At 58.2% G+C, this 49,690-nt stretch carries 51 protein-coding genes and 2 tRNA genes (1 of these 53 running past the window's edge); 21 read left to right on the top strand and 32 right to left on the bottom strand.

The window, feature by feature from the left end:
- The 15 genes from G5182_RS09490 to ruvA form a co-directional block, all read right to left on the bottom strand.
- Nucleotides 1-72, bottom strand: a tRNA-Val gene (locus tag G5182_RS09490).
- A gap of 31 nt (nt 73-103) precedes the next feature.
- Nucleotides 104-179 (bottom strand) — tRNA-Lys (locus tag G5182_RS09485).
- Between the two features lie 174 nt (nt 180-353).
- The gene (ybgF, locus tag G5182_RS09480) at nt 354-1,154 is read right to left on the bottom strand and encodes a tol-pal system protein YbgF (protein WP_167571264.1); all 801 of its coding nucleotides are present in this window, start codon (nt 1,152-1,154) and stop codon (nt 354-356) included.
- Between the two features lie 158 nt (nt 1,155-1,312).
- Nucleotides 1,313-1,837 (bottom strand): peptidoglycan-associated lipoprotein Pal, encoded by a 525-nt coding sequence (gene pal, locus G5182_RS09475; RefSeq protein ID WP_005304908.1) that lies wholly within the window; start codon nt 1,835-1,837, stop codon nt 1,313-1,315.
- Nucleotides 1,838-1,886: 49 nt separating this feature from the next.
- Nucleotides 1,887-3,212: a Tol-Pal system beta propeller repeat protein TolB gene (gene tolB, locus G5182_RS09470; protein WP_005335728.1), complete on the bottom strand. Its 1,326-nt coding sequence runs from the start codon at nt 3,210-3,212 to the stop codon at nt 1,887-1,889.
- Between the two features lie 95 nt (nt 3,213-3,307).
- Nucleotides 3,308-4,438: a cell envelope integrity protein TolA gene (gene tolA, locus G5182_RS09465; protein ID WP_216979490.1), complete on the bottom strand. Its 1,131-nt coding sequence runs from the start codon at nt 4,436-4,438 to the stop codon at nt 3,308-3,310.
- 5 nt (nt 4,439-4,443) lie between these two features.
- Nucleotides 4,444-4,890, bottom strand: a complete 447-nt coding sequence (tolR, locus tag G5182_RS09460) for a protein TolR (RefSeq protein ID WP_005335733.1) — start codon at nt 4,888-4,890, stop codon at nt 4,444-4,446.
- Nucleotides 4,890-5,567 (bottom strand): protein TolQ, encoded by a 678-nt coding sequence (tolQ, locus tag G5182_RS09455; RefSeq protein ID WP_216954450.1) that lies wholly within the window; start codon nt 5,565-5,567, stop codon nt 4,890-4,892. The genes tolR and tolQ overlap by 1 nt, the downstream gene beginning before the upstream one ends.
- Nucleotide 5,568: 1 nt before the next feature.
- The gene (gene ybgC, locus G5182_RS09450; protein ID WP_005343212.1) at nt 5,569-5,976 is read right to left on the bottom strand and encodes a tol-pal system-associated acyl-CoA thioesterase; all 408 of its coding nucleotides are present in this window, start codon (nt 5,974-5,976) and stop codon (nt 5,569-5,571) included.
- A 105-nt stretch (nt 5,977-6,081) separates the two neighbouring features.
- Nucleotides 6,082-6,393 carry a cyd operon YbgE family protein gene (locus G5182_RS09445; RefSeq protein ID WP_041202810.1) on the bottom strand — a complete coding sequence of 104 codons (312 nt, stop codon included), beginning with the start codon at nt 6,391-6,393 and terminating at the stop codon, nt 6,082-6,084.
- On the bottom strand, nt 6,380-6,496 hold the full coding sequence (gene cydX / locus G5182_RS09440; RefSeq protein ID WP_005304933.1) for a cytochrome bd-I oxidase subunit CydX: 117 nt from the start codon (nt 6,494-6,496) through the stop codon (nt 6,380-6,382). Before cydX ends, G5182_RS09445 begins: the two co-directional genes overlap by 14 nt.
- Nucleotides 6,497-6,510: 14 nt before the next feature.
- Nucleotides 6,511-7,647 (bottom strand): cytochrome d ubiquinol oxidase subunit II, encoded by a 1,137-nt coding sequence (gene cydB, locus G5182_RS09435; protein WP_005335741.1) that lies wholly within the window; start codon nt 7,645-7,647, stop codon nt 6,511-6,513.
- 11 nt (nt 7,648-7,658) lie between these two features.
- Nucleotides 7,659-9,215 carry a cytochrome ubiquinol oxidase subunit I gene (locus G5182_RS09430; RefSeq protein WP_227341407.1) on the bottom strand — a complete coding sequence of 519 codons (1,557 nt, stop codon included), beginning with the start codon at nt 9,213-9,215 and terminating at the stop codon, nt 7,659-7,661.
- Between the two features lie 934 nt (nt 9,216-10,149).
- Nucleotides 10,150-11,160, bottom strand: a complete 1,011-nt coding sequence (gene ruvB / locus G5182_RS09425) for a Holliday junction branch migration DNA helicase RuvB (RefSeq protein ID WP_005335744.1) — start codon at nt 11,158-11,160, stop codon at nt 10,150-10,152.
- Between the two features lie 8 nt (nt 11,161-11,168).
- A complete protein-coding gene (gene ruvA / locus G5182_RS09420) occupies nt 11,169-11,783 on the bottom strand; it encodes a Holliday junction branch migration protein RuvA (RefSeq protein ID WP_227341408.1) in 615 nt (204 codons plus the stop codon).
- Between the two features lie 261 nt (nt 11,784-12,044).
- On the opposite strand from ruvA, the gene G5182_RS09415 reads away from it, so the two are divergent.
- The gene (locus G5182_RS09415; protein ID WP_227341409.1) at nt 12,045-14,054 is read left to right on the top strand and encodes a methyl-accepting chemotaxis protein; all 2,010 of its coding nucleotides are present in this window, start codon (nt 12,045-12,047) and stop codon (nt 14,052-14,054) included.
- Between the two features lie 81 nt (nt 14,055-14,135).
- Here G5182_RS09415 and lysE read toward each other — a convergent pair whose 3' ends face one another.
- Entirely contained in the window at nt 14,136-14,747 is a 612-nt protein-coding gene (gene lysE, locus G5182_RS09410) for an L-lysine exporter (RefSeq protein ID WP_227341410.1), read from the bottom strand.
- A 194-nt stretch (nt 14,748-14,941) separates the two neighbouring features.
- Nucleotides 14,942-15,724 (bottom strand): LuxR family transcriptional regulator, encoded by a 783-nt coding sequence (locus G5182_RS09405; RefSeq protein WP_216952064.1) that lies wholly within the window; start codon nt 15,722-15,724, stop codon nt 14,942-14,944.
- Nucleotides 15,725-15,786: 62 nt separating this feature from the next.
- On the opposite strand from G5182_RS09405, the gene G5182_RS09400 reads away from it, so the two are divergent.
- The 6 genes from G5182_RS09400 (at nt 15,787) to G5182_RS09375 (ending at nt 23,297) form a co-directional block, all read left to right on the top strand.
- Nucleotides 15,787-16,437: an acyl-homoserine-lactone synthase gene (locus tag G5182_RS09400; protein WP_216979493.1), complete on the top strand. Its 651-nt coding sequence runs from the start codon at nt 15,787-15,789 to the stop codon at nt 16,435-16,437.
- 199 nt (nt 16,438-16,636) lie between these two features.
- Nucleotides 16,637-17,536, top strand: coding sequence for a LysR family transcriptional regulator ArgP (locus tag G5182_RS09395; protein WP_216979494.1), 900 nt, complete (start codon nt 16,637-16,639; stop codon nt 17,534-17,536).
- A gap of 86 nt (nt 17,537-17,622) precedes the next feature.
- On the top strand, nt 17,623-19,638 hold the full coding sequence (locus G5182_RS09390) for an exoribonuclease II (protein ID WP_216952067.1): 2,016 nt from the start codon (nt 17,623-17,625) through the stop codon (nt 19,636-19,638).
- Between the two features lie 253 nt (nt 19,639-19,891).
- Entirely contained in the window at nt 19,892-21,532 is a 1,641-nt protein-coding gene (locus G5182_RS09385; protein ID WP_227341411.1) for a GGDEF domain-containing protein, read from the top strand.
- A gap of 4 nt (nt 21,533-21,536) precedes the next feature.
- Nucleotides 21,537-22,640, top strand: coding sequence for an EAL and HDOD domain-containing protein (locus tag G5182_RS09380; protein ID WP_216952069.1), 1,104 nt, complete (start codon nt 21,537-21,539; stop codon nt 22,638-22,640).
- Nucleotides 22,641-22,706: 66 nt separating this feature from the next.
- Complete coding sequence (locus G5182_RS09375; RefSeq protein WP_201998107.1) at nt 22,707-23,297, top strand: HAD family hydrolase; 591 nt, start codon at nt 22,707-22,709, stop codon at nt 23,295-23,297.
- 132 nt (nt 23,298-23,429) lie between these two features.
- On the opposite strand, the gene hfq is transcribed toward G5182_RS09375, so the two are convergent.
- Complete coding sequence (gene hfq, locus G5182_RS09370; RefSeq protein ID WP_005335772.1) at nt 23,430-23,789, bottom strand: RNA chaperone Hfq; 360 nt, start codon at nt 23,787-23,789, stop codon at nt 23,430-23,432.
- Between the two features lie 176 nt (nt 23,790-23,965).
- On the opposite strand from hfq, the gene G5182_RS09365 reads away from it, so the two are divergent.
- Genes G5182_RS09365 through G5182_RS09355 form a run of 3 tightly spaced genes read left to right on the top strand, consistent with a single transcriptional unit; the run spans nt 23,966 to nt 27,442 of the window.
- Nucleotides 23,966-25,237 carry a paraquat-inducible protein A gene (locus G5182_RS09365; RefSeq protein WP_227343104.1) on the top strand — a complete coding sequence of 424 codons (1,272 nt, stop codon included), beginning with the start codon at nt 23,966-23,968 and terminating at the stop codon, nt 25,235-25,237.
- Complete coding sequence (gene pqiB, locus G5182_RS09360; protein ID WP_005335774.1) at nt 25,230-26,879, top strand: intermembrane transport protein PqiB; 1,650 nt, start codon at nt 25,230-25,232, stop codon at nt 26,877-26,879. The genes G5182_RS09365 and pqiB overlap by 8 nt, the downstream gene beginning before the upstream one ends.
- Nucleotides 26,876-27,442, top strand: coding sequence for a PqiC family protein (locus G5182_RS09355; RefSeq protein ID WP_158112728.1), 567 nt, complete (start codon nt 26,876-26,878; stop codon nt 27,440-27,442). Before pqiB ends, G5182_RS09355 begins: the two co-directional genes overlap by 4 nt.
- 81 nt (nt 27,443-27,523) lie before the next feature.
- Here G5182_RS09355 and rlmD read toward each other — a convergent pair whose 3' ends face one another.
- The gene (rlmD, locus tag G5182_RS09350; RefSeq protein WP_021231744.1) at nt 27,524-28,876 is read right to left on the bottom strand and encodes a 23S rRNA (uracil(1939)-C(5))-methyltransferase RlmD; all 1,353 of its coding nucleotides are present in this window, start codon (nt 28,874-28,876) and stop codon (nt 27,524-27,526) included.
- 274 nt (nt 28,877-29,150) lie between these two features.
- Here rlmD and G5182_RS09345 point away from each other — a divergent pair, with 274 nt between their 5' ends.
- A complete protein-coding gene (locus G5182_RS09345) occupies nt 29,151-30,875 on the top strand; it encodes a proline--tRNA ligase (protein WP_216960816.1) in 1,725 nt (574 codons plus the stop codon).
- Nucleotides 30,876-30,967: 92 nt separating this feature from the next.
- On the opposite strand, the gene G5182_RS09340 is transcribed toward G5182_RS09345, so the two are convergent.
- The 3 genes from G5182_RS09340 to G5182_RS09330 all read right to left on the bottom strand — a co-directional run bounded on the left by G5182_RS09340 (nt 30,968) and on the right by G5182_RS09330 (nt 32,857).
- Nucleotides 30,968-31,648: an SDR family oxidoreductase gene (locus G5182_RS09340; RefSeq protein WP_216960813.1), complete on the bottom strand. Its 681-nt coding sequence runs from the start codon at nt 31,646-31,648 to the stop codon at nt 30,968-30,970.
- Nucleotides 31,649-31,679: 31 nt separating this feature from the next.
- Complete coding sequence (locus G5182_RS09335; RefSeq protein ID WP_005354809.1) at nt 31,680-32,312, bottom strand: TIGR04219 family outer membrane beta-barrel protein; 633 nt, start codon at nt 32,310-32,312, stop codon at nt 31,680-31,682.
- A 95-nt stretch (nt 32,313-32,407) separates the two neighbouring features.
- Entirely contained in the window at nt 32,408-32,857 is a 450-nt protein-coding gene (locus tag G5182_RS09330; RefSeq protein WP_005335782.1) for a copper chaperone PCu(A)C, read from the bottom strand.
- A 90-nt stretch (nt 32,858-32,947) separates the two neighbouring features.
- On the opposite strand from G5182_RS09330, the gene G5182_RS09325 reads away from it, so the two are divergent.
- Nucleotides 32,948-33,697 carry an enoyl-CoA hydratase-related protein gene (locus G5182_RS09325; protein WP_227341412.1) on the top strand — a complete coding sequence of 250 codons (750 nt, stop codon included), beginning with the start codon at nt 32,948-32,950 and terminating at the stop codon, nt 33,695-33,697.
- Nucleotides 33,698-33,715: 18 nt separating this feature from the next.
- Here G5182_RS09325 and G5182_RS09320 read toward each other — a convergent pair whose 3' ends face one another.
- Entirely contained in the window at nt 33,716-34,144 is a 429-nt protein-coding gene (locus G5182_RS09320; RefSeq protein WP_157161484.1) for a DUF2753 family protein, read from the bottom strand.
- A 284-nt stretch (nt 34,145-34,428) separates the two neighbouring features.
- On the opposite strand from G5182_RS09320, the gene G5182_RS09315 reads away from it, so the two are divergent.
- Complete coding sequence (locus G5182_RS09315) at nt 34,429-35,088, top strand: CatB-related O-acetyltransferase (RefSeq protein ID WP_227341413.1); 660 nt, start codon at nt 34,429-34,431, stop codon at nt 35,086-35,088.
- Nucleotides 35,089-35,182: 94 nt separating this feature from the next.
- On the opposite strand, the gene G5182_RS09310 is transcribed toward G5182_RS09315, so the two are convergent.
- A complete protein-coding gene (locus tag G5182_RS09310; protein WP_227341414.1) occupies nt 35,183-35,890 on the bottom strand; it encodes a ParB-like protein in 708 nt (235 codons plus the stop codon).
- 184 nt (nt 35,891-36,074) lie between these two features.
- Between G5182_RS09310 and G5182_RS09305 the strand changes: the two genes are divergently transcribed.
- Together G5182_RS09305 and G5182_RS09300 are read left to right on the top strand one after the other, a co-directional pair.
- A complete protein-coding gene (locus tag G5182_RS09305) occupies nt 36,075-37,679 on the top strand; it encodes a peptide ABC transporter substrate-binding protein (protein ID WP_227341415.1) in 1,605 nt (534 codons plus the stop codon).
- 118 nt (nt 37,680-37,797) lie between these two features.
- The gene (locus G5182_RS09300) at nt 37,798-38,112 is read left to right on the top strand and encodes a hypothetical protein (RefSeq protein ID WP_227341416.1); all 315 of its coding nucleotides are present in this window, start codon (nt 37,798-37,800) and stop codon (nt 38,110-38,112) included.
- 69 nt (nt 38,113-38,181) lie between these two features.
- Here G5182_RS09300 and dusA read toward each other — a convergent pair whose 3' ends face one another.
- Nucleotides 38,182-39,168 carry a tRNA dihydrouridine(20/20a) synthase DusA gene (gene dusA, locus G5182_RS09295; RefSeq protein ID WP_227341417.1) on the bottom strand — a complete coding sequence of 329 codons (987 nt, stop codon included), beginning with the start codon at nt 39,166-39,168 and terminating at the stop codon, nt 38,182-38,184.
- Nucleotides 39,169-39,305: 137 nt separating this feature from the next.
- On the opposite strand from dusA, the gene zur reads away from it, so the two are divergent.
- The 3 genes from zur to G5182_RS09280 are packed head-to-tail and all read left to right on the top strand — an operon-like array spanning nt 39,306 to nt 40,450.
- Nucleotides 39,306-39,764: a zinc uptake transcriptional repressor Zur gene (gene zur / locus G5182_RS09290; protein WP_160882369.1), complete on the top strand. Its 459-nt coding sequence runs from the start codon at nt 39,306-39,308 to the stop codon at nt 39,762-39,764.
- Nucleotides 39,754-40,215, top strand: coding sequence for a chemotaxis protein CheX (locus G5182_RS09285; RefSeq protein WP_227341418.1), 462 nt, complete (start codon nt 39,754-39,756; stop codon nt 40,213-40,215). Before zur ends, G5182_RS09285 begins: the two co-directional genes overlap by 11 nt.
- 4 nt (nt 40,216-40,219) lie before the next feature.
- Nucleotides 40,220-40,450 (top strand): hypothetical protein, encoded by a 231-nt coding sequence (locus G5182_RS09280; RefSeq protein ID WP_160882368.1) that lies wholly within the window; start codon nt 40,220-40,222, stop codon nt 40,448-40,450.
- A 73-nt stretch (nt 40,451-40,523) separates the two neighbouring features.
- Here G5182_RS09280 and brnQ (G5182_RS09275) read toward each other — a convergent pair whose 3' ends face one another.
- The 3 genes from brnQ (G5182_RS09275) to G5182_RS09265 form a co-directional block, all read right to left on the bottom strand.
- A complete protein-coding gene (brnQ, locus tag G5182_RS09275) occupies nt 40,524-41,801 on the bottom strand; it encodes a branched-chain amino acid transport system II carrier protein (protein ID WP_235699320.1) in 1,278 nt (425 codons plus the stop codon).
- Between the two features lie 429 nt (nt 41,802-42,230).
- On the bottom strand, nt 42,231-43,535 hold the full coding sequence (gene brnQ, locus G5182_RS09270; RefSeq protein WP_041236099.1) for a branched-chain amino acid transport system II carrier protein: 1,305 nt from the start codon (nt 43,533-43,535) through the stop codon (nt 42,231-42,233).
- 191 nt (nt 43,536-43,726) lie between these two features.
- Nucleotides 43,727-44,437, bottom strand: coding sequence for a tRNA1(Val) (adenine(37)-N6)-methyltransferase (locus tag G5182_RS09265; RefSeq protein ID WP_421254346.1), 711 nt, complete (start codon nt 44,435-44,437; stop codon nt 43,727-43,729).
- Between the two features lie 119 nt (nt 44,438-44,556).
- Here G5182_RS09265 and srmB point away from each other — a divergent pair, with 119 nt between their 5' ends.
- Nucleotides 44,557-45,783, top strand: a complete 1,227-nt coding sequence (gene srmB, locus G5182_RS09260; protein ID WP_227341420.1) for an ATP-dependent RNA helicase SrmB — start codon at nt 44,557-44,559, stop codon at nt 45,781-45,783.
- A gap of 72 nt (nt 45,784-45,855) precedes the next feature.
- Here srmB and G5182_RS09255 read toward each other — a convergent pair whose 3' ends face one another.
- The 4 genes from G5182_RS09255 to G5182_RS09240 form a co-directional block, all read right to left on the bottom strand.
- Nucleotides 45,856-46,311 carry a GNAT family N-acetyltransferase gene (locus tag G5182_RS09255; RefSeq protein ID WP_227341421.1) on the bottom strand — a complete coding sequence of 152 codons (456 nt, stop codon included), beginning with the start codon at nt 46,309-46,311 and terminating at the stop codon, nt 45,856-45,858.
- 56 nt (nt 46,312-46,367) lie between these two features.
- Nucleotides 46,368-46,940 carry a Crp/Fnr family transcriptional regulator gene (locus tag G5182_RS09250; RefSeq protein WP_227341422.1) on the bottom strand — a complete coding sequence of 191 codons (573 nt, stop codon included), beginning with the start codon at nt 46,938-46,940 and terminating at the stop codon, nt 46,368-46,370.
- A 2-nt stretch (nt 46,941-46,942) separates the two neighbouring features.
- Nucleotides 46,943-47,692, bottom strand: a complete 750-nt coding sequence (rlmB, locus tag G5182_RS09245; RefSeq protein ID WP_199427756.1) for a 23S rRNA (guanosine(2251)-2'-O)-methyltransferase RlmB — start codon at nt 47,690-47,692, stop codon at nt 46,943-46,945.
- Between the two features lie 588 nt (nt 47,693-48,280).
- Entirely contained in the window at nt 48,281-48,412 is a 132-nt protein-coding gene (locus G5182_RS09240; protein ID WP_227341423.1) for a phage integrase N-terminal SAM-like domain-containing protein, read from the bottom strand.
- Nucleotides 48,413-48,614: 202 nt separating this feature from the next.
- On the opposite strand from G5182_RS09240, the gene G5182_RS09235 reads away from it, so the two are divergent.
- Both G5182_RS09235 and G5182_RS09230 read left to right on the top strand, forming a co-directional pair.
- Complete coding sequence (locus G5182_RS09235; RefSeq protein ID WP_227341424.1) at nt 48,615-49,508, top strand: hypothetical protein; 894 nt, start codon at nt 48,615-48,617, stop codon at nt 49,506-49,508.
- A gap of 39 nt (nt 49,509-49,547) precedes the next feature.
- A protein-coding gene (locus G5182_RS09230) for an alkaline phosphatase D family protein (RefSeq protein ID WP_227341425.1) crosses the window boundary here: on the top strand, nt 49,548-49,690 show its 5' end (the start). 1,285 nt of this gene lie beyond the right edge of the window; only the first 143 of its 1,428 coding nucleotides appear in the window; its start codon is at nt 49,548-49,550; its stop codon lies off the right edge, out of view.

Genomic DNA, 49,690 nt, shown 5'->3' with positions numbered 1-49,690 from the left:
GGTCGTTACTGGGATCGAACCAGTGACCCCCTCCTTGTAAGGGAGGTGCTCTCCCAGCTGAGCTAAACGACCTGGGAATTCTGTCTCCACCGAGTGGAGAAAATGGTGGGTCGTGCTGGATTCGAACCAGCGACCAATTGATTAAAAGTCAACTGCTCTACCGACTGAGCTAACGACCCTCACCACGACCAGTTCCGACTGCATTACTGCTTCGGCTCTGACGGCGGCCTATATTACGGATTTAAATTTCCGGTGCAACAGAAAATTCGTAATTTAAATCCGTTTGCTCACTGTGCGTACAAATGCAGGCTGTTTTTACAGTAGCGTTACGAAAACAGTGACATACAGCAATGTTACAGCTTGCTCAGACTCTGTTTGGCCAACTGGGCCGGCGAGGTGTTGGGATAGCCCTTGATCACCTGCTCATAGAAGGATTTGGCTTCCGCCTTCTTGCCATCCAGCTGCGCCAGCATACCCAGCTTCAGCAGCGCATCGGCTCGCTTGGGGGATTTGCTGTATTTGTTGGCCACGGTCGAGAACTGGGCCGATGCACCGGCTCTGTCACCCTTGTTGAACAGCAACTGGCCGAGCCAGTAGTGTGCATTGGGAACATAGCCCGAATTGGGGTACTGCTTGATGAAGCCCTGGAAAGCCGGAATGGCTTTGTCGTAGTTCTTCTCTTTGAGCACCATGTTGACCGCTGCGTCGTAGGCCTGATTCTCATCCTGATTGGTTGAGTAATTGGCGGCAGCAGCCGGTGTGGCAGCAGCAGGGGCCGGGGCGGCTGGAGCAGCCTGCTGGCTGCTGGCAACCTTGTCGAGCTCCTGATAGAGCTGACGCTGGCGCTCTTGCGACTGTTCCATCTGGTAGGTCTGCTGCTCCAGCTGACCACGCAGCTCGGAAACCTCCCCTTGCAGGGAGTCGACCTGTTGCTGCAATTCAGCTTGCAGTCGCAGACGGGCATTGAGGGTGCGCTCCAGCAGGGCAACCCGATCTTCCAGGCTACCGGTGGGCACGATGGCGCCGTTGTTGCCACTAAGGACAACGCCACCACCCGAGTCACCGCCCAGATCGCTGACAGGAGCCGCAGCTTGCGCATTCAGAGCAACCATTACGGCCAGCGCAACGACAGCTTGCTTGTACACAGATTTCATTCGGATCAAACCTTAGCGTTTAGTACAGATAAAACGGCCAGCGCCATCGTCGCTCGCATATGCAGATTTCATTCGGATCAAACCTTGGCGTTTAGTGCAAATAAAACGGCCATCGAAATGGCCGCTTGCATATAAACGAACTTCGTTCGGTTTAAACCTTAGTAAACCAGAACCGCGCGGCGGTTTTTGGCAAAGGCATCCTCGGTGTGGGACATGTCCAGCGGCTTCTCTTCGCCATAGCTGACGATGGAGAGCTGCTCGGCCTGCACACCCAGGGTTTGCAGATACTTGGCAACAGCCTTGGCACGACGCTCGCCCAGGGCGATGTTGTACTCGGGAGTACCGCGCTCGTCGGCGTGACCTTCGATCAGGACTTTAACGCTCGGGCGCTCGCGCAGGTAGCTGGCGTGGGCATCCAGCAGATCAGCGTACTGACCCTGGATATCGTAACCGTCGAACGGGAAGTAGATCACGTTGTCACGTTGCAGTGCTTCGAACTTCTGACGCATCTGCTCTTCCGGGGACAACATGCCGTTGGCGCCGCCGGTTTGTACACCGCCCATGCCGTCGGTCATACCTGATTCGGCGCCAGCGGCGTCGGAATCAGAAGAAGAACTACAAGCGGCCAGGGTGAACAGTGGCAGTGCGATGGCCAAACCCTTGAGCAGTTTATTGAGTTGCATGCTATTTCCTTAAACCTTTATAACAAAACAAAAAACAATTGGATTTTTATCAATTCAAGAAGGGCGACCAAGCTGGTGCACGAATTTCACCGCTACTGGTCGGAAGCACAGCCTTGAAGCGACCATCAGTCGACACCAACGCGAGACTCTTACGACCCTGATAGATGGTGGCATAAATGATCATGCTGCCATTGGGAGCCACACTTGGCGACTCATCCAGAGCACTCTGGGTAAGGACCAACAGGGCATTGTTTTCCATGTCCTGACGGGCAATACGATACTGTCCCTGAACACGGGTCACCATCACCATGATTTTGCCATCAGGAGTGATGGATGCACCCTGGTTGGATTCACCTTCCCAAGTCATCCGGCGAGTCATACCAGTCGCCAAATTTACGCTATAAATCTGGGGTTTGCCACCACGTTCAGAGGTGAACAACAAATTTTGCCCATCCGGCATCCAGGAGGGTTCGGTGTCGATCACACGGCTGGTTGTGACGCGGGTCAGCTGCTTGCTAGCGACATCAACCACATAGAGGTTCGGTGAACCATCTTTGGAGAGAACGATAGCCAGACGACGACCATCCGGAGACCACTCCGGCGCCCCGTTAATACCGCGGAAACTGGTGATCAGGCTGCGCTGCTGGGTGTAGATATCCTGCACGTAGATTTCGGACTTCTGGTTCTCGAAGCTCACGTAAGCCAGCTTGCTGCCATCCGGCGACCAGGCCGGAGACATCAACGGTTCGCGGGAGCGCAGCAGGGTCTTCTCGTTGTAACCGTCGTAGTCAGAAATGCGCAGCTGGTACGGGAACTGGGTACCCTGCTGTACGGAGACGTAAGCCAGACGGGTCAGGAAGGCACCGCGCTCGCCAGTCAAACGCTCATAGACGATGTCGGAGATACGGTGGGCAAACTGGCGCATCTGGGCACCCGGGATGGTCGCCATACGGCTATCCAGAATGTAACCGTTGCTCTCGCCACCTTGTGCCTTGGCCAGCTGACCCTTCAGCACATCGACCAGCTCGAAGTTCACCTTGTAGGTGCCGTCACCGACTGCCGAAATGGAACCCACCACCACGGCTTCAACCCCTTGGGAGGCCCAGGGAGCGAAGTTGATCTCGCTGCTGCTGCTCGGGGTCTGCGGCATCTGGCCACGGGCCAGCGGCTTGAATTTGCCGCTGCGCATCAGGTCGTTGGAGACCACTTCCGCGATGTCCTGCGGCAACTGCCCGTTGCCTTCCCACTTGAAGGGGGCGACAGCGATGGGGCGTGCGCTATCAATACCGCCGGTGATGACGATGTCCAGGGCCGCCTGGGCACTCTGGCCCAGCAACAAACAGCCAACCAAAGCAAAAAATACTTTTCTGATCATGGCTTAAATACTCGGTTCCAATAAAGATGAGAGGTTAAATTCCTTTCTCGGCGAGAGGTTGCCAACCGGAGGCAAGCAACCTCGTTTTATCACGCTTAGATACTCGGTTCTAACTTCAGGTTAAATTCCTTCAACATCTCGAATGCCGCAGGATCCTTGGGCACTGGCAGTTGATTGGCTTTCAAGACAGCCGCCTTACCCGAACGACAGACCGCCGGGTCACCCTGGCCGTTATCTACCGATATGACAAAGCCACTGCTCGCAAGACGTACGCCGATAGTACATGTTTTGCCCCGCATGGTGGGATCTAAAATCATATACCGCTCAACAGTGGCCTTGATGAGCGCCGCATACTTGTCGACCTCACCTTGTGCCGCTGCAGAGGCAGCCTGGCTGCGGGCATTGGCTTCAGCCGCCAGCTGCTGCTGCATCATGGCTTCCATCTCTTTTTGCAGTCTGGCCTCCTCGGCCGCTTTGCGTTTGCGTTCTGCCGCGATCTTGGCCTGCTTCTCGGCTTCAGCCTTGGCTTTCTTCTCTGCGTCAGCTTTTGCCTTTTTGGCTGCCTCTTCCTTGGCCTTCTTCTCAGCCTCGGCTTTGGCTTTTTTCTCAGCCTCTGCCTTGGCTTTCTTCTCTGCCTCAGCCTTGGCCTTCTTGTCAGCTTCCGCTTTCTTGGCTTTGGCCTCCTCGGCTTTAGCCTTCTCTTCCGCCTGTTTTTTCTCGAGCTCTTTCTTTTTCTTCAGCGCCAGTGCCTTGGCCTCTTCAGCAGCCTTGCGCTCGGCTTCCGCCTTCTTGGCCTTCTGCTCTTCCAGCTTGCGGGCCTCCTCGGCTTTCTGCGCCTTCTCTTCCGCCCGCTTCTGCTCGGCAACTTTTTTCTGCTTCTCAGCCTCGGCCTTGCGGGTCGCCTCTTCTGCTTCTTTCCGCTTGGCCTCGGCAATACGCAGCCGTTCCTGCTGCTGGGCTAGTTCGCGTTTGGCAAGATCCGTATCTTCCTTATCCTTCTCTTTCTCTACCTTCTGCGGCTTGGGCTGAGCTTTCTGCTGCTGGATCTGCTTGGCCTGCTCGTTGAGGAAGTTCTCATCAAGCATGACGGCATTGACGATCTGCCCCTTCGATTCGGGTCGTTTCGGTTTGCTGAAATCGAGCCCGACAAACAGGATGATGCCGATGATCAGGTGCAGCAGAAACGACGCGATGAGATAACCGGAAATACCACGCTTCACATCCATCTCCGTTAGTTCACCGGATCTGTCATCAGGCCAACCTGAGGCACACCCGCATTCTTGAGGGCCACCATCAACAGGATCACCTCTTCGTAGCGCACGGCCTTGTCACCCGCGACCACCACGGGGGCATTCTGGTTGATCGCCAGATAGCCCATGGCTTTTTCGGTGATGTATTGCTGCATCGCCTCTGGCGTGCCACTTGGCACCGGCTCGTCATCGGCTTCGCCAGCCTTGATGACATACTCGCCTTCGGTATTGACGCTTACGATGAAGGGCGGCTTGGCATCTTCCGGCAACTGCTCGGACTCAGCCTGCGGCAGATCCACCTTGACCCCTTGCGTGATCACCGGCGTGACCGCCATAAAGATGATAAGCAGCACCAGCATGACGTCGATATAGGGAACCACGTTGATCTCGGCCACCTTCTTGCGCCGGATCCGCTGATAGGTTTGCATTACTGATCACCCTGCTGCTGAGCAATTTGACGGTTCAGAATGGTGGTGAACTCGTCCATGAAGTTGGCGTAGGCGTTCTCCAGCCGCTCGACCTTGTTGGAGAAGCGGTTGTAGAAGATTACCGCCGGGATAGCGGCAAACAGACCCATGGCGGTCGCAATCAGCGCTTCCGCGATACCCGGTGCCACCATCTGCAGGGTGGCCTGCTGCACCTGACCCAGGGCAATAAAGGCGTTCATGATCCCCCATACGGTACCGAACAGACCGATGTAGGGGCTGATGGAGCCGATGGTCGCCAGCACCGGCAGGTTGGATTCCAGATCATCCACCGCACGGGAGAGGGAGACGCGCATGGCACGGTAGGTACCATCCATCACCGCATCCTGACCACGGGCCCCGGCCTTGAGCAGGCGGGCATACTCCTTGAAGCCGGAGTAGAAGATATCTTCCATGCCTTCGATATCATCGCGGCGGGAAGAGGACTCCTGATAGAGGCGATTGAGATCGACCCCTGACCAGAAGCGATCTTCAAACTGTTCCGATGCGAGATTGGCCGCCTTGATCGCCTTGGAACGCTGGATAATCAGCGCCCAGGAGACAATAGACATGCTCATCAGGGTGATCATGACCAGTTTTACCAACAGGCTGGCTTGCCAAAACAGGCCAATAAACGAAATTTCAGCGTGCACTTAACAGCACTCCCTTGATTTTTTCAGGTATAGCTACAGGTTTCATTTGCGGATGACTTACACAGGCTATCTGTACCAAAGCCTGGGTGACGAGTCGTCCATCAGCCGCCAGGATCTGCTGCGAAAAACGCAGGGATGCGCGTTTCACTTCAATCACTTGCGTTAATACATTCAATAGTTCATTAAAACGGGCCGCCGAGCGGAAATCGATCTCAGTTCGGCTCACCACGAAGGCATATCCCTCCTGCAGCCAGACGTCCTGTTCGACCCCTTTGGCACGAAGAAACTCGGTGCGAGCACGTTCCATAAACTTGAGATAATTGGCGTTGTAGACGATGCCCCCGGCATCGGTGTCTTCGTAGTAGACACGTACCGGAAACTCAAAGACTTCCCCCATAACAATCTGTGATCCATTCGACAGTCAGATGGGGGGCTATCATAGCGCAGGGCTGAATAGGAAAGAAGCAGGGGGAGACAGGGAAATCCTGCCTCCCCCCGTTTTTTATGAAAGGAAATATGAATGTGTCAGCCAGAGGCCATACAACAAACTGGGCCAGGCGAGCCAGGGGTTGAACAGCACACGTCCGGGCAGGCTTTTCAGATGAAAGCCAAGCCCGTTAAGTACGCCACAACAGACGGCCCACATCAGCCAGGGAGCAAGCCAGAGACCATGCTCGCTGGTGTTGGCCGCGATCAGATTGGGGGCCTGTAAAATAGCGACGGCCAACAAGGCCGCCGCGAGTAACATCAACCCCTGCCACGGCTGCCGCTCCAGTGGAGCGGCCAGCCTGGCGAGTCGATCACTTGTTTTCATCGATCTGACGATCCATGTTCTCGGTGTGTTCCAGCCACAGCGCATTGATGATGCCAAATGCACAGGCCAGCAACAGCCCCAGGATCCAGGTGAAATACCACATTGTCAGCGCACCTCTTAATAGAGAGATTGTTGGTTATCTTCGATGTGCTTGTTGGTTACCCGGCCAAACATCTTGATGTAAGTCCAGATGGTGTAACCCAGCACAATCGGTACGAAGATCGCTGCAGCCACAGTCATCACCTGCAAGGTGTTGAAAGAGGCGGTAGCATCCCACATGGTCAGGCTCAGTGACGGCTCAAGGCTTGAGGGCATCACGAACGGGAACATGGAGAAACCGGCAGTGAGGATGACCCCGGCAATCGCCAGCGAGGAGCTGGTAAACGCCAGCCAGCCGATGTTCATGCGGGCAAACAGCGCAGTCAGCAGGCTCATGGCCAGACCCAGTACAGGGGCAGCCACCATCCACGGATAGAGGGTGTAGTTGTTCATCCAGGCACCAGCCTGCAGGACAACTTCCTTGTTCATCGGGTTGGATACTGCGTCAGTCGCGGCAGCCTTGACGATGACATACCCTTCCATACCGCTTACCCACCAACCCGCGGCAGCAAACAGCACCAGAGTCAGCAGTGAGCAGATCATGGCGGCAGTACGGGAACGTGCCAGCACTTCCCCGTCGGTCTTCATCATCAACCAGGTTGCGCCCTGGGTGAGCAGCATGAACAGGCTCACCAGACCAGCCAGAATGCCGAACGGGTTAAGCAGGCCGAAGAAGTTGCCGTGATAGGTCAACATCATGAACTGGTTAAACTCGAACGGAACGCCTTGCAGCAGGTTGCCAAAGGCCACACCAAAGACGATGGGCGGTACGGCGCTACCGGCGAACAAGGCCCAGTCCCAGTTGCTGCGCCATTTTGCATCAGCACGCAGCGAGCGGTACTTGAAACCGACCGGACGCAGGAACAGCGCCATCAAGGTCAGGATCATGGCGATGTAGAAGCCGGAGAAGGTCGCGGCATACACCATCGGCCAGGCGGCGAACAAGGCGCCACCGGCAGTGACCAGCCAAACCTGGTTACCTTCCCAGTGCGGCCCCATGGTGTTGAGCATCACGCGGCGCTCGACATCTTTCTTGCCGACGAACGGGAGCAGTGCGCCTACCCCCATGTCGAAGCCGTCAGTGATGGCAAAACCGATCAGCAGTACGCCGACCAGAGCCCACCAGATGACACGCAGAGTTTCGTAATCAAACATGGTCGCTCTCCTTATGCCTTGATCTGTTCAAAGTGATACTTGCCAGTCTTCAGGCTGCTGGGGCCAAGACGGGCATACTTGAACATCAGGTACATCTCGATAACCAGAAGTACGGTATAGAACAGGCAGATACCGATCAGAGAGAACCAGATCTCGGCTGCAGGCAAGTTGGATGCAGAGAGGGAAGTCGGCAACACCTCTGCAATGGTCCACGGTTGGCGACCATATTCGGCAACAAACCAGCCAGCTTCGATGGCGATCCACGGCAGCGGGATACCCCACAGCAGAGCCTTGAGCAGCCACTTGCGCTGGCCGATCTGGTGACGGGCACTGTCATAGAAGGCCATACCAATCAGTACCAGCATCAGCATGCCGACGGCAACCATGATGCGGAAGGCGAAGAACAGCGGCAGAACCTGCGGGATGGAGTCATCCACGGCGGCCTTGATCTGCTCGTCGGTAGCATCGGTCACATTGCTGGTGTAGCGCTTGAGCAGCAGACCGTAGCCCAGATCCTGCTTCACTTCGTCGAAGCGAGCGCGGGTCTCGTCAGACTTGTCACCGGATTGCAGCTTGGTCAGCAAGTCGTAAGCGGTCATACCGTTACGAACGCGCAGTTCGTGCTCGCTCTTCAGATCCTTCAGACCGGTTACCTGACCGTCCAGAGAACGGGTAGCGATAATGCCCAGTGCATAGGGGATCTTGATGGCGTAGTCGGTGCGCATCTCTTCCTGATTCGGAATACCGAACAGGGTAAAGGCGGCCGGAGCAGGTTCAGTCTCCCACTCGGCTTCGATAGCGGCCAGTTTCACCTTCTGCACTTCACCGGTTTCGTAACCGGATTCGTCACCGAGGATCAGCACGGACACGATGGAAGCCATACCGAACGCAGCGGCAATGGCGAAGGAGCGACGGGCAAACGCCACATCACGATTCTTCAGCAGGTAGTAGGAGGAGATACCCAGCACAAACATGGCGCCACAGGTATAGCCAGCCGCCACAGTGTGGACGAACTTGACCTGAGCAACAGGGTTGAGCACCACGTCAGCGAAGCTCATCATCTCCATCCGCATGGATTCGAAGTTGAACTCGGCACCGACCGGGTTCTGCATCCAGCCGTTGGCGACCAGGATCCAGAGGGCGGAGAGGTTGGTACCCAGCGCCATCAACCAGGTGGCAGCCAGATGCTGATGCTTGCTCAGACGATCCCAACCAAAGAAGAACATACCGACGAAGGTGGACTCCAGGAAGAAGGCCATCAGCCCTTCGATAGCCAGCGGGGCCCCGAAGATATCGCCGACATAATGGGAGTAGTACGCCCAGTTCGTCCCGAACTGGAACTCCATGGCCAGACCTGTGGTGACCCCCAGGGCAAAGTTGATACCAAACAACTTACCCCAGAATTTGGTCATGTCCCGGTAGATGGTGTTGTTGGTCATCACATAGACGGATTCCATGATCGCCAGGAGAAAGGCCATTCCCAGCGTCAGGGGTACAAACAAAAAGTGATAAAGGGCCGTCGCAGCGAACTGGAACCGCGATAGGTCTACCACATGCTCAGCAATCATGATGTTTCCTCACCGATTATTGGCACGGCTATTTTAAGTTTTAAGCACAAAGCTTCCGTTGGGGGTTATCGAATGGGCCCCGTTGAGACGGATCACAACAAAACACTTTCAGTAACCACCAATATTAACAACAAGGCAACGCGAAAACACAAACAAAGCTAATGTTTAACAATTAAAAAACAATAAGCTTCAATTTATTCTCGCTCATTATGACCGGGTTTTTATATCACCTTTATTTGATTGAAATCAATGTAAAAGGACCCGCCATACATGGCTTTCAAAGCCATGTTTAATCTATTTCACGATTATTGAAGCGAGCCAGATCACAAAAGATGACAATGCGTAAAATATTGATTTAAATCAATTTAAGAATTTAACACCCGGCCACCCCATTTAATTTGAAAAATGTCGATGACGCGCCTTTTTCCATGTTATCCAGGTCAGGCGAACTGATTCGAAAACTCAATTTAAAACTACAAACAATGCATACTCATGCGAACCAATTTCATCAATCACTACATTAGATAAACTAATTTGAAGGTTGCAATTTTTCTTGTTTGCCCGGGCCGATACGAGCTCCTACAATGCGCCTCGCAGTGAGGGCATACCCTTGGATACAGGCCGGTTAATCCGGGTTCACGGTACGTATTCGACCATCAATTTGAACCTGTCTATTGGAATCGAAGATGAAAAAGTTTGTTGCTAAAACCATCCGTTACTACAAGCTTTCCTTTGTTCAGCTCTATCAACTGAACCGACTCTGAGAGCTCGCGACGGCTCACCTGTTTATTTTCCGGTCTGTGTCCAGACGCACTCACTGTCTGTGAACATCCATCCTGAATTGTCTTTGCCCACCGCATCCGCCGTGGGCTTTTTTTTGCCCGGATAACAAAAAACCGCCTTTGACGGCGGTTTCATGTTCAAACGACTGTTTTTACTTCTCATCTGGTCGCTGAAGACCGAAATGAGCGTAGGCTCGTGTGGTCGCAATCCGTCCTCTGGGTGTACGTTGCAGATACCCTTGCTGGATCAGATAAGGCTCCAGCACATCTTCGATAGTATCTTTCTCCTCCCCGATCGCGGCGGCCAGATTATCGAGACCCACAGGCCCCCCCATAAACTTGTCTATCACAGCCAACAATAACTTGCGGTCCATGAAGTCAAAACCTTCGTTATCGACATCCAGCATGTCCATGGCGCGGGCCGCGATGGGGCCATCGATCCGGCCATCGGATTTGACCTGGGCGAAGTCACGCACTCGTCTTAACAAACGGTTAGCAATCCGCGGCGTACCACGAGAGCGACGAGCGACCTCAATGGCACCATCTTCCGTCATATCTAGCCCCAGACAACGGGCACTGCGGGAGACGATATCGGTCAGATCCTTGACGTTGTAGAACTCCAACCGCTGGACGATACCGAAGCGATCCCGCAGCGGGCTGGTGAGTGAACCAGCCCGGGTGGTGGCGCCAATCAGAGTGAAGGGAGGCAGATCCAGCTTGATGGAACGAGCCGCTGGCCCCTCCCCGATCATGATGTCGAGCTGGTAATCCTCCATCGCCGGATAGAGCACCTCCTCCACCACCGGGCTGAGGCGATGGATCTCGTCGATGAACAGCACATCGTTCGGTTCGAGGTTGGTGAGCAGCGCCGCCAGATCCCCCGCTTTCTCCAGCACCGGGCCGGAGGTGGTCTTGATATTGACCCCCATCTCGTTGGCGACGATGTTGGCGAGGGTGGTCTTGCCCAGACCCGGCGGACCGAAGATCAGCAGGTGATCGAGCGCTTCTCCCCGCTGACGGGCCGCTTCGATAAAGATCTCCATCTGTTCGCAGACGGTATCCTGACCGGTGTAGTCAGCCAGCTTCTTGGGGCGGATAGCCCGGTCAATAATGTCATCCTCACGGGCAGCACTGGCCGAAATGAGGCGGTCTGCTTCAATCATCAACTACCTCATACCAGGCTACGCAGGGATTCACGGATGATATCTTCCACCGACATCCCCTCTTTGGCGATCTTGCTGACAATCTGGCTCGCCTGCTGCGGCTTGTAACCGAGGGCCACCAGCGCACTGGCCGCCTCTTCGGTCACATCCGGTGCCCGCAATTCTGGCTCACTGGCTGGCAGGGTGACCATGGCCGGGGAGAAGAGGTCGTGACTGACCCAGCCCTTGAGGCGATCCTTCATCTCCACCACCAGACGCTCGGCGGTCTTCTTGCCGACTCCCGGCAGTTTGACCAAAGAGCTTATCTCTTCACGTTCGACACTCAGCACGAATTGGGTAGCTGTCATGCCGGAGAGAATAGCCAGCGCCAGCTTGGGGCCGACTCCGTTGGTCTTGATCAGCTCGCGGAACAGCGCCCGCTCCTGTTTGTGGTTAAAACCATAGAGCAAATGGGCATCTTCCCGCACCACGAAGTGAGTGTGGATGGTCGCCTCCTTGCCGATCTCCGGCAAATCATAGAAGCAGCTCATCGGCATATGAACCTCGTAACCAACCCCGCCTACTTCCAGCAAGACCTCGGGGGGCTGCTTCTCAATGACAATGCCTCTCAAGCGACCAATCACGGCTCTCTCCTCACCAATACAACTATTCGCAAATTGGCTCATAGCATAAAGAATAACTGGATAAGTATCCAGCATAGGGCAGCAACCCCCTGGTATCCGGAGAAGCTTTTTCGCAAATTGGCCACCATGCTTGATCTGGTTCAGCCTGCGTGTACGGGATGTTTCTGCACCGTACCGGACTCCGACTGGGCATGAGCCACTACACTAAATCCGTTCGGAACCGAAATTGATGCCAATGCAGATACCAAGGAAGGCCATCATATGAAAATTGTTACCACCGCCAATCTGGGTCTTGCCATCTTGCTCGGCTGCACGCTGGGGATGGGGGTCGTGGGCTGGTATGGCAGCCAGCGGCTGGCCGGCCTGCTCACCTATGTGTTGGGAAGCGCCTGGCAGACCGCCGATGGCGCCATGGAAGGCTCCATCGAACTGGGCAATCAACAGTTACAGATTCAGAAGATGCAAAACGGCACCCCGCTCAATCGCACCGAGCTTGATGCCGCCAAGGCGGCGACCGATGATGCGCTGGCCCGGGTCAGCCAGGGTCAGCTCATTGATGGCGCAGTCCTGGCCACCATGGAGCAGCAGAAGCTGGCCTATCAACAACAACAAGAGAAGCTGTTGACGCTCTATCACGCCTATACCGAGGTTGATGAGGCGCTGCATCACAACGCCGAGCTGATGGCACGACTCTCGACCCAGCTGGAGGTGATTGGCGATGGGGCGGTAGAGGTGCTGACCCAGGCCCCCGACCAGACCATCAGCTGGAACAGCGGCCTCTCCACCCGCTGGGAAGCGGCCGACGGGGGAATGGAGTCCAATATCGGCTTTTTGCGCCAGCTCTATGCGCTGGAGAAGATGCGCAGACAAGGGGTAACGGAGGCGATCAAGGTCGAGCTGAAAGAGGCGACCGATTTCTATCACGAAGCGATCGACAGCATGCTCGGTACCGGGCTGTTCGATATCGAGGGAACCGGCGAATTTGCCGGCAAGCCGCTGGCGACACAGTATCGCACCCTGTTGGCCCGACATCAGCAGCTGATGGGGCAGTGGATCGAGGCGCTCGGCAGCTATCAGGCCCAGCAGGCTCTCTATGAGGCCAGTGCCGACCAGCTACAGCAACAACTGGTTGCCATCGAGGCGAGCGGTGATGCCACCGTCGAGGATCAGGTAGTCCAGCTCAACGGCATCATCAGCCAAACCCGCACCCTGCTGCTGGGCGGCCTGTTGCTTAGCCTGATCATGGTCACCCTCTGTGGCTTCTGGCTGACCCGCAAGCTGGTCACCCCGCTGCTGCAAGTGGACAAACGGATGCAGGATATCGCCGCCGGCGAGGGGGATCTCAACGCCCGCATCAACCTGCAGCGGGATGACGAGATAGGCTCGCTGGCCAACAGCGTGGATCGCTTCATCGAGAAATTGCAGAAGATGATCAGCTCCACCATGGACAACAACCGGCACATCAGCGAACACGTTCACACCTCGGTCAACCGGGTGGAGGCGATCAGCCAGAGCAGCCGCCAGACCGCCGAACATGCGCTGGCCCTGCATCAGGACAGTGAACAAATGGTACAAGTCGCTACCGGTATTTCTGACAACTGCAGCATGGCGGCCCACAATGCCAACGAGGTGCGCCAGCTAACCACCGAAAGTAGCCAATATGTCGCCTCTGCCAGTGCGGGCATGCAGCGGGTGGTGCAGGAGGTGGGCGAGTGCGCCATCGCCATCAACGCCCTCAAGGAGCAGGCGGGCCAGATCGGCCAGATCATCTCCACCATCAGCGAAATCTCGGAGCAGACCAACCTGCTGGCCCTCAATGCGGCTATCGAAGCAGCCCGCGCGGGGGAGATGGGACGTGGCTTTGCTGTGGTCGCGGACGAGGTGCGCACCCTGGCCAATCGCACGGCGACATCAAGCGCCGAGATCAGCCAGGTGATCAGCAGCATCCAGCAGCAGACCGAGAGCGCCTACCTGATGATGCAGCGCAACCTCAAGACGGTGGAGTCCGGCATGCAGGACTCCGAGAACACCAAGCAGATCCTGTTCAAGGTGGAAGGCGCCATCGACCAGCTGGCCGACATGGTGCAGCAGGTGGCCGTAGCCACAGGTCAACTGTCACACACCCTGAGCCACTCCTCTGACAAGGTCTCCGGCATCAGTCTGCAAGCCAGAACCGGCGAACAGGAGGCGCAGGAGTGTCTGCAACTCGCCTCCTCGCTCCATCAGGCCAGCCTGCTGCAACAGCGCCTGCTCTCCCAGTTCAGAGTCTGAGCCCCTCCAATAGTAAAGATGCCACTCATATGAGTGTCATCTTTTTGTTACCGGTCGCTCATTCCTGCCGCCTTAACTTCCTCAACGTCCTATGGCCAGTTGAACAGCCAGGCTCAGCATGATGATGCCAACCAGCAGATCGATCCCCTGCTGCACCCGGCTGCGGGCCAGCCAAGGCGCCAGTGCCGCTGCACCCAGCGCAAGCGAGTAAAACCACACCAGCGAGGCCAGCATGGCCCCCGCAGCAAAGGCCGGACGCAGGGACTCGCTCACCTGACAGCCAAGGGAGCCGAGCAGCATCAGGGTATCGAGATAGACATGGGGATTGAGCAGGGTGACCCCTAGCGTCATGGCCAGTACGCTTCTGGCTCTCATCCGTTGCGAAGAGTCGGCCAGTCCGCCCTCCTGTCCATGCCAGGCGCTGCGCAGGGAGCGAACCCCAAACCAGCCGAGAAACAGCACGCCGCCCCAGGTAAGCAGCATCATGCCAATCGGGCTGGCAGCCAGCAGATTGGCTCCGCCAAATACCCCTATAGCGATCAGAATGAGGTCGCAGAAACTGCAGAGTGTGGCGCTCAGCAGATGGTGATTGCGATGGATGCCTCTGCTCAGCACAAAGGCATTCTGGGCGCCGATGGGGATGATCATGGCAAGACCTATGGTGAAGCCTTGCAGGGTCGTGGTCAGCAGCATGGAAAGTTCCGTTCGAAGTGATGAATGAACGGCACTATAGCGAGCCCTGTTCCCTCTTAGAAATTCATTGATTTACTGGTTCATTCATTTTGCTAATGATGAAGCTTTTCTATTCAATCCCTTGTCAATTACCGGATCTGACAATTGTGACCCTCATACAGCAGCAGGAGAATCTGTGGCATGTGAGACTCGGACTACTGCAACACTCGGGGAAAATTGGTGACCACCACCTGCTCCAGATTGGGCAACAGCAAGCCGGTCCCCACCCCCTTGGCAATGGCCTGGTAGCGGTTCATGGAGCCGGTTTTGCGGGTGACCTGATTGAGGTGGTAATTGACCGTGCGCTCCGTGATGCCGAGGATGCAGGCTATCTCGCAGGAGGTCTTTCCTTCGCTGGCCCAAAACAGACACTCGGTTTCGCGCTCGGTCAGGGGCTCTTTGCCCGCACTGTCCATCATGCTGAAACGCACCACCCGGATTGCGGCATCGAAGATGTAGTTCGACATCCATGAGAGGATCGGCGACGACTCCAGCAGCAGATCGCTCGAGGCCCGCTCGGACGTGATAAAGGAGAGGATCCCGTTCTCCCCGGCGGCACCGTGCAAGGGGAAGGAGATGCCGTTGCGCAGCCCGAACTCGGCTGCCAGCCCCATCACATCCATGCTTCCCTCTTGCAGAAAGCTTGCTCGCTCATCGAGGCGATTCCAGTAGATGGGCAAGGTCTGCTTGCGCGCCAGCTGGATCACCGGATCACATGCCAGCATGTTGTTTTCGGTATAGGCCTGCACCCAGGAGTCAGGGCAGTGATTGAACAGCACCACCTTGGGTCTTTGCATCGACATCGGCAGGATCAGCGCGAAGCGGTAGTAGTCGTAGCCCATCCCGAGCGTGAAGTGACCGATCAGCTCGGCCAGACGGTTGCCATCCGTCACCGAAGTGAAATGTTCGAGATACTCAAGCAGTTGGTCTCTTTTCATATGAAAGCCCCCTTGGCCAGACATGTGATTATAACGGCGAATAGCAAGACAGAGGGCCCATAATGTTGGTTTTCAAAGGAAAATTGAGAGAGCATCCACGAAATGAGGTAGAGGATGAACTCTATCGCTTTCGAAATCGCGTCTTTTCCGACCGGCTCGGCTGGGATGTAGAGTCCCATCGGGGACTTGAGCGTGACAGTTTTGATACGCCAGACACCCATTGGGTGCTGATCGAGGATAAGCAAGGGCTATGCGGCTGTATTCGCCTGCTCAACTGTGCCGATGCCTATATGCTGCCCACCATCTTCCCCACCGCCCTTGCCGGTGAAAGTGCACCGCGTACCCCCGATGTCTGGGAACTGACCCGTCTTGCCATCGATGCCAGCCGTGCTCCGCGGATGGTCAATGGCGTCAGCGAGCTCACCTGCGTCATCTTTCGCGAAGTCTATGCCTTCGCCCATGCTCACGGGATCCGTGAGCTGGTCGCTGTCGTCAGCCTGCCGGTAGAGCGCATCTTCCGCCGCCTCGGCCTGCCCATCGAGCGCCTCGGCCATCGCCAGGCGGTGGATCTGGGGGCCGTGCGCGGGGTGGGGATCCGCTTCCATCTGGATGAACGCTTCGCCCGTGCCGTTGGCAAACCTCTGCTGGGCCACTATCAAACCAGCCACTCTCTACTGCAGCAACCATCACCGGCGCTGGCAACGCAGCCATAAAAAATCCCGGGAAAACAGACCCGGGATAAACAGATCGCTATGAGCCCGCAGGCTAACCCATGGGTCAGCGGGCAGTATCCTCCCTCAACAACCTGATCACTACTGTCAGAAATCACAGCGTAACGGCCCTGTCGCCACCCATTGTTGTCCCCTGCCGAGTGACGTAGAGTCAGCCCAGAAGCAACGCAAGGGAGGGAAGATGAAAGAGCTGGACTACAAACTGCTGCGGGCACTGGATGCGGTATTGCAGGAGCAGAACTTCGAGCGGGCCGCCAAATCACTGCACATGACCCAGTCCGCCATCTCCCAGCGGATCAAACTACTGGAGCAACAGTTTGCCGAGCCGCTGCTCATCCGCAGCCAGCCGTTGCAGGCGACCCAGCTCGGCCAGAAGCTGCTGGCACACTATCGTCAGGTCCACCAGCTAGAGCTGGAACTGGCTGGTGAGCTGGCTCCCGCCACACCACAAGCACCCATCCGGATCAGTATCGCCGTCAATGCCGACAGCCTGGCCACCTGGTTTCTGCCCTCGATTACTCCCTTGCTTGAGCAGCATCCCATCGAACTCAACCTGCTGGTGGATGACGAGTGCCGCACCCTCGACAAGGTGCGCGAGGGACAGGCCTTCGGCGCGGTCAGCCTGAGCCCCCAACCGCTGGCTGGTTGCTGTGTCGACGAGCTGGGTGAGATGAACTATCTGCTCACCGCCAGCCCGGCCTTTGTGGCTCGCCATTTTCCTCGCGGTCTGACCCGGGAAGCACTGGCCAAGGCACCGGCAGTAGCGTTCGATCAGCGAGATGACATGCATGTAAGCTTTATGAGGGAGCAGTTCGGGCTGGAGCCTGGCGGCTACCCCTGCCATACGGTTCATTCGTCGGAGGCCTTTGTCGCCATGGCCGAACAGGGAGTGGCCTACTGTCTTATCCCGGAATTACAGATCAGGAGACAACTGGAGAGTGGCTCACTGGTCAACCTCAGCCCAGAGCGCATCCTGACGGAGCGACTCTACTGGCACCGTTGGGTACTGGAAAAAGGGGTACACAAACAGCTCTCTTTACGGCTCATCGACTATGCCCGCAGCTCTCTGAAACCACGCTGATCAGGCCATTCACCTTGGCTTTGCAGGGCTAAAAACGTATAGTGCTGGGCGTTTCTTCATCAGGTCTCCACTCAGGTTCCCCATTTATGTTCCAAGACAATCCGCTGCTGGCCCAGCTCAAGCAACAAATCCGCGAAAACATCCCGAAGAAAGAGGGTGTGATCCGCGCCTCGGACCGGGGCTTCGGCTTTCTGGAAGTCGATGAGAAGACCAGCTATTTCGTGCCGCCTCCCTACATGAAGAAGGTGATGCACGGTGACCGGGTGACCGCCCTGATCCGCACCGAAAAAGAGAAGGAAGTGGCCGAGCCGGATACCCTGCTGGAGCAGTCCGTCACCCGCTTCGTGGCCCGGGTCAAGATGTTCCGTGACCGCCTCAACGTGGTTGCCGACCATCCGCTGATCAAGGATGCCATCAAGGCCCGCGTCAAGAAGGGTCTGGATGAGAAAGAGTTCAAGGAAGGTGACTGGGTGGTGGCGACCCTCAAGCGCCATGCGCTGGTCGACGGCAACTTCTCTGCCGAGATTATCCAGAAGATCGCCGCCCAGGAAGATCACAATGTGCCCTGGTGGGTGGTGCTGGCGCGCCACAATCTGGCCCAGGTCGAGCCGGCTGACTTGCCGGAGTGGAAGGTGATCGAAGAGGAAGAGCTGCCCCGTCGCGATCTGACCGCAGTCCCCTTCTTCACCATCGACGGTGCCAAGACCAAGGATATGGACGATGCGCTGGCCATCACCAAGCTGGACAACGGCTGGGAGCTGCTGGTCGCCATCGCTGACCCGACCGCCTATGTGGCCGAAGGGAGCGAGCTGGACAAAGAGGCCGCCCAGCGCGCCTTTACCGTCTACATGCCGGGCCGCAACGTGCCGATGATCCCGCGCACCCTCTCCGACGAGCTCTGCTCCCTGAAAGAGGGCGAGGAGCGCAACACCCTGTGCGCCCGTCTGCTGATCGCCGAAGATGGTCTGCTGCTGGAGGAGACCGAGTTCTTCGCCGCCCGCATCTGCTCCCACGCCCGTCTCAACTATGACGACGTCTCCGACTGGGCTGAGCATGGCAAAGAGCTGGCTATCGACGCAGGTGTGCTGGCCCAGCTGCCGCTGATGAAGGCGATGACCGAAGCACGCATCGCGTGGCGCACCGAGCATGCGCTGGTATTCCCGGATCGTCCCGACTACGACTTCGAGCTGGGCGAGAATGGCGAAGTGCTGGCTATCCACGTCGAGCCGCGCCGCATCGCCAACCGCATGGTGGAAGAGTCGATGATCGCCGCCAACATCTGCGCCGGTCGCGTGCTGGGCAAGAGCGTCGGTTACGGCATCTTCAACGTTCACACCGGCTTTGACGAAGAGTCCCTCGACGGCGCCATCGACCTGCTGAAAAGCGCCGAAGCCCCGTTCGAGCGCGACGAGATCGCCAGCCTCTCCGGCTTCTGCGCCCTGCGCCGCTGGATCGACAACCTCGACACCCGCTGGCTGGATGGCAAGATCCGCCGCTTCCAGAGCTATGCGCTGATGTCCTCCGAACCGGGCGCCCATTACGGTCTGGGTCTGGATGCTTACGCCACTTGGACCTCCCCGATCCGCAAATACGGCGATATGGTCAACCATCGTCTGCTCAAAGCCGTCATCGCCGGCAAGACCCCGGGTGAGCGCCCGAGCACCGAGCTCACCGAGCACCTGACCGCCTGCCGCCGCCTGCACCGCATGGTGGAGCGTGACATCGGTGACTGGCTCTATGTCCGCTACCTGAAGGCCGATGCAGGCACCGACAAGGTGTTCAACGCCGAGATCATCGACGTGATGCGTGCTGGCCTCAAGCTGCGTCTGCAGGAGAATGGCGCCGTGGTCTTCATGCCTGCCCGTCATATCCTCGACAACAAGGATCGCCTGGAGTGCAACTGGGACAATGGTCGCGTCTATCTGGACAAGACCGAGGTGGTCTACGAGCTCGGCCAGCTCATCGAGGTGAAGCTGACCGAAGCGGTGGAAGAGACCCGTTCCCTTATCGCCAAGCCGGCGGTAGATCTGGTACCGGGTCCGGCACCGGAAGCCCCGGTCGCCGAGAGCACACCTGCGGACGTAGCCCCCAAGGCTGAGTAAGCCGCACAGAGTCATCTCATCTGCCCGAGAGCCCGCCATTGCGCGGGCTCTTTTTTGCCCCGCATCTGCCATACACGCTGCCACAAGTGGCGCCACTACGCACAGTTTTCGCCACAGTTGGCAGTAAAAGCAGTGAATGTTTCCACGCATAACGTGGAATGCAACCAATATGTGCGACACCTCTCCTTTCTGACATATTAATCAAAGAGAAATATGTTTATACTCGCTTGGGTACAATCCAAGGGATGCTGGTATGCAGGAATGGGACCCGGAACACTTCACCAACTTCGCTCAGTTATGCGAAGTGAGCCTCGCCACCATCCGTGAAAAAACCGATGCCGAACGCCTCTACCTCTGGCTGAAAGCCCCCGAACCGCAGCTCTACAGCTTTCAGCTCGATAAGGGGCTGACTACGCTTGATCTCGCCCATCTCGGTCAACTGACCCTGCCCCACCATCTGCTCGACAAGGCGATGGACAAGGGGCAACTGGTGATCGAGCAGATCTACCAGCCGCCGGACTCTGGTGAGAATGTCGAACCAGCCCAGCAACGACTACGCGCCTGCTTCCCCCTCAAACGCCATATGAGCCTGGAAGGGGTCATCTATCTGGAGACCCACCGCCGTATCGACCGCCTCTCTGCACGCCAGCGTCAGGGGATCCAGCTGCTGATCCACTATCTGACCGCCGAATTGAGCAACCACCTGCTATCCAGCCAGGTCAATCAGGAGCGGGATCAGCGGCTCCATACCCAGACCGATCTGGTGCAGAGTCAGGCGCTGCAGGGCTCTTTTCTCACCATGTTGCAGGCGCTGCACATGGTCAGCGTCACCCTCTCCCGCAGCCGCAGCGAGAACGATCTGCTGCGGGACGCCGTGCTTCTGGCCCGCAAGGAACTGCAGTTCGATCGGGTCGCCATCTTCCTGATCGAACCCGATGGCAAGACCATGCGCGGCACCTGGGGCACCAGCGAAGAGGGAGAGCTGGTAGACGAACATGACTTTGTCAGCCCCATTCCGGAGCACCCCACGGTGCAGGAGGCACTCAGGCGTAAGGACTACGTACTGGTGCTGGAAGATACCCCCCTCTACTACGAGAAACAGCAGGTAGGTCGTGGCTGGAACGCCATGGTTTCGCTGTGGGATGGCACCACTCCCATCGGCTGGATCGCCGCCGACAACCTGCTCTGTCACCGACCACTCAAGGCTTATCAGAGCGAGATTTTCAAACAGTACGCCGCCATCCTGTCACAGTTACTGATCCGCCAGCGCACCCAGGAGCAGTTGGAAACCCTCAACCGCCAGCTGGAGGAGCGGGTTGCCGAACGCACGATACAACTGGCCGAAACCAATCGGGCACTGGAGGAGGCCAATCACCGCCTCTCCCTGCTCTCGCTGGAAGACCCTCTGACTGGTATCGCCAATCGGCGCCAGTGGGACATCACCATGCAACGGGAATGGGAGTGGGCACGGCGCACCCAAAATCCGCTGGCGGTATTGATGATCGATGTCGACGACTTCAAGGCCTATAACGATCACTTCGGTCATACCAAGGGGGATGAGTGCCTGCAGCAGGTAGCCCGAGTACTGCGGGAGGCCGAGCGACGTTCTACCAATCTGGTGGCTCGTTATGGCGGAGAAGAGTTCGTCATCCTGCTCTGCGCCCCCCAACCCGGTGAGGCCGAACAACTGGCCGAGAGGATCCATGATGGCCTAACCCGATTAAAACTGCCCCATCCCGCCTCGCGGGTTGCTGATTTCATTACGGTTAGCATAGGCTTTAGCTATCTGGTTCCCTCCCTGAACGAGGCATGGCAGAGTCTGACCGAACAGGCCGATCAGGCGCTCTACCACGCCAAGTCTCAAGGACGGGCGCGCACTCTGGCCTATCGGTGATCCCATGCTGTTGCGTCGTTATCCCATCTTCAATCGCCGCCTGGCCCTGGTGGCCTACGGCATCGATTATCTGCTCGGCTCACCGGACGAGTGGCCCTCGCTGGCACAACATTGCCGCCTGCTGGCACAAGGGCGCCAATATCTGGTGCCCTTCACCCACGAACAGCTCGATGAACAGCGCCCCCTGCTGTTTGATCAGGATGCGATCCCGCTGGTCGAAGCCTCCAGCGAACGGCTACCAGCTTCCTTTCCGGTGCTGGAACAGTGGCGAGACAGTCGACGCCGGCTTGCCGTACACGGGGTCAGCCGTGAGCCACGCTGGCTCGGTGCCAGCCGTCTGCTGGTATTCTGGATGGGCGAAGAGGGGATCTGCCAGCCCACCGAACACAAGCGGATGGCCCTCGATATCGAAACCTGGGAAGACTTTCTCCCGCTGCGAGAGGCCGGAGTCGACTTCTTTGCCGGTGGTTTTCTCGCCCGCCCCGAGCTGGTCAATCAGCGTGCCACCCAGCCCGACATGGCACTTGTGCAGCAGATCCTCCAGCTCATCTGCCACGAGGAGTTCTCCTTTGCCCAGGTGGCCCGCCTGCTGGAGCAGGATGCCTTGCTCCCGGGCCAGCTACTCACCTATGTCAACGCCCCCGGCTTCGATCATGCCGCCCCCATCACCTCGGTTTCCCGCGCCCTCTCCTATCTGGGAGAGCAGGAGATCCGCAAGTTTGTGCTGATCAACGGCCTGGCCCGGGTAAGCCAGCATATGCCGGAGGCCTCTACCCGGATGGCCATCGCTCGCGGTCGCTTCTGTGAACTTATCGCCCTCACCGCCCTAGACAAACGCGAAGCAAGCTGGGCTTTTCTGGTAGGGCTGGTACTCGATGGTTCCCTGCTATCGGAGTCGCTGAAGGCCCACCTGCCCAACAACGTAAAACGAGCCATCGAGCGGCACGAAGGGCCGTTGTTCCACCTGTTCCAGCTGGTCAGGACCTACGAACAGGGCAACTGGGCCCTGCTGGAGCAGCTGGCACCGAAATACCAGCTCGACCCGACCAGACTCACCCCCGTCTATTTTCAGGCGCAAATGTGGGGGCAAGCGTTTCTCACCTGCTAGGTGATGGCGAGGCGGGGAGCCACTGGCTAGAATGGGCTCCCTTTTTTCAGAGACAGACCCCGCACCATGACTCTTTCCGGATTCCAAGGCCTGGTCTTTGACCTTGATGGCACCCTGGTCGACTCCATGCCGCTGCACCTCGCCGCCTGGGAGCACACCGCCCGCGAGTTTGGCTTTCACTTCGATGCCGACTGGTTCTATGAGCTGGGTGGCATGCCGAGCCGCAAGATCGCCCTGCTGGTCGCACAGGAGCAGCAGATCCCCCTCGATCCGCTCGAAGTCACCCGCTGCAAGACCGCCCACTATGTGGCCAACCTGCACAAGGCGACCGTGTTTCCGGCCATGCAGGCGCTGGTCGAGCGCTATCATGGCGTCATCCCGATGGGGATCGGCACCGGCTCGCCTCGTGTCAACGCCGAAGCGGTGCTGCGCAACACCGGGCTGGATCGCTACTTCTCAGTGGTAGTCACCGCAGACGATGTGGAGCTGCACAAGCCCAATCCGGACACCTTCCTGCTGGTCGCCAGCAAGTTGGGGGTCGCGCCATCAGGCTGTCTGGTGTTTGAAGATACCGGTATCGGGGTACAGGCCGGAGAGGCGGCGGGTATGCAGACCTGCATGGTCAAAGAGGGTCAACCGGTCGGCATAACCGCGTAGTGCGTAAAAAAATATCGCCCTGCAAGGGGCGATAACCGGAACCGGCTCTCATACGGGACATGAATGAAAATGAGAGCAGGTTCCGTCAGCCGCTGACGCAGGGCGCGTCAACGGGGAGTGCGGGGCAGACGATTACTCGTTGTTGCCGCCGCCCTGATTGTCGTCATAACGACCCGGCGCACCATGGGGGCGCGGCGCCATGGAGACACGCGGCTTGCGAGCACGCTGGATGTTCACCTGCGGACGGCCGGTGTGCATGGCGATGGTGGAGATCTTGGCCTTGTAGACCAGCTGCTGGTTGCCGTGTGCATCGGTCAGCAGCACGCTGTACTGGTCAAACCCGCTGATGGTGCCTTCGAGCTTGATGCCGCTCACCAGAAAGATAGCGACCTGACTGCGGTTCTTGCGCAACCAGTTGAGGGCAGAATCTTGCCCGTTCCCGAGGGAGAAGGCTTGCTCAATCGTGGAGTAGCTTGGGGATTCAGTTGTCATAAATTATTGTCCCGCGGAAAAAAAGTGGCGTTTGATTGTGCTAAATGGGCACTGGCTTGTCAAAGTCATTCTCACTCCCGCCAGCAATAGCGGCCTCCGGGGGCTGGTCGCTGACCAGCACAACTGCGATAATCGCCAGCTCTGGCTCCACCATGGGCCTTATCTGGGGTTTTATCTTGCATCCGGTTTCACACCACCACCACACCACCTATGTCCATGATGCCACTGCCTGCGAAGAGTGTGACCTGCTGATACCGGCCACACCGCTCGAGGTGGGACAGGCCAGCTGCTGCCCCCGTTGCGGACACACCCTGAGTCGCCACCTGCCACAGCAGGAGTTGCGGCCGATCTCCTACGGGTTCGCGGCACTCATCATGTTCGTGCTCGCCAATGCCTTTACCTTTATGTCCTTCTCGGCCAAAGGGGTGGGCCAGGAGATGACCTTTTTGCAGAGCATCACCACCCTGGTGGATGAGGGCTATCTGTTTCTCGGCGCGGTACTGAGCCTGACCCTGATCGGCCTGCCGCTGGTTTATATGGGGTCCATCATGCTGGTGCTGTGGCGGGTCGATAAAGATCTGCACAGCAATGCCCTGCGCTCCCTCGGCCGTCTGCTCTGCCGGATCAAACCCTGGCTGATGGTGGATGTCTTTCTGGTGGGGGTGCTCATCTCGCTGGTCAAGCTGATGGGAATGGCCGACATCAAGATGGGGCTGTCATTCTGGGCTTTCGTCGGCTACACCGTACTGCTTATCAAGATGATCTCCTCACTGGATCAGATGTGGCTGTGGCAGCGGCTGTTCGGCCCGACCGAGGCACGGGAGATCGACCCGGAAGCGGGCGCGCTGGAGTCCGGTCTGGTGGGCTGCCATATCTGTGGCGCCCTGAGCGAGGTGGGCAGCCACAGCTGCTCCCGCTGCGGCGGCAAGCTGCATGCCCGCAAGCCGGGCGGCCTGAACCGTACCTGGGCGCTGCTGTTTACCTCCGCCATTCTCTACATTCCGGCCAACGTCTATCCCATCATGGATACGGTGTTTCTCGGTGATGACAGCCCCTCTACCATCCTCGGCGGTGTGGTGCTGCTCTGGGCCATGGGCTCATACCCCATAGCGGCGGTGATCTTTTTCGCCAGCGTGGTGGTGCCGCTGGTGAAAATACTGGCGCTATTCTGGCTTTGCTATATGGTGCAGCGCGGCAATGTCACCTCCCCCCTCGGCAAGCTCAAACTCTATCGCATGACCGAATTTGTCGGACGCTGGTCGATGATCGACGTCTTCGTGGTGGCCATTCTGGCGGGCCTGATCCGGCTCGACAATCTGATGACCATCTACCCCGGCCCTGCGGCCGTTGCATTTGCAGGTGTGGTGCTGATCACCATGGTCGCCGCCATGAGTTTCGACTCCCGCCTGATCTGGGATTTACAACAAGGAGAACGCGAACGTGAGTGAGCGTAAAAAAAGGTGGAAACCGGGCTCTGACTTTCTGAGCTCTGCCGCCGCAATCTGGATGGTGCCCCTGCTGGCGCTGTTCATCGGTCTCTGGATGCTGTTCCAGCACTGGTACTCCCAGGGCCCCAGTTTCACCCTGACAGTCGCCACTGCCGAGGGCATAGTCGCTGGCAAGACGGTGATCCGCTCCCGCGAAGTGGACGTCGGCCGCATCGAGGCCGTCGAGCTGAGCGATGACTACAGCCATGCCGTGCTGAAAGGACGGCTGACCAATGCCGCCTCCGGCATGTTGCGCGGTGACAGCCAGTTCTGGGTGGTCAAGCCCAGAGTGGGCCGTGAAGGGGTATCGGGTCTGAGCACCCTGCTCTCCGGCGCCTATATCGAGCTCGCCCCCGGCAAGAAAGGTCGGGCGCGGGACGAGTACGCCATGCTGGACAAACCGCCGCTCGCCTCCCTCGATGCCAAGGGGCTGCGTCTCACCCTCAGCAGTCGCGACACTCGCGCGCTGGGAGAAGGCTCCCCCATCAACTATCAGGGCTTCACCATAGGTCAGGTGGAAGAGGCGAAGTTCCTGCCGGAAAAGAGCGAGATGCAGTATCAAATCTTCATCCACGCGCCCTATGACATTCTGGTGAGCAGCAACTCCCGCTTCTGGATGACCCCGGGCTTCGAGGTCTCCATGAGCAGCGAGGGGATGAAGGTGAAGATGGATTCGCTGGAGAGCCTGATCGATGGCGGCATCACCATGGGTCTGCCACCCGGTTGGGCGCCTGGCGAGCCGGTAAAACAGATGGAAGGGTTCACCCTGTTCCAGGATGAGGCGAGCGTGCTAGCCGGTAGTCTGGATCAGTTCATCGACTACGTCTTCCTGTTCGATGACAACGTGGGTGGCCTGCACCCGGGCGCGGCAGTACAGTATCGCGGTATCCGGGTTGGTACCGTCATCTCCGCCCCCTACCTCATCGAGGACAAGGGCGTGCAGATCTTCAAGAGCCGCCAGATCCCGGTGCTGGCCCGCATCGAGGTGCAGCGCCTCTCCCACCGCTATGCCAAGGCGGAGAAGGATCAATGGCGTGCCCTGTTCGGCAAGCAGTTCAAGGAGGGGTTGCGTGCCAGCCTCAAGACCTCGAGCCTGCTGACCGGCGGCAAGATCATCGATCTCAACTTCTATCCGGACGCGCCACGTTTCGAGCAGGCCAAGCTGGCCGGTTATCAGGTCTTCCCCACCGTGCAGGGCGGGCTGGATCAGATCGAGCGCAAGGTGAACCTCATCCTCGACAAGTTTGTCGATATGGACATGGCAACCACCCTGACCAAGGTCAACGGGTCACTCACCACCCTGGATGGCACCCTGAAGAACATCAGTGCAGTCAGCGCCAACCTGAACAAGCTCACCGCCAAGGATTCTACCCAGCAGCTGCCCGCCTCGCTCAACGAGAGCCTCAAGCAGTTGCAGGAGACCTTGCAGGCCTATGATGCCCAGTCGCAGACCAATCAGGACCTGCGTCAGTCGGTGCAGACCCTCAATCAGTTGATGCGCGAACTGCAGCCGCTGGTGCACTCCCTCAACGAGCAGCCCAGCTCGCTGATCTTCGATCGCGCGCATCCATCGGACCCTGAGCCCAAGCGAGGCAAACAATGAAAAAAGAGATCCTGACGCTGGCCCTGCTGGGGCTGCTGGCGGGTTGCAGCAGCCAGCCGAGCCTGCACTACTATTCGCTCGATGCCGACAGCCAGCAACCCGTGACGGCGCCGGCCCAACCGCAGCACCAGCTGGTGCTGCGCCCGGTGGCGCTGGCCAGCCAGCTCGACCGGATCAGTCTGGTCTATCAGCTGGAAGGGCAAGAGCTGCACTTCACCGAGTACCATCGCTGGGCCGGTGCGCTGGACGATCAGCTCAACCAGCTCACCCTCAACGGCCTCTCCACCCGCCTGCCGGGCTGGGTGGTACGGCAGGATGGCGCCCGCAAGGGGCCGGTGCTGACCATTCTGGTGGAGCGCTTTCAGGGCCGTCATGACGGCAGCGCCGTGCTGAGCGGTCGCTGGCGCCTGCTGGCGGAAGATGGCACCGTGTTGCGCGATGCCCCCTTCCGTCAGGAGCGAGTGCTGCCAGCAGATGGCTACAACGCGCTGGTGAACGAGCTGGGTCAGGGCTGGCAACAGCTGCTCGACCAGATTGCCACCGAGGTGCGCAAGCAGGGTTGAGCACATCAACCTGCGAGCATCAGATAGAAAAAAACGACGCCAGCTGGCGTCGTTTTTTTGTGGGCAAGAGTCGGGGGCGACTTATGCCTTGGCGGGCAAGCTCAAGCGGGCAACCGCTTCCACGTGCATGGAGTGCGGGAACATATCGACCGGTTGCACTTCGTCCAGCACGAAGCCCTGCTTGACCAGCCAGGCAAGGTCGCGGGCCAAAGTCTGCGGATTGCAGGAGACATAGACCAGACGGCGGGGCGCCATGGCGACCAGGGTCTGCAGCACCGCCTTGTCACAGCCTTTGCGGGGCGGATCCATCACCACCACATCAGCGGTCACGCCCTGGGCGTGCAGCTCGGGCATCAGCTGCTCCGCCTTGCCAACGTGGAATTCGGTGTGCTCGATGCCGTTGAGGGCAGCGTTGCGGCGGGCATCGCTGATGGCGCTCTCCACCGACTCGATCCCGACGACCTTGGCGGCCTTGCCAGCCAGGAACAGGGAGATGGTACCGATACCGCAATAGATGTCGAACACCGTCTCGTTGCCGGTCAGCTCGGCATACTCGAGGGCGCTGGAGTAGAGCACATCGGTCTGGGTCGGGTTGTTCTGGAAGAAGGAGAGCGGCGAGATCTCGAACTCGAGCTCATGGATCTTGTCGCGGATCACCCCTTCGCCGAGCAGCACCCGGTTGGTGGCGCCCAGAATGCGGTTGGTGCGCTCATCGTTGATGTTCTGCACCAAGGTTGTGACCGGCAGATCGCTCAGGGCTGCCAACAGTTCGGCTTCGAACGGTAGCTCCTCACCCAAAGTGACCAGCACCACCATCAGCTCGCCGCTCTTGAAGCCCTTGCGGGTCATCAGGTTGCGCACGCAGCCGCTGTGGTTCACTTCGTCATAGGCAGCGATGTCATGCGCGCGCATCCAGTTGCGTACCCGGGCGTTCAGCTCCACGTGCAGCGGATCCTGCACCGCACAGTCATCGGCGGTGATGAGATCGTGGGAGTGCTTGCGATAAAAACCGATCTCGGCACCGGCGTCACAGCCACGCACCGCATATTGCGCCTTGTTGCGATAGGCGAACGGGCTCTCCATGCCAAGGATATCCTTGACCGGCGTGTCACCCAGCCCGACCTGCTCCAGTGCGCTTTGCACCAGTGCCTGCTTGAGCTTGAGCTGGGCCGGATAGGCCAGCGGACGTACCTGACAGCCACCACACTCGGTGTTGGGGCAGAAATCGGCAACCCGATCTGCAGAGGGCTGGAGCAGCTCGGCAACCTTGCCGTGCAGATAGTTCGGCTTGACCTCGGTCAGCTCCACCAGCGCCTGCTCACCGGGCAGCAGACCTTCGACAAACAGGGGGCGATCGAACAGGCGTCCTTTGCCATCTCCTTTGTCGGTCAGTTCCAGGATCTCGATCTGGTGTTGATGTCCCACTAACGGCATGAGCGGCTCCAAAAGTACTAAAAATGGGGGGGGATGAACGCGGCAGAGCCATGCCCATCGAGAAAAGGTGGCAGAGTTTAGCGGAGATCCGGCCAAATTGCAGGCATAAAAAGCCTGCTTGTTGCAATGGTCATTGCCCCTGGTCATCTGCCGGGCGTGGCCACCTTTCGGGTTGCGGCAAATTTAGCCCTTGGGCCATAACGCCCAGCCTGTTAAAATTCCGCCCTTGAAATTATCCTGGGCCCCGCGCCCGTTCTAGCTAAGGTCTACCGCGATGCGTACCAGCCAATATCTGCTTTCCACTCTCAAGGAAACCCCCTCCGACGCTGAAGTTGTCAGCCACCAGCTGATGCTGCGCGCCGGGATGATCCGTAAACTGGCCTCCGGCATGTATGCCTGGTTGCCAACCGGTCTGCGGGTACTGAAGAAAATCGAGAACATTGTTCGCGAAGAGATGAACAATGCTGGTGCCGTCGAAGTCTCCATGCCGGTGGTACAACCCGCCGAGCTGTGGCAGGAGTCAGGCCGCTGGGATGACTACGGTCCCGAGCTGTGCCGTCTGACCGACCGTCACAACCGTCCCTTCGTGCTGGGCCCGACCCACGAAGAGGTGATCACTGCGCTGGTACGTTACGAAGTGAACAGCTACAAGCAGCTACCACTCAACCTCTACCAGATCCAGACCAAGTTCCGCGACGAAGTGCGCCCCCGTTTCGGCGTGATGCGTGGCCGCGAATTCCTGATGAAGGATGCCTACTCCTTCCACATCGACAAAGAGTCTCTGGTCGATACCTACGAGAAGATGCACGCCGCCTACTGCAAGGCGTTCACCCGCATGGGTCTGAACTTCCGTCCGGTGCAGGCCGATACCGGCTCCATCGGTGGTACCGGTTCCCACGAATTCCAGGTGCTGGCCGAGAGCGGTGAAGACTTGATCGCCTTCTCCGACAGCTCCGATTACGCCGCCAACATCGAGATGGCCGAAGCACTGGCACCGGCTGGTGAGCGCCCTGCCGCCACCGCAGCCCTGACCAAGGTTGCCACCCCGAATGTTCACACCATCGACGAAGTGGCTGCCTTCCTGAACGTGGCACCGACCGCCATCGCCAAAACCCTGCTGGTACTGGCAGAGGAAGATGAGCACGGCAAGCAGGCCGTTATTGCGCTGGTACTGCGTGGCGACCACGAGCTGAACGAAATCAAGGCAGAGAAACTGGCTGGCGTGGCTAACCCGCTGACCTTCGCCAACGACGAGCAGATCAAAGCTGCCGCCGGTTGCGACGCAGGCTCCATCGGCCCGGTCGGCTTTGCCGGTCGCATCATCGTCGATCGCAGCGCTGCCCATCTGGCGGACTTCGTCTGCGGCGCCAACGAAACCGGCTTCCACCTGACCGGTGCCAACTGGGATCGCGACATCACCGCTTACGAAGTTGCCGACCTGCGCAACGTGGTGGAAGGCGACCCGAGCCCGTGCGGCCAGGGCAAGCTGCTGCTCAAGCGCGGTATCGAAGTGGGCCACATCTTCCAGCTGGGTACCAAGTACTCCGAAGCAATGAAGGCAAGCGTGCTGAACGAAGCTGGCAAGTCCGTCACCATGGAGATGGGTTGCTACGGTATCGGGGTTTCCCGTCTGGTGGCCGCCGCCATCGAGCAGAACAACGACCAGTACGGCATCATCTGGCCGGACGCCATCGCTCCGTTCGAAGTGGCCATCGTGCCGATGAACATGCACAAATCCGAGCGCGTAGCCGAGCAGGCACAGCAGTTCTACGCCGAGCTGAAAGCGGCCGGTGTGGACGTGCTGTTCGACGACCGTAAAGAGCGCCCGGGCGTGATGTTCGCCGACATGGAGCTGCTGGGCATCCCGCACGCCATCGTCATCGGCGATCGCGGCATGGATAACGGCGTGGTCGAGTACAAGTGCCGCCGCACCGGCGAGAAGCAGGAAGTGGCCATCAGCGATATCGTCGCCATGATCAAGGCCAAGCTGGGCCGCTAAGCCCACCCTCTTCCCGATATAAAAAAGCGCGCCCAATGGCGCGCTTTTTGTTTGTCTTCTCTTCTAAAGCAAAGAGGATTGCCGCAAGGAGCCTACTCGTTGCGACCGATAAAGAGATCGGTCACGTGGCAGCTGCTTCTGGCTTCCAGTGCGTCGAGCATATAGGCCGCCGCATCTTCCGGAGTCATGAAGCCACTCGGGTCCACGTGATCCGAGTTGTCCCAGAATTCGCTGCGGATCCCGCTCGGGTAGAGGTTGACCAGCCGCAGTGGCGAGCCTTTCAGCTCGGCGCGCAAGGATTCGAGAAAGCCGCGCATCCCCCATTTGGAGGCGCAGTAGAGGCTCTCGTTGGCCTTGCCCACCTGCGCGGCGGAGGAGAGCACATTGGCCAGCACTCCGCCCTTGTCGCCGATAAGCCGCACCGTCTGCTGGGCCACCAGAATGGTGGAGATAAGGTTGCTCTCCACCACCCGGCGGATCTGCTCGGCAGTATAGACACCGACCGGGCCAAACTCACCCACCCCGGCGCAGTGGATCACCATGTCGGGCAGCCCGCCCCACTCCACCGCAGCGGCGAAGGCGACATCGACCTCTTCATGGTGCGCCAGATCGGCGGCGATGCCGATCACCGCGCTGCCGAGCAGTTGCTCCTGCTCCTGCAGTCGCTGATAACGGCGCCCCATCATGGAGACCTGATGGCCCCGCTCAACCAGTCCGATAGTCAGCGCCCGGCCGAGACCGGAACCGGCACCTGTCACTATGATGTGGCCCATTATCGCTCCTCGTCGTCAGTCGACGGTCAGATTAGAAAGTGAATTCGCCGCCCATGAACCAGCCATCAACAGACTGGTCGATATTGGCGAAGTCGACCTTGGCTTCACGCCAGCCGGCACGCAGCTTGATCGGCATGGAGGAGAACTTGTAGGAACCACCCAGACGGTAGTCATAGTTGTCCGCATCGTGAGTACGCAGATCGCCGAAGAAGGCGATGCCGGTGCCCGGGATCTTCACTTCGCTGCCGGCATAGGCCATCAGGGTATCTTCGTCATAACCCTTGCGACCGAAGTAGACCTGCTCACCATCGTAGTGACGGCCGGTCATACCCAGATCGATCTTGAACAGATCGTTGTTGAACAGACGGTAGTAGAGGCTCAGATCGTAGGCGGTCAGATCGTTCTTGAAGTTGCCGCCGGAGGTGCTGAAATCGGAGACTTCAAACTTGGCGTTCGGCAGGAAGATGATGCCGTGTTCCAGTTGCAGATAGCCGTTCCAGTTGTAGCTGTCGTCATAGCTGCCATCAGCACTGGTGCCATAAGCCTGACCACTGCCCTTGGCGGCCCATACGTCGGCACCGGCGGCAAAACGCCAGTCGTCAGCGGCCATGGCACTCTGGCTGCACAGAGCCAGCACAAAACCGGCAATCAGCGTCTTTTTCATTACGTCACTTCCTCTTGCATACATGGAAAAGAGCACTATTTTACTCGGTGCAGCCAAAATACCCAGCGTCAATCCTGAACAAACGACGACAAATGTCAGTGCTTCATATGCTTCATCTCTGCCATCGGCTCAATCGGCTTCACCGGCAGTGACAGATCCAGCTTCTGACCATCGTCCATGGTGAGGGTGAGCGGGAAAGGGGTCTGCTCGGAGAGCGTGCCCACCTCGAACAACATGATGTGCAGGCTGCCCGGTTTCAGCACCGCTTCGCCCTTGGCCGGGATCTCGATATTCTCGACCTGACGCATCTTCATCACGCCATTTTCGTGCAGGTGAGTGTGCAGCTCGGCACGCCCCGCCGCAGCAGAAGCCGCCGCCACCAGCTTGACCGGCTGGTCGGCGTCATTCTTCAGCACCATAAAGGCGGCAGTGTTGGGGGAGCCCGGCGGCAACAGGCGCACATAACCGTCGACAGCCTCGACCTTGGCTAGTGCAGGCGCCGTCATACCCAGAACCAGCAGAGAATAAAACGCACGTTTAAACATGGTTGAAATCCTTTTATGATGTTGTTAAACGGCGCCAAGGTTACCCCAGCGGCAACCTTTTTTGCACCTTTCAATAACAAGGATTTAGACATGGCCCCCATTCTCATTGCCGAGCAGCAGGATGGCTTGCTCACCCTGACCCTCAACCGCCCCGACAAGCGCAACGCCCTCAATACCGAGCTGTATCAACAACTGGTGGCTGCGCTGCGAGAGGCGGCAGCCGATGAGGAGGTGCATGTCCTGCTGTTGCAGGGGCAGCAGGATTGCTTTACTGCGGGCAATGATCTGGCCGACTTTATGGGCAAGAGCTCGCTGGAGCCCGACGACCCCATCCTGCAGTTCCTCCACACCCTGGCCGATTTCCCCAAACCCGTGATCGCCGCTGTTGCAGGCCCGGCGGTGGGGATTGGCACCACCATTTTGCTGCACTGCGATCTGGTCTATCTGGCGGATAATGCCCGCTTGCAGCTTCCTTTCGTCGAGTTGGGGCTGGTGCCGGAGTTCGCCTCCAGCCTGCTGCTGCCGCGTCTGGTGGGACACCTCAAGGCGGCAGAGCTGTTGCTGCTGGCCGAGGCGATGGATGCCGAGGAGGCGCTGCGGCTCGGGCTGGCCAACAAGGTGGTGGCGGCCGATGGAGTGCTCTCCTTTGCCCGCGAGCAGGGACTGAAGCTGGCGGCCAAACCGCCCAGAGCGCTGCAAAAGAGCAAGGCGCTGCTGAAACAGGAGCTCAAACAGGCGGTGCACTTTGTCATTGATCTGGAGGCGCGCGCCTTCGCCCAGGCACTGCAAGGGGAAGAGGCGCAACAGCGCATCGCCCAGAAACTCAAACGGCGGAGCTGAGCTGCCGCTCAACGCCAGTCAGTTGAGGCGAAAACGGCCGATCAGCTCGCAGCCCTGCACCTTGTCCTGCAGCTGGATCAGCCGGGCAATTTCCGGATTGGGGTGACGCTTGAGAAAGGCGAGCAGGGCGCCGCGACAGCAACCCAGCTCGCTGATCAGCGCCTCGCACTCCCGGTTGGGGCATTGTGGCACCAGCGCCGTGACCAGCTCGGAGGCGAGTTTCAGGTAGCGCAGCTCGTAAGTCGGCTCATCCATCGACCGCCAGAAGTCGGCCAGCCGGTGACAGGTGGCGACCCGCATAGTGGCCAGTTCGGTCAACTCGACCTGGGTCATCTCGTAAACATCCCCCAGCGCCTGCTGATAAAAGCAGATCGCCGCCCCCAGCGAACCGGCCTGCCAGGCACGCTCCGCCTCCAGCATGTATCGTTGCCAACTTTGCGGTGTCATTTCGCTCTCCCGAGTCCGTCATGGTGGGAGTGTTATCATGGCTAATTGAGAATAAATATCAACCAGAGGGTTAGTGCAGGATCTCTGCGCAACCTTGGCAAACCCGGCGCCCGACCTTATGATCGCGCCCTTCCCTCTTCTTTGGAGCACACCACAATGCGACCTCGCCTCCCGCAGATGCTGGGCTGCTCCCTGCTCTGCGTGCCCCGCATGCTGGTCTGGATCTATTAGCTGCGCTCAAGCGAACGCAACCCATCCGATCCATTCAGCAAAGGAGTACCAGCATGAACACCTGCCAACACTGGTCGCAGGTCGAATACCTGCACCTGACGGTGACCAACCCCAATATCTGCCTAAAGGGGCAGCACAGCTACTACTCGGGTGCCTGGGATGGCCCCTTCGAAGAGGTGGCGGTGCGCTACCTCCATGGCGATCCCTTCAGCCGCAGCCCGGAAACCGGCTGGGAGCCGCTCTGGCATATCGACCGTCTCCATATCGGCGACTATGTGCAGATTGCCGCCGGGGTAAAGATCATCATGGGGGGCAACCACACCCACAACACGTCCTTCATCAGCACCTATCCGTTCGCCGATCTGGACGCGCTCCAGCGCAGCTACCACCCCGCAGGTGATACCCGCATCGGCAACGATGTCTGGATCGGCATGGAGGCGATGATCATGCCCGGCGTCACCATCGGCGATGGCGCCATCATCGCCGCCCGTTCGCTGGTCAATCAGGATGTGCCGCCCTATGCCATGGTGGCGGGCACCCCGGCCAGGGTGGTGCGGATGCGCTTTGGCGAGGAGGAAATTGCCCGGCTACAGGCCCTCGCCTGGTGGGATTGGCGGGATCAACAGGTCAACGATCTGCTACCGCTGATCCAGCAAGGTGACGTCGCCCTGCTTGAACAGGCGGCTGCCCACTGGGCGGAGCGCCATGAGTGACTACCGCTAACCAGTAGCTGACAGCATAAGAGCGACCCCAGGGTCGCCCTCTTTTATCTCCGGCATGCTCTGGACGCCGTCATCGCACATCCACTCACTGCGCGCTTTTGGACTGGTTGAGGCTGCACTGCTTGCCGGGATAACCGGGTAGCTCCTTGGCATCGCTGCCGCAGGCGAGCCGTTTGGCCTGTTGCAGGCGGGCCGCCAGATTGGCGCTGTCCACCGGCATCCATTGCATCTGCTTGCCGAGCCAGCTGGCCCAGGCAAACTCGACGAAATAGACCCGTTTGTCCTTGCGAAAGTAGCCCGCATTCTGCAGCAGTCCGGCGAGGGTGCGATAGGGGTAATCAGGCAGCTTGTCGATGCTGGTCGGCAACTGCTCCGGGGTCAGCGGCTGTCCCTTCTCATCCTTGAGCCAGGCCCAATGATTGTTCTGCATCTGGCTCCAGAAGTTGGCTTTGTCCTGCAGACGGCCAATCACCTTGACCCGGGCATCCTTGACGCCCTGCTGCCACAACGCCTTGGTGAGATGGTGCCTGTCCACCAGCCAGTAGCTGCCATCCGGCGCAATCACCACGGGGATCTCGTTCTTTTTCATCAACTTGTCGAGCTGCTTTGCGCTCATGTCCGCCAATGTGGCCTGGGTCTCATCGACCTGGATCTGGCCGACGCCCCCCTGAGTCGGGTGCAAGGCATCGATGCCGATCTCGCACCAGTTGCCCACCGCCGTGTCGCTCTGGCACGGGGCCAACGCCCAGGCACCCTGGCTCAACACACAGGCCAGCACTAACCATGCTTTCATCGTTTGACACTCCTCACCACATTGAACTGCACAGACGCCGGGAACGCTCTTCTACCCCGATTGGGAGTGAGAGTCGAATGCTGGCGGTCAGACCAGCAAACGGGATATCATGATTTCCCATCTGTCGGCGATATTTTCTCGCCGAGTTTTCTCCCCGCTTCACACTATTTGAAGGATCCGACCCATGAAAGGATGGAGCCCCTTGCTGGCCCTGCTGGGCTGTGCTGCTGTCCAGGCTGCCGATATTCCCGCCGGAACACAACTCGCCGCCGAGCAGATTGTCGTTCGCCACCTCAAGGATGAACCTGCGAGCCTGAGCCCGCTCAAGCTGGTCGGCCTGCCGGAGTTGCAGGTACTGCGGGATCTGTTCGAGGGGCTGCTGACCCAGGGGCCGGATGGCAAACCGGTTGCCGGGGTGGCGGCCAGCTGGGAGAACAAGGGCAACCAGTTCTTTACCTTCCATCTGCGCCCGGATGCGCGCTGGTCCAACGGCGATCCGGTCAAGGCCGGCGACTTCGTCTACGGCTGGCGCAAGCTGGTCGACCCGAAAGAGGCGGCCACCTTCGCCTGGTTTGCCCAACTGGCCCGTTTCGACAAGGTGGACGAGATAGTCGCTGGCAAATTGCCTGCCAGCGAGCTGGGGGTCAAGGCCCTCGATGACCACACCCTGCAGGTGACCCTCTCCCAGCCGGTACCCTACTTCCTGAACCTGCTGAGCCACCCCAGCCTGTCGCCGCTCCATCAGGCCAGCATCGAGCAGCACGGCAACCAGTGGACCCAACCCGGCAAACTGGTGGGCAACGGTGCCTTTGTGCTGAACAACCGGGTGGTCAACGAGAAGCTGGAGCTGACCCCCAACCCTTATTACTGGGATCGGGCCCATACCGTATTGACCAAGGTGATCTTCATGCCGATCAATCAGGAGAGCGCGGCGACCAACCGCTACCTGGCTGGCGATCTGCATATCACCGAATCCTTCCCCAAGGAGCAGTACGACAAGCTGAAGCAGCAGATCCCGAATGAGGTCTATACCCCGGATCAGCTCGGCACCTACTACTACGCCTTCAATACCAAACAGGCCCCGCTCGACGATGTGCGGGTGCGCAAGGCGCTCTCCTACACCATCGACCGCGCCCTGATCGCCGATAAAGTGCTCGGCACCGGCGAGAAACCGGCCTACCACTTCACCCCGGATGTGACCGCCAGCTTCACCCCGGCCGCCAACCTGCTCTCCACCAGCAGCCAGCCGGCGCTGGACAGCAAGGCCAAGTCCCTGCTCAAGGAGGCCGGTTACGGCCCGGACAAGCCGCTCAAGCTGACCCTGCTCTACAACACCGCGGAAATTCACAAGAAGATGGCACTGGCGATTGCCAGCATGTGGAAGCAGAAGCTGGGCGCCGAGGTCGAGCTGACCAATCAGGAGTGGAAAACCTATCTCGACAGTCGCCAGAGCGGTCAGTTCGAGGTGATCCGCTCCTCCTGGGTCGCAGATTACAACGACCCGTCAGCGTTCCTTGGCCTTTGGGGCTCCCGTCACAGCGGCAATATGGCAGGCTTTGCCAATGCCCGTTATGACCAGCTGCTGGCAGAGGCGGCCAGCACTCAGGATGTCGCCAGCCGTAGCAAGCTGTTTGGCGAGGCAGAGGCGATCCTGCTGGATCAAGCCCCCATCGCCCCCATCTACCAGTACACCAATGCCCGACTCATCAAGCCATGGCTCAAGGGCTACCCCATCAACAACCCGGAGGATGTGGCCTACAGCCGCCAACTCTACCTCGTCAAACACTGACACCGGCCACAACGATGCGAGGCCCCGCAGGGCCTCGCTATTGATACTGTTCACACCCCGATTTCCAGCCTAAAATGCCGCCCCTTCTGTTCAATTAATCTTCAATACCCAGTCAGACATGCGTTATTTGATACTGCTCTCGTTGTTGTGGACCCTGCCTGCACAGGCCAACAGCGAATCCCAATGCCAGCAAGAGTTTGTCGGCTGGATGCTGCATCAGCAGCAACAGTTCAGTGATCGCAAGTCTGACAAGATGGAGCGACGCCGGGCCGAGCGGGCCATCGATCTTGCCCGGCAGGAGTACGACAAGCAGGCCAGCTTCTGCAAGACCATGCAGCTTGTTCGTGAATACAAAGATGGCGATCCACGTTTTACTCCGCGCCCCGGAGAGATACACGACTACAGTACGACTTCTGACAACACATCAGGGTGACCCTGACCAGAAAAACCAAAAGCGCGTCGATTGACGCGCTTTTTGTGGTTCTTGCCCTGACAAAGCGGCTTATTCGGCCGTCTCGCTGCTGGCAAACTCCGGCACCTTGGCCATGGCATCCAGCACCACCTGAATACCGGCGCCCGGTTTGCAGGCGTTCTCGCTCAGGTGGCGGCGCCAGGCGCGAGCCCCCTGCATGTTCTGGAACAGCCCCAGCATGTGGCGGGTCATATGGGAGAGGTAGTTGCCCTTGGCCAGCTCCTGCTCGATATAGGGCAGCATCATCCGCACAACCTCGTGGCGGCTCGGCACGGCGTTGTTCTGGCCGAACACCAGATTGTCCACCTGCGCCAGAATGTAGGGGTTCTGATATGCTTCACGCCCCATCATGACGCCATCGACGTGTTGCAGGTGCTCCAGAGTCTGCTCCATGGAGGTGACGCCGCCGTTGAGGGCAATGGTCAGCTCCGGGTAATCCTGCTTGACCCGATAGACGCGGGGATAATCGAGGGGCGGGATCTCGCGGTTCTCCTTGGGGCTCAGGCCGCTCAGCCACGCCTTGCGGGCATGGACGATAAAGGTATCGCAACCGGCATCGCGCACCTGTTCGATAAAGGTCTGCAGAAATTCGTAGGAGTCCTGATCGTCGATGCCGATACGGGTCTTCACCGTCACCGGAATATCGACCGCATCGCGCATTGCCTTGACGCAGTCCGCCACCAGCGCCGGTTCGCCCATCAGGCAGGCGCCAAAGCGACCGTTTTGCACCCGATCGGAGGGGCAGCCGACGTTGATGTTCACCTCGTCATAGCCGCGCTCCTCGGCCAGCTTGGCACAGCGCGCCAGATCGGCCGGATTGCTGCCCCCCAGCTGCAGGGAGATGGGGTGCTCCTGCTCGCTGTAACCCAGATAATCCCCCTTGCCGTGGATGATGGCGCCGGTGGTCACCATTTCGGTATAGAGCAAGGTCTGGCGGCTCATCAGTCGATGAAAGTAACGGCAATGCCGATCAGTCCAGTCCAGCATGGGGGCGATGGAAAAACGCTGCGCCTGCATAAAAATCATCCGGGTTGGCTAAAGAAAGGGGCGGATTTTATCACAACGTGAAGCAGCCCCAGAAAATGAATTTTGTCGCCGCGCCATGCGAGGCCCTGTGATAGTATCCGGCTAATAGAAAGGGTATCTGCGCGATCATGAATCAAGACCAACTTTTACAACGAGCCGAGCGACTCTGTATACAGCGAGGGATCCGCTTCACCCCGACCCGACGTCAGGTATTTCGCCTGCTGGCGGCACACGGCAACGCCATCAGCGCCTATGATTTGTTGGCCCAGCTGCAACAAACCGAAGCCAATGCCAAGCCGCCAACCGTCTATCGGGCACTCGATTTTTTGCTCGAACAGGGCTTTGCTCACAAAGTGGAATCGCTCAACGCGTTTATCTTCTGCTGCCACTTCGATCACGCTCACCCGATGCAGCTGCTGATCTGCGACGAGTGCGGGGATGTGGTCGAACTTCACGATAGTGCAATAGATAGCGCGTTTTCCGAGCAGGCCCACTTGCATGGCTTTACGATTACCAATAAGACAATAGAGGCACATGGCCAATGTGCTCGCTGTACGCCCACTGTAGGAAGTCATCATGAAGGCTGATTTTGTAAATCCGTTCCTGCTATCTCTGCTCAATGTGCTCTCGACCATGGCACAGCTGGAACTAAAACCGGGCAAACCGAAACGCAAGATGGATGAGCTGGCGCGCGGCGACGTCTCCGGTCTGATCGGCATGGTCGGCCCGCAGACCCGCGGCTCCCTCTCCATCAGCTTCGAGAAGGGGCTGGCGCTGGAGATCATGCGTCGCATGCTGGGGGAAGCTCCCACCTCCATCAATGAAGAGGTGACCGACATGGTCGGTGAAATCACCAACATGGTGACCGGCGGTGCCAAGCGGATGCTGGGCGAGAAGGGCTACGAGTTTGACATGGCGACCCCCATCATCGTCTCCGGCCCCAACCACACCATCACCCACAGGGCCGATGGCACCAAGATAATGATGCCGTTCGAATCCGATTTCGGTCGCGCCACTATCGAAATTTGCTTCGAGTAATCCTATGTGGAAAGCATTGAAATGGATTTTCATCTGCTGGGCACTACTGTTGATCCTGTCGGACATTCAGATCAGCACCTCCCTCTACAAGTACGAAGATAACCGGGTTCTCATCAACTTCCCGCGCTGGGAAACCAAACAGCCCTGGGGCACCTTCGAGTGGCATGCCGGACGGGTAGAAACCCACTGGTATGGTCTGGATGGCAAACCCAAGCCGGCAGGCCCGCAAATCTGATCCGGTAACGGATCCGGCAGAAACAAAAGAGGCCAGCAGATGCTGGCCTCTTTGCTATCTCGTTGATCCTGAATCAAGCCGCTTCGGCAGCCAGCTTACCGCTTGGTCGCATCAAGATGCCGACGATGCAGGCCAGCAGAGTTGGCAGCAGCCAGGCAAGTCCCTTGTCGAACAGCGGCAGGAAGGCAAAGCCGTCCATAGCCATACCAGCAGCGCCCAGTCCGTCCAGACAGCCAAACAGGAAGGCGACCAGCAGCACGCCACGAAACGCCAGCCGTGGCTGGGCAAACCACCCTTTGAGGAAGGTCACCAGCACCAGTGCAATGGCAACCGGGTAGATGGCTACCAGCACCGGGATGGAGAGACTGATAAGCTCACTCAGCCCCACATTGGCCACCAGCGCGCAGAGTGCCCCCAGCAGCATCACCCACTTGTGGTAAGTCCAGCCAGTCAAATCTTGGAAATAATCGGCTCCGGCACAGAGCAGGCCTACTGCACTGGTAAAACAGGCCAGAGTGATGATGGCCGCCAAAATAAGCTGCCCTGGCTGACCAAACAGGCTCAGGACGTAGGCATTGACGATGGCACCGCCGTTGCTGATGTCGCTCGCCACTCCGCCGGCACTGTTGCCAAGCTGGAAAAGAGAGAGATAGACCGCCGACAACCCGACCGCCGAGATCAGGCCCGCAATGGTGAGGTATTTGAACTGGCTGCGATAGTCCTCGATCCCCTTCTGGCGCAGCAACCCGATGATCAGTGCGCCAAACATCAGGGATGCCAGGGTATCCATGGTGTTATACCCCTCCAGCATCCCCTTGGTGAGCGGAGCGCTGATGTAGTCACCGCTGGCATCGGGCATGGTACCCTGTGGCGCGATAAAGACCCCGACCGCCAGAATGAGCAGCATCGCCATCAGGGCGGGAGTCAGGTACTTGCCAACCGCATCGAGCAGTTTGCCCCGATCGAGCGCCACCATGATCACCAGCGCAAAGAAACTCAGGGTGTAGATCAGCAGCCCCTCATGACCGGCATCGCCGAGCCAGGGCTTGAGCCCCATCTCGTAGGCGACCAGACCGGTGCGGGGAATGGCAAAGGCGGGCCCCATGATGATATAGATGGCGATGGCCAGCGCCGTCGCCGCCCCGGCGGGCAGATAGCGGGTCATTCCGGTCCAGCCACTCGCGCGGCCCCCCGAACTCCCCTTGGCAACCGCAATCAGGGTGATTAACGGCAGCCCCACCGCCGTCAGTAGAAAACCGCACATGGCGGCCAGCAGATGCTCACCAGCCATAAAACCCGCAAGCGGCGGAAAAATGATATTGCCAGCCCCCAGATAGAAGGCAAACGTCATAAACCCCAGTCCGAATACGTCGGACAACTTCAATGATTTCGTCAAACCCAACCTCATCTGCCTTATCAGCTTGTTATTGATTGCACCCACTGCCTGGCAGATAACCGGTAACAATGTCTCTTGCTTCTCTCTCGTACGGATACCGGACAAGAATTGCGCATTCAGCATAAAGAAAAGGAATCAAACCTCAATCGCAAATTAATATATTGAAACAATTTAAACAAACAGAATTAATCACCAACAAATTTGCCCCTCTCAAAATGATGCAAAGAGAGATTGAGCAAAGAGGCGAGAACAGGCAGCAAAAGCGCGGAACAGGCAAGCGTCACCGGCAGTGACCATCACAACCCGGCAAAACACAATGCAGAGTGACGGAAAGCAAAAGAGCCTGCACGGGGCAGGCTCTTGGCAATATCAGATCGGGTGTGATCAGGCAGCTTCGGCAGCCATCTCGGTCGGACGCACCATCACGCCAACTACGCAGGCCAGCAGGGTCGGCATCAGCCAGGCGAGGCCCTTGTCGAACAGCGGCAGGAAGGCAAACGCATCCATCTTCATGCCGGCAGCACCCAGACCATCCAGGCAACCGAACAGGAAGGCCACCATCAACACGCCACGGAACACCAGACGGGGACGGCCGAAATAACCCTTCAGGAAGGTGACCAGTACCAGCGCCACAGCAACGGGATAGATGGCAACCAGCACCGGAATGGAGAGGCTGATCAACTGGCTCAGGCCCACGTTGGCTACCACGGCACAGATAACGCCCAGCAACACCACCAGCTTCTTGTAAGCCATGCCGGTCAGATTGTGGAAGAAATCGGAACAGGCAGAGATCAGACCGACGGCAGTGGTAAAGCACGCCAGAGTGATGATGGCCGCCAGAATGAACTGACCCGGCTGACCAAACAGGCTCAGTACGTAGGCGTTGACGATAGCGCCACCGTTGCTGACATCGGTCGCCACACCGGCTGCTGTGTTACCCAGCTGGAACAGGGAGACGTACACCACGCTCAGACCAACGGCAGAGATAAGGCCGGCAATGGCCAGATACTTGAACTGGCTCTTGTAATCGTTGATGCCTTTCTGGCGCAGCAGATCGACGATCAGGGCACCAAACATCAGGGAAGCCAAGGTGTCCATGGTGTTGTAGCCTTCCAGGATCCCTTTCACGAAGGGGCTGTTCTGATAGTCACCGGACGCATCAGGCATGGAGCCTTGCGGTGCTACGAATACCCCGACCGCCAGAGTCAGCAGCAGCAGCATCAGTACCGGAGTCAGGTATTTGCCGATGGCGTCCATCAGCTTGCCCTGGTTCATGGAGACCAGAATGGCCACACCAAAGAAGATCACAGTATAGGCCGCCAGACCCGCCTGCCCCATGTCACCGATGAAGGGCTTGAGGCCCATTTCGTAGGCAACCAGACCGGTACGGGGCGCGGCAAAGGCCGGGCCGATGATGATATAGATGGCAACGGCCAGAGCAGTCGCGACACCGGCAGGCAGCAGCTTGGTCATGCCAGCCCAGCCGTTACCGGCTTTCGCCACGGCCAGAATGGTTACCAGAGGCAGGCCCACGGCAGTGACCAGGAAGCCAAACATCGCCAGGGAGAGGTGCTCACCAGCCATGTAACCGGCCAACGGCGGGAAAATGATGTTACCGGCGCCCAAGTAGAAGGCGAAGGTCATAAACCCTAATCCGAGTACATCGGACAATGTGAGTGATTTCGTCAAGTTCAACCTCGTCTGTCTTGTAAATTATTGCTTGTTATAGTTTTTATCGGTCGCTGACCGGGTGTGTTCAGGGGGTATAAAAAAAGAGCCCCGCATGTTTTTTCATCGCAACCAGTGGTTTTAGCTGGTCTGGAGCGGGCGCTCGATCTGGAACCAGCATAATGGCGTGAAAAAATAGTTCAAGACGAAATTTACATCTTCAAATAGAAGGGGTTGGTCAGTTGGATATATCTGTCGGAATAGGCCCCATCAGCAGAATGGATCACAATTTCACCCCTCTCACACCTGTTTAATCCTCTGCCAAGTAGCAATAAAACACGATTTGCCTCTTTACCCTCTTTGGTGATAACAGCTGTATAACAAATGCCATGCAGATCATAATTCGCCGAAATGCATAAAATTTCATCGGCCATCGCCGTCGGCAGCACCAGCGCCACCTGCCCGTTCGGGCTCAGCAAACGATCGCAGGCCGCCAGTAATGCGTGGCTGTCGAGGGCACCGGTATGGCGGGCCAACGCCCGCGCCGGATCGCTAAATGACTGGCCTGCCACGAAATAGGGAGGGTTGGAGACGACAAGATCGTAAGGGGCGGCCTGATAATCCTGAATGGCACTCTCTATGACGGTCACCCGATCGGCCCAGGGAGAGGCAGCCGCATTCTCCCGCGCCTGACTGGCCGCATTAATATCCAGCTCGACCGCATCAAGACGGCAGTCAGATCTGCTGCGCTGGGCCAGCATCAGGGCGATCAGGCCGCTGCCGGTGCCGATATCGAGCACTCGACGCGCCTGTTCGACCGGCGCCCAGGCACCGAGCAAAATGCCATCGGTGCCCACCTTCATGGCGCAGCGATCGTGATTGATATGGAACTGTTTGAAGGTAAATCCGCGACTACGTCCCATCTGGCCCCCGTCATCTGCAAAAATGGTGGGCGATTATAGCGGCTAAGACACACTCACCAATAGGAGCCGACGAGATAATCGCCTATAATCTGCCGTTTCCTTAATGACCGAGTATTGCCATGAGCCAGTCCTTTGATGATTTCGACCTGCACCCCGCCCTCAACCGGGCCTTGGCCGAGATGGGATTCACCCGCCCCACCACCATCCAGCAGATGGTGCTGGAGCCAGCCCTGGACGGCCGCGATATTCTGGCATCCGCTCCGACCGGTACCGGCAAGACCGCCTCCTTCCTGCTGCCGGCACTCCAGCACCTGCTGGACTTCCCGCGCCGCAAGCCGGGCCCCTGCCGCATGCTGATCCTGACCCCGACCCGCGAGCTGGCCCTGCAGGTGACCGCCCACGCCAAGGCGCTGGCGGCACACACCAACCTCAGCATCGAAACCATCATCGGCGGCGTCAGCCATGAAGAGCAGTTGCCTGCTCTGACCAAGACCACCGACATCGTGGTCGCCACCCCGGGCCGTCTGCTCGAGTACATCGAGAAAGAGGAGTTCGAGAGCCACGACATCGAAGTGCTGGTGCTGGATGAAGCGGACCGCATGCTGGACATGGGCTTTATCAAGGATGTGAACCGCATCGTGGAAGAGGCGCGCTACCGCAAGCACACCATGCTCTTCTCCGCCACCCTGGAAGGGGCAGGCCTTGAGAAGTTCGCCAACGAGATCCTCAAGGATCCGGTGGAGCTGCACGCCGAGCCGCCCCGCAGCGAACGTCGCCCCATCACCCAGTGGATCCATCTGGCCGATGACGCCCCCCACAAGCTGGCGCTGCTGACCCATATCCTGAAAGATCCGGAAACCCAGAAAGCCATCATCTTCGTCAAGACTCGCGAGCGTCTGGCGGAGCTCTCCGGCCAGCTGCAGGCTGCAGGTATTTCCTGCGCCTGGATCCGTGGCGAGATGGAGCAGAGCAAGCGTATCGAGTCGATCCGCAAGTTCCACGAAGGGGAAGTGCCCTTCCTGATCGCCACCGACGTCGCCGCCCGCGGCATCGACCTGCCGAACGTCAGCCATGTCATCAACTACGACATGCCCTACGGCGCCGACGTTTACGTCCACCGGATTGGCCGTACCGGCCGCGCTGGCAACCGTGGATGCGCCATCAGCCTGGTGGAGGCCCACGACATGGCGATGGTCGCCAAGATCGAGCGCTACACCGAGGAGCGCCTCAAGCGCCGGGTGATCGACGAGCTACGCCCCAAACATAAAGAGGCGCGGGTACCGGTGAAGAAGAAAAAGCCGGTCGATGGCAAGAAGAAAGCGACCAAGAAGAAAAAGAAGAAGTGATCGCCTGGCGATAAAGAGAAGGGCCATCCCGCGGGATGGCCCTTCTGCATTCTGAATCACTCTGACGAGTGGTTATTCCACCACTCTGCGCATCCCCATATGGGGGATATCATCTTCGAGATAGCCTTCCCCTTCCGCCACAAAACCATGTTGGCCGTAGAAGCCCTGCAGATGAGCCTGAGCACCAAGCCAGATGCTGTGGGTCGGCCAACGTGCCTCGCACGCTTTGACCGCCTCGCCGATCAGCTTATGACCAAGACCACCGCCACGCGCCTTTGGTGAGGTCACCACCCGACCGATGGCGGCACCGCTCTCATCGCCGATGCCGGGCGCCATGATCCGCGCATAGGCGGCCAGCAGCTCGCCCTGATAGCCGAGCAGGTGCCAGACCCCTTCGCGGCGATCGAGCCCGTCCAGATCCTGAAAGGGGCAGGTCTGCTCCACCACGAACACCTCGGCCCGCAGCGCCAGCAACTCATACAACTCGTCAGTGGTCAGTTCAGACCAGGGTTTCAGGATCCAGTTCATCGGCAACTCCTTATCAGTTCGGCCTGCCAGCATAATCGTGGCGCCAGCGCCCTGCATTAACCTTTGTTAAGTTCTTTCAGCCGTTTGCGAATGCGGCTCAGGCTGATGGGAGTGATACCGAGATAGGCTGCGATCTGGTGATCCGGCACTCTGGCATCAAGCGCGGGAAAGCTGTCCAGAAAGTGCTGATAGCGCGCCTGCGGGCTGCCGGTCAGCAGCAACTGCTCCTTCTCCTCCTTGATGCGCAGCTGCACCTCCAGCAGGTGCTGGTACCAGCGTGACCAGCCGGGCAGCTGGCGCAGGTCAGCCAGACTGAACAGCTGCAGATGGCAGGGCTCCAGCGCCTCCACGCTGTAGCGGGCTGGCTCGCCACTGAGCAGGTGGTGGAAGTCGAGAAACTCGTCCCCCTCCCAATAGAACTCTTTGATGTACTCGCGGCCATCCTCCAGCACCAGCTTGGCCCGCAGCAGCCCCTGCTCTACCCTGACCAGCAGATCCGGGCTGTCACCGGCGTGCCAGAGGCAGCTTTTCGGGCTGAGGGTCAGCGGGCGGGCAAAAGAGAGGAGGCGCGCGGCCTCCTCTCTATCTGCAACCTGCGCCCAATCGAAGGGGGGTCTGTCAGTCAGCATGATCAAGCACGGCGCTGACGCACGGCTTCAAAAAGGCAGACGCCGGTTGCCACCGAGACGTTGAGGCTGGATACCGCCCCCGCCATCGGGATGCTCACCAGCTCGTCGCAATGTTCACGGGTCAGGCGACGCATACCTTTACCTTCAGCCCCCATCACCAGCGCCATCGGGCCGGTCAGTTTGGCCTGATAGAGGTCGTGATCCGCCTCACCGGCGGTGCCGACGATCCAGACGCCGCGCTCCTGCAGCTCGCGCAGGGTGCGGGCCAGGTTGGTGACCTGAATGAGCGGCACCACTTCGGCCGCGCCACAGGCAACCTTGCGCACGATCGGGGTGAGCCCCGTGGCCTTGTCCCGCGGCACGATCACCGCATGCACCCCGGCGGCATCGGCGCTGCGCAGGCAGGCGCCGAGATTGTGCGGATCGGTCACGCCATCCAGCACCAGCAGGAAGGGCTGGCTCTGTTGTGCCGCCAGCTCGTCCAGCAGGCTGGCCAGATCGTGCTCGGCCAGTTTCGGCGCCTCTTTCACCCTGGCCATGATGCCCTGGTGATTGTTGCCTTCCGCTTTATCGTCGAGTGTCTTGCGGTTCACGCTCTGCACCTTGAGGCCGAGAGATTCCAGCTCGGCCAGCAGGGGTTGCAGCCGGTCGTCATCCCGCCCCTTGAGAGCCCACACTTCGATGAAACGCTCCGGGGTGCGCTCCAGCAGCGCGGATACAGCGTGAATGCCGTAGATCAGTTCAGTACTCATGTTCAAGATCCGTAGGTCGGGTCGCATAAATGCAGCCCGAAGAAAAATGGCCGTACCGGCAGCCTGACCACCATTATGCTGGCGTCGTCACCGGTCGCTAAATGATGACGCATCATACCAGAGAGACCGGCATCTAGGGAGGAGGAAGCTGCTCGGCCAAGCTCCGGATCTATGACAGGCCTCTTGATCCGGCTGCGCCATCATCCTTGATGGTGCACCTGACCCTACTCTCGGCTGATTGCAGGGGGACAATACCCCGCCCAGCAGTGACTAAGTGGGCTCACTACGCTGCGCTCAAAACGGTCGCTGTCCCAATTTCAGCCCTTTCGTCGTGGATGTTCGACTGCAACACGGCTCAAGATGATTAATTTATTGGACTTACTCAAAAAATCACCACCCCCTGCGATCCTCTCCTGCATCACACGCTAATATAGTCGTTTAGCAACAGCCTCGTCGGAGTCACCTATGAGCCAGGCCAGCGAAACCACGCAGGTAAAAAGCAGCAGACTGAAGGCTGGAATTCAGGGGCGGTAGCCTTGCCTGATGGAGTGGATAAGCGAGTGAAGCAAAACGGTAGCTGTCCCAATTTCACAGTTGATTAAAACGTATGAAATTGCGGATCCAGTACCAGTAGGACTTTTCAGTACGGATGCTGTAGTGATGCAAACGCATCGCTGTCCTGACCTGTTCACGCAGGCGGGGTGTGGTGGTGCTTTCCATCGTTGGCTCCTTCGATGGTAGCGTAAAAAGAGGAGGTCAGGCGAATACATTCAAGTATCAGAGGTAGATTGGTAATGTTTTGATTTAATTTTATTTTTTCATGACAAAAATCAGGGCAGAACGGAGTTATATGGAAGGCTCTGCTATCGGATTAGTGCCGCCTTCTATCTAATCACTGTTAGGTGAAGTAAGGAAAAGCAGCATGGGTTTTCTAGAGATATTTCTCACATCACTCGGCGGAACAGCAACGGCCGTTGCTATTCTTGGATACCTCGGCAAAGGACTTCTAGATAATCGGTTAAAAAAGGATCTTGAAGACCACAAACTACTAATTCAGGAAGCATCCTCAATAAAAGCTACAGTCAACAAATATTCAAGAGTTGTAATGATGTCGGCTGAAGATGCACAAGACAGGCTTTGGCACTTATGCGAACGTCAAGCAAAGTCAAAAAACAAAGTTCTTGAGGCGAAGGATGATTTAAAGCCAATGTACGGGGCCTGGCCAATGACCAAGCAACATTACCTCCTTGGAACAATGTATTTTATTTCGCGTTACTTATGCTGGGTAGAAATACTGAAAGAGAGAGTAAGGTTGCTTGAATTTAATGACGATGAGAAAACCAAGCTATTCTATTATCATCTTAAAAGAGTAGAACGTATGCTAGCTGAAACGTCGCTACAGGAATTTTCTGAAACTCAGATATCCACAGACAAGCCGGTTTTTCAATTAATGCAATCTGAAATTGGTCAATATTTGATGAAATCCGATGATGGAGAAATAGGCTGCATTGTGTTTCAAGAGTTCAAAAGAAAATATACTAGTATCAGAGATTCTTCCGACGCTGTTTCGCGGTTAGAAGAGTTGTTGTATGGCGCCATGTCAGATGCAAAAAGTAATTTTTGTCTGACAAGGCTGAAACTTTTAGGGAATGCCTTAATGGATTTTGTTGCATTTCTTCATGACCACAATCAATTGCGCGAAGCAGAGGGTTTAGTGAAAATCAGTGTACAAAACTTTAAAATGGACGCTTACCTAGAGAAGTGGCCAGTCACACCTAACAAGTCAATGCAGCTGACCGCCTTTGGCGGCGGCTGATTGAAGCGTTATATTTCTCTAGGAACTTGGAGATAAAAAATGAATTTAAATAACCCAAGGATTGGCCCCGTTTTGGGCTTAGTTAAAACATCAACTGCAAGAATTATGTGTGGAATTCAGGAGTGCAATAATATCGACAAGCCAAATTGCGGATGGATCAGGATTAGGAAAAGTGGTGGCAA

This window comes from Aeromonas sp. 600948, assembly GCF_049174875.1.
GTDB classification, from domain to species: domain Bacteria; phylum Pseudomonadota; class Gammaproteobacteria; order Enterobacterales; family Aeromonadaceae; genus Aeromonas; species Aeromonas veronii_A.
The sequence above is the reverse complement of the archived record's forward strand: the minus strand, read 5'-3'. Positions and strand labels throughout refer to the sequence as shown.

Excerpts from the sequence above, each read along its gene's own strand:
- tolB (WP_005335728.1), bottom strand. The coding sequence starts at position 3,212 with ATGATCAGAAAAGTATTTTTTGCTTTGGTTGGCTGTTTGTTGCTGGGC.
- G5182_RS09250 (WP_227341422.1), bottom strand. The coding sequence starts at position 46,940 with ATGCTGACTGACAGACCCCCCTTCGATTGGGCGCAGGTTGCAGATAGA.
- G5182_RS09340 (WP_216960813.1), bottom strand. The coding sequence starts at position 31,648 with ATGGGCCACATCATAGTGACAGGTGCCGGTTCCGGTCTCGGCCGGGCG.
- G5182_RS09330 (WP_005335782.1), bottom strand. The coding sequence starts at position 32,857 with ATGTTTAAACGTGCGTTTTATTCTCTGCTGGTTCTGGGTATGACGGCG.
- G5182_RS09305 (WP_227341415.1), top strand. The coding sequence starts at position 36,075 with ATGAAAGGATGGAGCCCCTTGCTGGCCCTGCTGGGCTGTGCTGCTGTC.
- rlmB (WP_199427756.1), bottom strand. The coding sequence starts at position 47,692 with ATGAGTACTGAACTGATCTACGGCATTCACGCTGTATCCGCGCTGCTG.
- G5182_RS09385 (WP_227341411.1), top strand. The coding sequence starts at position 19,892 with ATGCAGGAATGGGACCCGGAACACTTCACCAACTTCGCTCAGTTATGC.
- ybgC (WP_005343212.1), bottom strand. The coding sequence starts at position 5,976 with ATGGGGGAAGTCTTTGAGTTTCCGGTACGTGTCTACTACGAAGACACC.
- rlmD (WP_021231744.1), bottom strand. The coding sequence starts at position 28,876 with ATGCCGTTAGTGGGACATCAACACCAGATCGAGATCCTGGAACTGACC.
- G5182_RS09345 (WP_216960816.1), top strand. The coding sequence starts at position 29,151 with ATGCGTACCAGCCAATATCTGCTTTCCACTCTCAAGGAAACCCCCTCC.
- pal (WP_005304908.1), bottom strand. The coding sequence starts at position 1,837 with ATGCAACTCAATAAACTGCTCAAGGGTTTGGCCATCGCACTGCCACTG.
- cydX (WP_005304933.1), bottom strand. The coding sequence starts at position 6,496 with ATGTGGTATTTCACCTGGATCCTGGGGCTGTTGCTGGCCTGTGCATTT.
- G5182_RS09390 (WP_216952067.1), top strand. The coding sequence starts at position 17,623 with ATGTTCCAAGACAATCCGCTGCTGGCCCAGCTCAAGCAACAAATCCGC.
- G5182_RS09300 (WP_227341416.1), top strand. The coding sequence starts at position 37,798 with ATGCGTTATTTGATACTGCTCTCGTTGTTGTGGACCCTGCCTGCACAG.
- G5182_RS09400 (WP_216979493.1), top strand. The coding sequence starts at position 15,787 with ATGTTGGTTTTCAAAGGAAAATTGAGAGAGCATCCACGAAATGAGGTA.
- G5182_RS09380 (WP_216952069.1), top strand. The coding sequence starts at position 21,537 with ATGCTGTTGCGTCGTTATCCCATCTTCAATCGCCGCCTGGCCCTGGTG.
- G5182_RS09325 (WP_227341412.1), top strand. The coding sequence starts at position 32,948 with ATGGCCCCCATTCTCATTGCCGAGCAGCAGGATGGCTTGCTCACCCTG.
- tolA (WP_216979490.1), bottom strand. The coding sequence starts at position 4,438 with ATGGATGTGAAGCGTGGTATTTCCGGTTATCTCATCGCGTCGTTTCTG.
- G5182_RS09395 (WP_216979494.1), top strand. The coding sequence starts at position 16,637 with ATGAAAGAGCTGGACTACAAACTGCTGCGGGCACTGGATGCGGTATTG.
- G5182_RS09415 (WP_227341409.1), top strand. The coding sequence starts at position 12,045 with ATGAAAATTGTTACCACCGCCAATCTGGGTCTTGCCATCTTGCTCGGC.
- G5182_RS09320 (WP_157161484.1), bottom strand. The coding sequence starts at position 34,144 with ATGACACCGCAAAGTTGGCAACGATACATGCTGGAGGCGGAGCGTGCC.
- cydB (WP_005335741.1), bottom strand. The coding sequence starts at position 7,647 with ATGTTTGATTACGAAACTCTGCGTGTCATCTGGTGGGCTCTGGTCGGC.
- G5182_RS09335 (WP_005354809.1), bottom strand. The coding sequence starts at position 32,312 with ATGAAAAAGACGCTGATTGCCGGTTTTGTGCTGGCTCTGTGCAGCCAG.
- brnQ (WP_235699320.1), bottom strand. The coding sequence starts at position 41,801 with ATGACGTTTGCCTTCTATCTGGGGGCTGGCAATATCATTTTTCCGCCG.
- G5182_RS09375 (WP_201998107.1), top strand. The coding sequence starts at position 22,707 with ATGACTCTTTCCGGATTCCAAGGCCTGGTCTTTGACCTTGATGGCACC.
- lysE (WP_227341410.1), bottom strand. The coding sequence starts at position 14,747 with ATGCTGCTGACCACGACCCTGCAAGGCTTCACCATAGGTCTTGCCATG.
- G5182_RS09315 (WP_227341413.1), top strand. The coding sequence starts at position 34,429 with ATGAACACCTGCCAACACTGGTCGCAGGTCGAATACCTGCACCTGACG.
- G5182_RS09285 (WP_227341418.1), top strand. The coding sequence starts at position 39,754 with ATGAAGGCTGATTTTGTAAATCCGTTCCTGCTATCTCTGCTCAATGTG.
- G5182_RS09430 (WP_227341407.1), bottom strand. The coding sequence starts at position 9,215 with ATGATTGCTGAGCATGTGGTAGACCTATCGCGGTTCCAGTTCGCTGCG.
- G5182_RS09405 (WP_216952064.1), bottom strand. The coding sequence starts at position 15,724 with ATGAAAAGAGACCAACTGCTTGAGTATCTCGAACATTTCACTTCGGTG.
- G5182_RS09355 (WP_158112728.1), top strand. The coding sequence starts at position 26,876 with ATGAAAAAAGAGATCCTGACGCTGGCCCTGCTGGGGCTGCTGGCGGGT.
- G5182_RS09280 (WP_160882368.1), top strand. The coding sequence starts at position 40,220 with ATGTGGAAAGCATTGAAATGGATTTTCATCTGCTGGGCACTACTGTTG.
- zur (WP_160882369.1), top strand. The coding sequence starts at position 39,306 with ATGAATCAAGACCAACTTTTACAACGAGCCGAGCGACTCTGTATACAG.
- G5182_RS09310 (WP_227341414.1), bottom strand. The coding sequence starts at position 35,890 with ATGAAAGCATGGTTAGTGCTGGCCTGTGTGTTGAGCCAGGGTGCCTGG.
- tolR (WP_005335733.1), bottom strand. The coding sequence starts at position 4,890 with ATGCAAACCTATCAGCGGATCCGGCGCAAGAAGGTGGCCGAGATCAAC.
- srmB (WP_227341420.1), top strand. The coding sequence starts at position 44,557 with ATGAGCCAGTCCTTTGATGATTTCGACCTGCACCCCGCCCTCAACCGG.
- G5182_RS09255 (WP_227341421.1), bottom strand. The coding sequence starts at position 46,311 with ATGAACTGGATCCTGAAACCCTGGTCTGAACTGACCACTGACGAGTTG.
- G5182_RS09235 (WP_227341424.1), top strand. The coding sequence starts at position 48,615 with ATGGGTTTTCTAGAGATATTTCTCACATCACTCGGCGGAACAGCAACG.
- dusA (WP_227341417.1), bottom strand. The coding sequence starts at position 39,168 with ATGCAGGCGCAGCGTTTTTCCATCGCCCCCATGCTGGACTGGACTGAT.
- G5182_RS09240 (WP_227341423.1), bottom strand. The coding sequence starts at position 48,412 with ATGGAAAGCACCACCACACCCCGCCTGCGTGAACAGGTCAGGACAGCG.
- G5182_RS09265 (WP_421254346.1), bottom strand. The coding sequence starts at position 44,437 with ATGGGACGTAGTCGCGGATTTACCTTCAAACAGTTCCATATCAATCAC.
- G5182_RS09445 (WP_041202810.1), bottom strand. The coding sequence starts at position 6,393 with ATGAAAACAAGTGATCGACTCGCCAGGCTGGCCGCTCCACTGGAGCGG.
- hfq (WP_005335772.1), bottom strand. The coding sequence starts at position 23,789 with ATGACAACTGAATCCCCAAGCTACTCCACGATTGAGCAAGCCTTCTCC.
- ybgF (WP_167571264.1), bottom strand. The coding sequence starts at position 1,154 with ATGAAATCTGTGTACAAGCAAGCTGTCGTTGCGCTGGCCGTAATGGTT.
- ruvB (WP_005335744.1), bottom strand. The coding sequence starts at position 11,160 with ATGATTGAAGCAGACCGCCTCATTTCGGCCAGTGCTGCCCGTGAGGAT.